Annotated in this window: 53 protein-coding genes and 1 pseudogene (2 of these 54 running past the window's edge); 30 read left to right on the top strand and 24 right to left on the bottom strand. The window is 61.7% G+C overall.

Going from position 1 to position 57,671, the window contains the following annotated elements; translation table 11 throughout:
- Positions 1–150, bottom strand: partial view of a hypothetical protein gene (locus tag HLAC_RS16870; RefSeq protein WP_049933958.1) — the 5' portion only. 42 nt of this gene lie to the left of the window's left edge; only the first 150 of its 192 coding nucleotides appear in the window; its start codon is at positions 148–150; its stop codon lies off the left edge, out of view.
- Between the two features lie 384 nt (positions 151–534).
- On the opposite strand from HLAC_RS16870, the gene HLAC_RS16865 reads away from it, so the two are divergent.
- Positions 535–984, top strand: coding sequence for a YbhB/YbcL family Raf kinase inhibitor-like protein (locus HLAC_RS16865; protein WP_012660196.1), 450 nt, complete (start codon positions 535–537; stop codon positions 982–984).
- 77 nt (positions 985–1,061) lie between these two features.
- Here the strand turns inward: HLAC_RS16865 and HLAC_RS16860 are convergent, their stop codons facing one another.
- On the bottom strand, positions 1,062–4,046 hold the full coding sequence (locus HLAC_RS16860) for a PAS domain S-box protein (protein WP_012660195.1): 2,985 nt from the start codon (positions 4,044–4,046) through the stop codon (positions 1,062–1,064).
- A 225-nt stretch (positions 4,047–4,271) separates the two neighbouring features.
- On the opposite strand from HLAC_RS16860, the gene HLAC_RS16855 reads away from it, so the two are divergent.
- On the top strand, positions 4,272–4,610 hold the full coding sequence (locus tag HLAC_RS16855; protein WP_012660194.1) for a DUF7344 domain-containing protein: 339 nt from the start codon (positions 4,272–4,274) through the stop codon (positions 4,608–4,610).
- Positions 4,611–4,841: 231 nt separating this feature from the next.
- Entirely contained in the window at positions 4,842–5,309 is a 468-nt protein-coding gene (locus HLAC_RS16850) for a universal stress protein (RefSeq protein ID WP_012660193.1), read from the top strand.
- A 230-nt stretch (positions 5,310–5,539) separates the two neighbouring features.
- Here the strand turns inward: HLAC_RS16850 and HLAC_RS19390 are convergent, their stop codons facing one another.
- Positions 5,540–5,689, bottom strand: a complete 150-nt coding sequence (locus HLAC_RS19390; RefSeq protein ID WP_012660192.1) for a DUF7557 family protein — start codon at positions 5,687–5,689, stop codon at positions 5,540–5,542.
- 156 nt (positions 5,690–5,845) lie between these two features.
- Here HLAC_RS19390 and cbiT point away from each other — a divergent pair, with 156 nt between their 5' ends.
- The 11 genes from cbiT to HLAC_RS16795 are packed head-to-tail and all read left to right on the top strand — an operon-like array spanning position 5,846 to position 14,976.
- Positions 5,846–6,481 carry a precorrin-6Y C5,15-methyltransferase (decarboxylating) subunit CbiT gene (gene cbiT, locus HLAC_RS16845; protein ID WP_012660191.1) on the top strand — a complete coding sequence of 212 codons (636 nt, stop codon included), beginning with the start codon at positions 5,846–5,848 and terminating at the stop codon, positions 6,479–6,481.
- Positions 6,478–7,347 (top strand): cobalt-factor II C(20)-methyltransferase, encoded by an 870-nt coding sequence (locus HLAC_RS16840; RefSeq protein ID WP_012660190.1) that lies wholly within the window; start codon positions 6,478–6,480, stop codon positions 7,345–7,347. Before cbiT ends, HLAC_RS16840 begins: the two co-directional genes overlap by 4 nt.
- Positions 7,344–8,216, top strand: a complete 873-nt coding sequence (locus tag HLAC_RS16835; protein WP_012660189.1) for a cobalt-precorrin-4/precorrin-4 C(11)-methyltransferase — start codon at positions 7,344–7,346, stop codon at positions 8,214–8,216. Before HLAC_RS16840 ends, HLAC_RS16835 begins: the two co-directional genes overlap by 4 nt.
- A gap of 6 nt (positions 8,217–8,222) precedes the next feature.
- Positions 8,223–9,230, top strand: coding sequence for a cobalt-precorrin 5A hydrolase (cbiG, locus tag HLAC_RS16830; RefSeq protein ID WP_012660188.1), 1,008 nt, complete (start codon positions 8,223–8,225; stop codon positions 9,228–9,230).
- A gap of 1 nt (position 9,231) precedes the next feature.
- The gene (locus tag HLAC_RS16825) at positions 9,232–10,086 is read left to right on the top strand and encodes a precorrin-3B C(17)-methyltransferase (protein ID WP_012660187.1); all 855 of its coding nucleotides are present in this window, start codon (positions 9,232–9,234) and stop codon (positions 10,084–10,086) included.
- A 2-nt stretch (positions 10,087–10,088) separates the two neighbouring features.
- On the top strand, positions 10,089–11,084 hold the full coding sequence (gene cobJ / locus HLAC_RS16820) for a precorrin-3B C(17)-methyltransferase (protein WP_012660186.1): 996 nt from the start codon (positions 10,089–10,091) through the stop codon (positions 11,082–11,084).
- Positions 11,074–11,349 (top strand): ferredoxin, encoded by a 276-nt coding sequence (locus HLAC_RS16815; protein ID WP_012660185.1) that lies wholly within the window; start codon positions 11,074–11,076, stop codon positions 11,347–11,349. The genes cobJ and HLAC_RS16815 overlap by 11 nt, the downstream gene beginning before the upstream one ends.
- On the top strand, positions 11,342–12,052 hold the full coding sequence (locus HLAC_RS16810) for a hypothetical protein (RefSeq protein WP_012660184.1): 711 nt from the start codon (positions 11,342–11,344) through the stop codon (positions 12,050–12,052). Before HLAC_RS16815 ends, HLAC_RS16810 begins: the two co-directional genes overlap by 8 nt.
- Positions 12,049–13,275 (top strand): CbiX/SirB N-terminal domain-containing protein, encoded by a 1,227-nt coding sequence (locus HLAC_RS16805; protein ID WP_012660183.1) that lies wholly within the window; start codon positions 12,049–12,051, stop codon positions 13,273–13,275. Before HLAC_RS16810 ends, HLAC_RS16805 begins: the two co-directional genes overlap by 4 nt.
- 32 nt (positions 13,276–13,307) lie before the next feature.
- Entirely contained in the window at positions 13,308–13,679 is a 372-nt protein-coding gene (locus HLAC_RS16800; RefSeq protein WP_012660182.1) for a DUF3209 family protein, read from the top strand.
- Positions 13,680–13,698: 19 nt separating this feature from the next.
- On the top strand, positions 13,699–14,976 hold the full coding sequence (locus tag HLAC_RS16795) for a PQQ-binding-like beta-propeller repeat protein (protein WP_012660181.1): 1,278 nt from the start codon (positions 13,699–13,701) through the stop codon (positions 14,974–14,976).
- A 379-nt stretch (positions 14,977–15,355) separates the two neighbouring features.
- Here the strand turns inward: HLAC_RS16795 and HLAC_RS16790 are convergent, their stop codons facing one another.
- The 4 genes from HLAC_RS16790 to HLAC_RS16775 all read right to left on the bottom strand — a co-directional run bounded on the left by HLAC_RS16790 (position 15,356) and on the right by HLAC_RS16775 (position 19,005).
- On the bottom strand, positions 15,356–15,706 hold the full coding sequence (locus HLAC_RS16790; RefSeq protein WP_012660178.1) for a (2Fe-2S) ferredoxin domain-containing protein: 351 nt from the start codon (positions 15,704–15,706) through the stop codon (positions 15,356–15,358).
- Positions 15,706–16,461, bottom strand: a complete 756-nt coding sequence (locus HLAC_RS16785) for a CbtA family protein (protein ID WP_012660177.1) — start codon at positions 16,459–16,461, stop codon at positions 15,706–15,708. Before HLAC_RS16785 ends, HLAC_RS16790 begins: the two co-directional genes overlap by 1 nt.
- Position 16,462: 1 nt before the next feature.
- Positions 16,463–16,651, bottom strand: a complete 189-nt coding sequence (locus HLAC_RS16780; RefSeq protein WP_012660176.1) for a CbtB domain-containing protein — start codon at positions 16,649–16,651, stop codon at positions 16,463–16,465.
- 89 nt (positions 16,652–16,740) lie between these two features.
- Positions 16,741–19,005 (bottom strand): VWA domain-containing protein, encoded by a 2,265-nt coding sequence (locus tag HLAC_RS16775; protein ID WP_012660175.1) that lies wholly within the window; start codon positions 19,003–19,005, stop codon positions 16,741–16,743.
- Positions 19,006–19,039: 34 nt separating this feature from the next.
- Here HLAC_RS16775 and cobN point away from each other — a divergent pair, with 34 nt between their 5' ends.
- The 4 genes from cobN to HLAC_RS16755 all read left to right on the top strand — a co-directional run bounded on the left by cobN (position 19,040) and on the right by HLAC_RS16755 (position 25,415).
- Positions 19,040–22,954 (top strand): cobaltochelatase subunit CobN, encoded by a 3,915-nt coding sequence (gene cobN, locus HLAC_RS16770; protein WP_012660174.1) that lies wholly within the window; start codon positions 19,040–19,042, stop codon positions 22,952–22,954.
- A 35-nt stretch (positions 22,955–22,989) separates the two neighbouring features.
- Entirely contained in the window at positions 22,990–23,706 is a 717-nt protein-coding gene (locus HLAC_RS16765; RefSeq protein WP_012660173.1) for a precorrin-8X methylmutase, read from the top strand.
- On the top strand, positions 23,703–24,491 hold the full coding sequence (locus tag HLAC_RS16760; RefSeq protein ID WP_012660172.1) for a cobalt-precorrin-7 (C(5))-methyltransferase: 789 nt from the start codon (positions 23,703–23,705) through the stop codon (positions 24,489–24,491). Before HLAC_RS16765 ends, HLAC_RS16760 begins: the two co-directional genes overlap by 4 nt.
- A gap of 114 nt (positions 24,492–24,605) precedes the next feature.
- A complete protein-coding gene (locus HLAC_RS16755; protein ID WP_012660171.1) occupies positions 24,606–25,415 on the top strand; it encodes a CbiX/SirB N-terminal domain-containing protein in 810 nt (269 codons plus the stop codon).
- 6 nt (positions 25,416–25,421) lie between these two features.
- On the opposite strand, the gene HLAC_RS16750 is transcribed toward HLAC_RS16755, so the two are convergent.
- Positions 25,422–26,126: a DICT sensory domain-containing protein gene (locus tag HLAC_RS16750; protein WP_012660170.1), complete on the bottom strand. Its 705-nt coding sequence runs from the start codon at positions 26,124–26,126 to the stop codon at positions 25,422–25,424.
- A complete protein-coding gene (locus HLAC_RS16745) occupies positions 26,123–26,521 on the bottom strand; it encodes a DUF7344 domain-containing protein (protein WP_049933956.1) in 399 nt (132 codons plus the stop codon). The genes HLAC_RS16750 and HLAC_RS16745 overlap by 4 nt, the downstream gene beginning before the upstream one ends.
- 236 nt (positions 26,522–26,757) lie before the next feature.
- Between HLAC_RS16745 and HLAC_RS16740 the strand changes: the two genes are divergently transcribed.
- The 4 genes from HLAC_RS16740 to HLAC_RS16725 all read left to right on the top strand — a co-directional run bounded on the left by HLAC_RS16740 (position 26,758) and on the right by HLAC_RS16725 (position 30,045).
- Positions 26,758–27,396 (top strand): metallophosphoesterase family protein, encoded by a 639-nt coding sequence (locus HLAC_RS16740; RefSeq protein WP_012660168.1) that lies wholly within the window; start codon positions 26,758–26,760, stop codon positions 27,394–27,396.
- Between the two features lie 242 nt (positions 27,397–27,638).
- Positions 27,639–28,562 carry an ABC transporter substrate-binding protein gene (locus HLAC_RS16735; protein ID WP_012660167.1) on the top strand — a complete coding sequence of 308 codons (924 nt, stop codon included), beginning with the start codon at positions 27,639–27,641 and terminating at the stop codon, positions 28,560–28,562.
- Positions 28,559–29,281, top strand: a complete 723-nt coding sequence (locus tag HLAC_RS16730) for an ABC transporter permease (RefSeq protein WP_049934023.1) — start codon at positions 28,559–28,561, stop codon at positions 29,279–29,281. Before HLAC_RS16735 ends, HLAC_RS16730 begins: the two co-directional genes overlap by 4 nt.
- The gene (locus tag HLAC_RS16725) at positions 29,281–30,045 is read left to right on the top strand and encodes an ABC transporter ATP-binding protein (protein WP_012660165.1); all 765 of its coding nucleotides are present in this window, start codon (positions 29,281–29,283) and stop codon (positions 30,043–30,045) included. Before HLAC_RS16730 ends, HLAC_RS16725 begins: the two co-directional genes overlap by 1 nt.
- 332 nt (positions 30,046–30,377) lie before the next feature.
- On the opposite strand, the gene HLAC_RS16720 is transcribed toward HLAC_RS16725, so the two are convergent.
- The 7 genes from HLAC_RS16720 to arsD form a co-directional block, all read right to left on the bottom strand.
- A complete protein-coding gene (locus tag HLAC_RS16720; RefSeq protein ID WP_012660164.1) occupies positions 30,378–30,755 on the bottom strand; it encodes a winged helix-turn-helix transcriptional regulator in 378 nt (125 codons plus the stop codon).
- Between the two features lie 353 nt (positions 30,756–31,108).
- On the bottom strand, positions 31,109–31,414 hold the full coding sequence (locus HLAC_RS16715) for a SelT/SelW/SelH family protein (protein WP_012660162.1): 306 nt from the start codon (positions 31,412–31,414) through the stop codon (positions 31,109–31,111).
- Positions 31,415–31,520: 106 nt separating this feature from the next.
- The gene (locus tag HLAC_RS16710; RefSeq protein ID WP_012660161.1) at positions 31,521–32,780 is read right to left on the bottom strand and encodes a M20 family metallopeptidase; all 1,260 of its coding nucleotides are present in this window, start codon (positions 32,778–32,780) and stop codon (positions 31,521–31,523) included.
- A 66-nt stretch (positions 32,781–32,846) separates the two neighbouring features.
- Complete coding sequence (gene hcsS, locus HLAC_RS16705; protein ID WP_012660160.1) at positions 32,847–33,035, bottom strand: halo-CC-star protein HcsS; 189 nt, start codon at positions 33,033–33,035, stop codon at positions 32,847–32,849.
- Positions 33,026–33,394 carry a halo-CC-star protein HcsL gene (gene hcsL, locus HLAC_RS16700; protein WP_012660159.1) on the bottom strand — a complete coding sequence of 123 codons (369 nt, stop codon included), beginning with the start codon at positions 33,392–33,394 and terminating at the stop codon, positions 33,026–33,028. The genes hcsS and hcsL overlap by 10 nt, the downstream gene beginning before the upstream one ends.
- Entirely contained in the window at positions 33,391–35,313 is a 1,923-nt protein-coding gene (arsA, locus tag HLAC_RS16695) for an arsenical pump-driving ATPase (RefSeq protein ID WP_012660158.1), read from the bottom strand. Before arsA ends, hcsL begins: the two co-directional genes overlap by 4 nt.
- A 3-nt stretch (positions 35,314–35,316) precedes the next feature.
- Positions 35,317–35,646, bottom strand: coding sequence for an arsenite efflux transporter metallochaperone ArsD (gene arsD / locus HLAC_RS16690; RefSeq protein ID WP_012660157.1), 330 nt, complete (start codon positions 35,644–35,646; stop codon positions 35,317–35,319).
- Between the two features lie 226 nt (positions 35,647–35,872).
- Between arsD and HLAC_RS16685 the strand changes: the two genes are divergently transcribed.
- Positions 35,873–36,274 (top strand): ArsR/SmtB family transcription factor, encoded by a 402-nt coding sequence (locus HLAC_RS16685; protein WP_012660156.1) that lies wholly within the window; start codon positions 35,873–35,875, stop codon positions 36,272–36,274.
- Positions 36,267–37,454 carry an ACR3 family arsenite efflux transporter gene (arsB, locus tag HLAC_RS16680; protein ID WP_012660155.1) on the top strand — a complete coding sequence of 396 codons (1,188 nt, stop codon included), beginning with the start codon at positions 36,267–36,269 and terminating at the stop codon, positions 37,452–37,454. The genes HLAC_RS16685 and arsB overlap by 8 nt, the downstream gene beginning before the upstream one ends.
- 310 nt (positions 37,455–37,764) lie before the next feature.
- Here arsB and HLAC_RS19735 read toward each other — a convergent pair whose 3' ends face one another.
- The 4 genes and pseudogenes from HLAC_RS19735 to HLAC_RS16665 form a co-directional block, all read right to left on the bottom strand.
- A complete protein-coding gene (locus tag HLAC_RS19735; RefSeq protein ID WP_237583067.1) occupies positions 37,765–38,511 on the bottom strand; it encodes a Fic family protein in 747 nt (248 codons plus the stop codon).
- A 105-nt stretch (positions 38,512–38,616) separates the two neighbouring features.
- Positions 38,617–38,766: pseudogene (locus HLAC_RS19730) on the bottom strand (Fic/DOC family N-terminal domain-containing protein); the annotation flags it as partial.
- A gap of 472 nt (positions 38,767–39,238) precedes the next feature.
- Positions 39,239–40,174, bottom strand: coding sequence for a transposase (locus HLAC_RS16670; protein WP_012660154.1), 936 nt, complete (start codon positions 40,172–40,174; stop codon positions 39,239–39,241).
- A gap of 119 nt (positions 40,175–40,293) precedes the next feature.
- Entirely contained in the window at positions 40,294–41,466 is a 1,173-nt protein-coding gene (locus HLAC_RS16665) for an ISH3-like element ISHla8 family transposase (protein WP_012659234.1), read from the bottom strand.
- Positions 41,467–42,014: 548 nt separating this feature from the next.
- Here HLAC_RS16665 and HLAC_RS18405 point away from each other — a divergent pair.
- The 4 genes from HLAC_RS18405 (at position 42,015) to HLAC_RS18400 (ending at position 50,597) form a co-directional block, all read left to right on the top strand.
- Positions 42,015–46,142: an Eco57I restriction-modification methylase domain-containing protein gene (locus tag HLAC_RS18405; RefSeq protein ID WP_012660153.1), complete on the top strand. Its 4,128-nt coding sequence runs from the start codon at positions 42,015–42,017 to the stop codon at positions 46,140–46,142.
- Positions 46,143–46,198: 56 nt separating this feature from the next.
- Positions 46,199–49,573, top strand: a complete 3,375-nt coding sequence (locus HLAC_RS16640; RefSeq protein ID WP_012660152.1) for a helicase-related protein — start codon at positions 46,199–46,201, stop codon at positions 49,571–49,573.
- A gap of 218 nt (positions 49,574–49,791) precedes the next feature.
- A complete protein-coding gene (locus tag HLAC_RS16635) occupies positions 49,792–50,253 on the top strand; it encodes a hypothetical protein (RefSeq protein WP_049933948.1) in 462 nt (153 codons plus the stop codon).
- A 2-nt stretch (positions 50,254–50,255) separates the two neighbouring features.
- Positions 50,256–50,597, top strand: a complete 342-nt coding sequence (locus HLAC_RS18400) for a hypothetical protein (RefSeq protein WP_012660151.1) — start codon at positions 50,256–50,258, stop codon at positions 50,595–50,597.
- A gap of 483 nt (positions 50,598–51,080) precedes the next feature.
- Here HLAC_RS18400 and HLAC_RS16630 read toward each other — a convergent pair whose 3' ends face one another.
- Positions 51,081–52,247, bottom strand: a complete 1,167-nt coding sequence (locus tag HLAC_RS16630) for an ISH3-like element ISHla1 family transposase (protein ID WP_009486633.1) — start codon at positions 52,245–52,247, stop codon at positions 51,081–51,083.
- 24 nt (positions 52,248–52,271) lie between these two features.
- Positions 52,272–53,474 (bottom strand): competence protein CoiA, encoded by a 1,203-nt coding sequence (locus HLAC_RS18395; protein ID WP_079892141.1) that lies wholly within the window; start codon positions 53,472–53,474, stop codon positions 52,272–52,274.
- Between the two features lie 246 nt (positions 53,475–53,720).
- Here HLAC_RS18395 and HLAC_RS16615 point away from each other — a divergent pair, with 246 nt between their 5' ends.
- Complete coding sequence (locus tag HLAC_RS16615; protein WP_049934020.1) at positions 53,721–54,818, top strand: hypothetical protein; 1,098 nt, start codon at positions 53,721–53,723, stop codon at positions 54,816–54,818.
- Position 54,819: 1 nt separating this feature from the next.
- Positions 54,820–55,905, top strand: coding sequence for a hypothetical protein (locus HLAC_RS16610; RefSeq protein WP_012660146.1), 1,086 nt, complete (start codon positions 54,820–54,822; stop codon positions 55,903–55,905).
- A gap of 322 nt (positions 55,906–56,227) precedes the next feature.
- Here the strand turns inward: HLAC_RS16610 and HLAC_RS16605 are convergent, their stop codons facing one another.
- Positions 56,228–57,040 (bottom strand): hypothetical protein, encoded by an 813-nt coding sequence (locus tag HLAC_RS16605; RefSeq protein ID WP_012660144.1) that lies wholly within the window; start codon positions 57,038–57,040, stop codon positions 56,228–56,230.
- Positions 57,041–57,228: 188 nt separating this feature from the next.
- Positions 57,229–57,671 carry the 3' portion of a hypothetical protein gene (locus HLAC_RS16600; protein WP_012660143.1) on the bottom strand. The gene runs 70 nt beyond the window's last position, so only the last 443 of its 513 coding nucleotides appear in the window; the start codon falls outside the window, past its right edge; its stop codon occupies positions 57,229–57,231.

The raw sequence follows: 57,671 nt of genomic DNA, 5'->3' as shown, positions 1-57,671 counted from the left end.
CGTAGCGTCTTCGTCGTCGACCTTGTTGTCGATCTCGTCGTCTATGTGGGCGTCCTCTGGCAGGAGGAGTTCGGGTTGTCGAGCGTACGCTGGCGTCTTCGCGAAGGCCTCGATGCGGTCCCACTCGTCTTCAGTCAGTCGTTCTACCATACCACTCAAATGCGCCACTACTATGTTAGTAATTCTCACCATACGGCTACGGGGTCACAGGTGGTGACTGCCTACCGGTAACGTGAATGGAATTTGTAACGACGTAAGGATACACCGATTCGTGGTAATCGTTGTCAACTCGCACGATGGGCCGGGTTGCGGCGCCCGATAGCCGACCGAGAGACGGGTCTTCGCTCCCCCCAGGTCGAATGACCGAACTCGCGCGAACGCGGGACCTACGTTTTAGAGCGTCCGCGTCGATAGTTCGAACGGGCACCGGCCCAGCGAGTACGGCGTCGCTATCCGACACCGTCACCGGCCGAACCGGGTCGGACAACGATGCGTGCGCCGTCGCTCCTGGACGACCCACCGACCAGCAGACCCATGCTCGAATTCACCAGTCCCGCGTTCGACCACGGCGCGCGCATTCCGCGCGATTACGGTTACACGGAACGGAACGTCAACCCGGAACTACGCATCTCCGGCAGCCCAGCGGATGCAACGTCGCTGGCGCTCATCGTCGACGACCCGGACGCCGTCGAACCAGCCGGGAAGATCTGGGATCACTGGGTGGTCTGGAACATCGACCCGGACCGCGACCACATCCCGGAAGGCTGGGAGCCGACGACGGCCGAGGAAGGCCGGAACGACTTCGGGGAGACCGGATACGGCGGCCCGAACCCGCCGGACCGAGAACACACCTACCGGTTCGAACTGTACGCGCTCGACGACGACCTCGACCTCGCCAGTTCGGCGACGGCGACCGACGTCCGCGACGCCGCCGAAGGCCACGTGCTCGACGACGCCCGACTCGAAGGGACCTACGCACCCTGACGGACTCGGGATCGCCCCGCCCCAACTCCAGTCCACGACGGACTGACGGGGCGAAAGGCCGTCGACGAACTCGACGGCTACTCGGTGTCAGTCCAACCCGAGGACTCCTCGCCCCCCTCCCCCAGTAGCGCCTCGAACACCTTCCGCTCCGCCTTCCTGATGTGTTGGTTGAACGTTGGCGGTGCCACCCCGAGCGACTCTGCGACGTCCTCGCCGGTCGCCGCTCGCGGCCACTCGAAGAACCCCGAGTGGTACGCCGCATACAGAGCGGCACGCTGACGGTCCGTGAGATCCTCCGCGATACGGTCCTGGAGTCTCGCCATCGACGGCTGCGATGGAGATATCTGCCGCTGAGCGACGAGTTCCGCCGACGGATACGCCGCCGACACCCCCTCAGTGATCGCACGGACGTCCTGTCCGGGCGGCACGTGCAACACGAACCTGGAGTTGCCGTCCACGGTCACGACCTCGTCCACGTACCCGCCGCGTGCCGTCACCATCGAGAACACGGGTGGTTCCTTCGCGTGCAACTCGAACTTCGAGTTACCGGCCTCGTCGGTGTCGACGACCGACACCGACTCCCAGTACGGTACCTCGTCGACGAGGGACGCCAGCGACTCCATCGCCGTCGGCGACGCCGTTCCGTACACGAGCACCTCATCGCCCTTCGTCGACACCGTCTCGTCGAACGTGAGCGTGCCCGACAGCGACTCGGAGACGTCGAGCGACGAGAACGCCCTCGGCACCCGATAGTCCAGTTCCAGGACGGCTTCGCTCGCGAGCGCACGCTTGCGCTCCACGGCCGCGATCGCGTGCCCGACGACCTCACCGATGTGCTCCACGAGGCGTCGTTCCTCGTCAGCGAACGCGGACTCCCGGTCGGTATGCACGTTCAGGACGCCGAACATCCGGCCGTCGTGCGTTATCGGGATCGCCATCGCCGACCGGAACCCGAACCTGGCGGCGAGCGCCCGCCATGGGTCCGACGTCGGCAACAACGACGCGTCCTGGACCGTCTGTGCCGTCCGGTCGCGGACCGCACGAGATACCGCACCGCGACCACGGACTCCCTCGAGCATCCCCGACAGCGAAGCGCGGTCCGGGTCGTCGAGACCCGCCGCGGTTCGGACGGCGAGCGACCCGTCGACGCCAGTCATCTCCCCGATCCACGCGAACTCGTAGGCGTTCGACGCGGCGAGACGCTTGCAGACCATCGTCTCGATCTCCTCGCGAGTTGACCCGTCGATGGCTCCCGTCGCGACGTCGCGAACCACCGCGTTCACCTCGTTGAGCGCCTCGAGACGCGCCCGCTGGCGTTCGATGCGTCGTTCCCGCTCGACGCGCTCCCCGACGTCCCGCACCACACCGACGCGTCCGGTGTTCCCGTCCTTGGACGCGAACGTCGTGAACCGCGTCTCCACCACGAGCGGGTCGCCGTCGACCGGCGCGAACGTCTCTTCGAACTTCGCGCTCTCGAGCGTGTCCGCTGACAGCGCCGCATTCCTGTCGTTCACTCGCTCCGCGAACGTCTCGTCGAAGACGATGGACGCCTTCTGGCCGATGATATCCTCGCCGTCGACGCCAGCCATCGACGCGAACGCGTCGTTCACGACGACGAAACGGTCCTCCTGGTCGAGCACGTAGATGCCGTCCTCGACCGTCTCGACGATGCGCTCGTAGCGCTCCAGTTCCCGCTCTCGTTCCTTGCGTTCAGTGATGTCGCTGACGAAGCCGGCGTTCCCGCGGACGTTCCCCGCTTCGTCCGTGAGCACCGTCAACCGGTTCTCGACGGGCACTGCGTGCCCGCGCTTCGTGGTCACGTGGTACTCCGAGCGCACTCGGTCCGGGGCGTCCTCCGTCAAGAGTTCGCTGATCTGCGGCTCGATGCGGTCCACGGCATCGTCCGGTATCACGAGCGACACGTGCTCGCCGAGCAGTTCCTCGCGCGAGTACCCCGAGAGCTCCGTGATGGCGTCGTTGACGAACGCGAACCGGCCTTCGCTATCGAGCTCGTACACCGGTTCGCCGAGTGCGTCGACCACGCCGACGTACCGCTGGAGTTCGCGTTCGTGCTCCACCTGTTCGGTGACCTCCCGGAGCAACACGGACGCGCCCGAGGTCGTCGGGACGGCCTCGACCTCGAACCACGCGTCGCGGTCGCCGTGCCGACAGTCGCCCGTCTGCTTCGACTCCGACTCGAGCGCCGCGTCGACGATCGCGCTTGCGCCCCTGAGTGCATCGAACGCCTCGCTCGTCGACGCACCGACGAGTTCTACCACGTCCGGTTCGAGGAGTGCCGCGGCACGGTCGTCGACGGACAGCACCGTCCCGTCTTCGTCCAGCTTCAGTCGGCTGTCGACCGCGTGGGACGCGAACTCCGATAGCTCGGCCGCGACAGCGTCACGCTCCCGTCGCAGTCGACGCGACCGTTCGACGACGCCCGTCACGTCCGACGCCGTGACGACGACTCCGTCGTCGGACTCCTGTACAGTCATCGACACCCATCGATGCCCGTCGTCGGTGTCGACGCGTACGTGCTCGTCGACGACCGGACGGTTCGTCCTACGAACTCGACGAACCGGTCGGTCGGCGGCGCCGATCACGTCACCGTCGTGGTCGGTCAACGGCACCGCTTCGAGAGCCTCGAGCGAGACGTCGCCGTCGAGCCCGAACAGCGTCCGGAACTGCTCGTTGGCGGTCGCGCACGTGCCGTCGTCCGCGAACGCCGCCACGCCGGTCGGCGAGGACTCGAGCACGTCCACGAGCGGGGGATTCTCGACCGCACCCGCTCCCGCATCGGTACTGGCTCCGTTCGTCGAGGCGTCAGCGATTTTAGCGTCAGGTAGAGCGGCGTCACCTGTGTCGTTCCGCCACCAGACGCGCGCGCTCGCGCCGACCTTCTTCGTGCGTAGTTCATCGGCGTCCACGAGTCGGTCCAGTCTGTCGTACGTGCTCCGTCGACCGAGGTCGAGTGCCTCAGCCACCTCGCTCGTCGTCAGCGGCGTCCCGTCGGGCGCGAACGTGTCGAGCGTCTCGCGGAGTGCAGCCGTCAAGTCCCCCATCTAGACGACTCCGTAACGCGTCCAGAGATATGAAGACTCCGCCGGCGGAGCCAATCGGGGCGGGGAGCTGACAACCACATGGACGGCATACGGGCCCGTAATGGCACCAGAACGCCGTTCGAGCGGCCCTACCTCGTCCAAGACCACCCTAACGACTTCTAGACCGAACTTACCTGGTACAGCCTCCCATGGTAGGTACGGGCAGGTCAGCTCGAACCCATCATCATGAACGGTAAAACGTCGAAATCGATCGCCGAATCGGCACTCGAAGACGGCTCGTCGTCCGGTATCACCGACGACCAGCTCTATCGAGTGTTCGCCGATCCGGTACGGCGAACGGCGCTGGCCGTGCTCGATGACACATCGACGCCCACCTCGCTCGAAACGCTCGCCTACGGTATCGAGTCCGATCCGGAGGCGGACGTCGCCTGCGTGGACGCGTGCTCCGTTGCGCTCCACCACCGACACCTCCCGATACTCGACGAGGCCGGCCTCGTGGACTACGACCCGCCGACGAACACGATCCGGTCCTGTCATGGGTCCGTCCAGGCCCTCGTCGACTGACGGCGAGAACGACGCGACCGACGGAGGGGACGCAATCGACGCGACCGAGGGAACGGGGGGATTCCGGTCGTGTTCCTTCGACGATACTGTACCACTAAGCCGCTGCGCGACCAATCCCGAAGGTATGCCTGGAGAGCACCCTGAACGGACCGAGTGCCAGCGCTTCCGGTGTATCGAGTCCCCGGAGGTGTGCGGTTACCGGTGTCTGGAACGGAGGTGTCGTGAGCGCCTATGACCGATTCGAGAACGGACGGCCTCCGGTTCGTCGTCGCCGTCGATGGGTCCGCGGAGAGCGAGCACGCGCTGGAACACGCCGCGCGGCTCGCGGACGACTCGGGCGCGGTGACGCTCGTGCACGTCGTCAACCCGGACGTGTTCGAGGAGCCCAGTAGCGACCCGGTCTCGGGGATCGGGGACGTGAGCGACCGCATCGTCGCCACCGTCGAGGACGCGGAGAAACGTGGCGAGCGAGTACTGGAGAGCGCGCGGTCGCTGGCGACGGAACTGGGAGTTACAGTGGAGTCGGAGTTGCTGTACGGGTCGCCGGCGACGGAGATCGCTTCGTTCGCGGCGACGGACGACTTCGACGGCGTGTTCGTCGGGCATCGCGGGAAGTCCGAGCGCGTCGAACGGTTGCTCGGGAGCGTCGCGAAGGACCTCGTGGAGATGGCGTCGTGTCCGGTGACGGTCGTGCGGTGAGAACGCGACCGTCGTCCACTACGCGGATTGTGATCGTCCAGCGAGTACGCTCGTGTACTCTCGAGAGCAAGACCTTCGCGAAGATCGAAACGCCCGAAGAAGTCCAGCGAGTACGCTCGTGTACTCTCGAGGGTCGGCGCTGACGCTACTCGTCGTTCGTACCGTCCGGTCGTCTGGCAGTCGCTCTCGCCGGGACCTGGTACTCTGTGGGACGGTCCCGCGGACTCGACTTACTCGGAGTAGCCTTCCTGGAGGAACGTGCCGTCGGCCTCGTACATCGACACCAGTTCCTCGACGAATTCCGGTATCGTCTGGCTCTCTTCGAGGTGGGTTTCGAGGCGTTCCGCGAGGTCGTCGTCCAGGACGATCGTTCGGGGCATGGCGTGAATACACCTAGAACTTGGTGTTGGAGGGCTTAAACGTACGTCAAAAGTTTCCTGTACTTTCACTTCTGACGCCCGTGCGTCCACTACCCAACCATACTTTGGTTAGCTCAACCAAAATTGTTTTGTGTCCTAAGTGGCTTGTCTCCGTCGATGTCGAACGTCTCGCTCCCACACGACGCGAAAGCCGGCCCCACCAAATCCGAAGTCAGGGCCGTCCTCCAGGGCAAACTCGACCTCGCGCCCGACGACCACTTCGTCGAGGTCGGCTCCTGCACCGGCGCCGTCACCATCGACGCCGCACGCCGTGCCGGCCGCGTCACAGCACTCGAACGAAAACCCGAACGCCTCGCAGTCACGCGGAAGAACCTCGCCGCGAACGACACCAGCGCCGACGTCACCCTCCGGGAGACCGAAGCACCAGCCGGGCTCCCCGAGGACGCCGACGCCCTCTTCCTCGGCGGAAGTCGGAACTACGAAGCGATCCTCGACCACGTTGGGGCTCACGACGTCGACCGCGTCGTCATGAACGTCTCGCGACTCGAGGTCGCCGGCGCCGCAACCGAAGCGTTCCGCGAACGCGACCTCCTCGACGAGGTCGTCCAGTTCCAGGTGAGTCACGGCTACGAACTCGCGGGCGCCACCAGCTTCGACTCCCAGAACCCCGTCTACATGCTCGTCGGCGGCACCGAGGCCACCGCGAACGACCTCCACGTCGACGACGACGTCGCGACCGACGGCGGTCGCGCGAACGCGTCGAGACTCGATGCCGGAGGTGACGACCGATGACGCTGTACGGCGTCGGCCTTGGCCCCGGCGACGCCGACCTCGTCACCGTCCGCGGTCAGCGAGTCCTCGAGACCGCGGACGTCGTGTACTCGCCCGGGCGGCTCTCCCGGACCGTCGCGACCGAGCACGTCCCCGAATCCCGGATCGGCGACCTCGACTTCCCGATGACGCGGGACGCGGACGAACTCCGTCGCGCCTGGAAGGCCGCGGCGAGCGAGATCGCACCGCGAGCCTGTGACGGCGACGTCGCGTTCGTCACCCTCGGCGACCCGAACGTCTACTCCACGTTCGGGCACCTCAGACGGACGTTCGACGCCTTCCATCCCGAGGTCGACCTCGAGGTCGTCCCGGGCGTGAGTGCCGTCACCGCGTTCACGACCGCTCTCGGCGTCGAGGTCGCGGCCGGTGCGAGCCTCGCACTCCACGAGGCCGCCCGCGGCCACGCACCCACTGGCCCCGACCGCATGATCCTGTTCAAGGTCACGGACGTCCCCGCGACCCACGAGGGCCTCGTCGACGCCGGCTACGACGTCACGTACGGTCGTCGACTCTACATGGAGCACGGCGAGACGGTCGTCACAAGCGACCCGAGCGAGGTCGTCGACCGCGACTACTACACGCTCGCGTACGCCGAGAAGCGAGGGCTCGACGACGAGCCCGCGACCGCGACGTTCGCGGAGACGGCCGGCGAGGACACAGAGCGCGCGAGGGGCGAACCGGACTCGACCGGGGACGACCGCCCCGAGTCCCGGGACGGGGAGTCGAGCGCGGACCCAGCCGAAGCTGGGCCATCCGCGGCTGAGCGAACCGAACGAGCCGTCGCCGAATCGTGCGGGGACGACCCCGTGGAGGGTTCGGTCGAATGACGGACCCACAGGATGCCATCGACGCCGCGGCGGACGCACGTGCCGAGGAACGCGACCCTCGGATCGCCGAACAGACCGCCGGCGAAATCCAGGATGGCATTCCCTTCATCGGCGCTGGCCCCGGCGACCCCGGCCTCCTCACCGTCACCGGCAAGGAACTCGTCGAGACGGCCGACCTCGTCGTGCACGCCGGGTCGCTCGTCAACAGCGAACTGCTGGACGCGTACTGCGACGACGCCGAACAGGTCAACAGCGTCGGGAAGGACCTCGAGGAACTCGTCCCGCTGATGCGCGACGCCTACGAGGACGGTCGGGACGTCGTGCGATTGCACAGCGGCGATCCCGCCATCTACGGTGCCGCCGTAGAGCAGATGGACGCGCTCGAACACGAGGACGTCCCCACCTACATCGTCCCCGGGGTCACGTCCGCGTTCGCCGCGAGTGCGACCCTGCGGACGCAGTTGACGCTGAACGGCGTCGCGAACCACGTCGCGTTCACGCGCCCGCAGGGGAAGACGCTCGACTCCGAAAACGACCACATCTCCGACTTCGTCGAGAAGGGCGACGTCACCGTCTGCATCTACCTCGGCACGCACGCGGTCGCGGAGACGATGGACCGCCTCGTCGAAGACGGCGCGGACCCGGACACGCCCGTCGCGGTCGTCTACCACGCGTCCTGGCCGGACGAGGACGTCATCGAAGGCACCGTTGACACCATCGGCGACCGCCTCGACGATGCCGGGTATCGCGCCTCGGCGATGGTCGTCATCGGGCCGGCGGCGCGGAAGGCGGGCTACGAGCGCTCGTACCTCTACGGCGACTGGGCGAACGGTTCGGATACGGACAGCGCGAGCGAGGCCGACGACTGAGTACTCATGAGCACGGACGACGACACCACGACGGACGCATCGAGCGATTCGACCAGTTCGAACGACGACTCGGGGGGCCACTGCTCGACCCCGGACTCCGACGGCGAGGTCGCCGAGGAGATCGCGATAATCAGCTTCGAACGCAAGTGGGAGACCGCGGAGGACGTCGAGGCCGAGCTCGCCGACCGGTATTCGAGCATCGACCTCATCGAGTACGAGAGCGACGTGTTCGAGCAACACTGGGGCGAGTACGACTGCTTCCTCGCCCTGATGGCGAGCGGTATCGTGATGCGGAAGACCGCCGGGTTGCTCGACGACAAGTGGGAGGATCCGGCGGTCGTGGTCGTCGACGAAGCGTTGACGTGGGCGATCCCGATCACTGGCGGGCATCACGGCGCGAACCAGGTCGCGGACGACCTCGCGTCGATGGGGGCTGTGCCGGCGATGACGACCGCGAGCGAAGCCGCGGGCAAACAGGGCGTGGAGAGCAAAGCGAAAGCGCTCGACTCGCACGTCGTGAACGGCGATTCGACCGTCGCGACGAACCTGGCGGTCCTCGACGACGGACTCGGACCGGTTGCGCGCCTCGACGGCCCGAAAGCGGTGCTCGTCGGCGACGACGTCACCGTCCTCAAGCGCAACGGCGACGACGGCGTCGTCCTCGGCACCGGGACCGTCTCGGGCGTCGACACGGAGCAGGTCGTCGACGCCTGGGACCGCGCGCTGACCGCGGAAGGACTGGACTTCGACGACGTCGACTTCGTCGCCACCGGCACGCGCAAAGCGGGCGAAGACGGCCTGTACGAGGCCGCCCAGGAACTCGACCTCGGCGTCGTCCTCTTCGAGAAGGAGGACCTCGAGGAGTTCGAAGGGCCGACGCCGTCGCGCTCGAAGGAACTCATCGGCTGGCCGGGTATCGCGGAGGCGAGCGCCATCGCCGGCGGTCGCGACCACGAACTGCTCGCGGAGAAGGAACGGTACGACGAGGCCGTCACCGTCGCGGTGGGGCGGTAAGATGCCCGAGTACGATCCCGACGACTACGGCACGCTGTACGTCGTCGGCATCGGCCCGGGGCTCCCGCACGCGATGACCCAGCGCGCCAAGGAGGTCGTGGCGACCGCCGACTGCGTCATCGCGTCGAACCTCTACCAGGAGTTCCTCCGGCGCGACGGCACCCTCCCGCCCGAGGACGCCGTCGCGGACGGTGGCGTCGCCGCGAAAGCCGACGGCTCCACGCAAGAGATCGTGCGCTCGACGATGGGCCAGCAGGTCGAACTCGCGAAGGAGGCCTTCGAGCGCGTTCGCGACGGTCAGACCGTCGCGCACGTCTCCGGTGGCGACCCGAACGTCTACGGGAAGAGCGACCTCGTGTACACGATGGCCGAAGCCGAGGACGCCGACGACGTCCCCATCGAGATCGTCCCAGGCGTCACCGCCGCACTCGGCGGTGCGGCGAACCTCGGCGCACCGCTCTCCAACGACTTCTGCACCGTCTCGCTGTCGGACAAGTGGCGAGGCTGGGACGAGATCGAGGAGAAACTGCGCGCCGCCGCCATCAGCGGGTTCGTCATCGTCCTCTACAACTGCTGGCGGGACTACGAGCGCGCCATCGACGTCATCCGCGAGGAGCGCGCCGACGACGTCCCCGTCGGTATCTTCAACGACGCCGGTCGCGGCGCCGCCGGCCGGAACCTCGACGACGAGACCCACACCATCACCACCCTCGGTGCGGCGACCGAGCACGACGACGAGGTCGGCGGCATGGGGACGTCCATCCTCGTCGGCACGCACGAGACGAACGTCTGGGAGAACGACCACGGGAAACACCTCGTCACGCCCCGCGGCGGGCGTGACGTCGACGACTTCTAACAATGAGTACGGACAACACCGATTCAGTCGACGCGAGTACAGACACGGAATCGAAGTGCGGCGCCTCCTCGCCCGACGACGGCGGAGCGACCGACGATGCAGACACGGGGTCGCAGTGTGGGGCGTCGAGCGGCCCGGACTCGTCGAGTTCGTCGAGTTGCGGGGCGTCGAAGTCCGAAAAGACCGACGAGAAGGTGAAAGCCACCGTCGAGGACTTCGAGGGCGACCCCGGGAGTCTGCTGGCGGTCGGCCTCGGCCCAGGCCAGCCGGAGGGCATGACCGAGCGCGCTCGCGGGACGCTCATGGACGCAGAGCACATCGTCGGGTACACGACGTACGTCGAACTGCTCCCCGACGAGGTCACGGAGAGCGCCGAGGAACTGTACGACACGCCGATGTGCGGCGAGGTGTCCCGTACCGAGGAGGCGATCGACCGGGCGCTCGCCGGGAACGACGTCGCGATCATCGGGAGCGGCGACCCGAACGTGTACGCGCTCGCCGGCCTCGCACTCGAGATCCTCGAATCGAAGGGTGCGACGGCGAGCATGGTCGACTTCGAGGTCGTCCCTGGCGTTCCCGCCGCCCAGTCCTGCGGTGCACGCCTCGGTGCACCGCTCGTGAACGACACCGTCAGCATCTCGCTGTCCGACCACCTGACGGACATGCCCACCATCGAATCGCGCCTGCACGCCGCCGCGAAGGAGGGGTTCACCATCTCCATCTACAACCCCTGGAGTCGCAAGCGTCGCGAGAACTACCAGAAGTGCTGCGAAATCCTGCTGGAGCACCGCGACCCCGAAACGCCGGTCGGTATCGTGCACGGGGCCGGCCGAGACGACGAGGCAGTCGAGATCGTCGAGTTGCGGGACCTCCCGGACCTCGGCGAGAGCGACCTCGTGGACATGACGACGACGCTCATCGTCGGGAACGAGGAGACGTACGTCTGGGACGACCGCATGGTCACCCCCCGAGGCTACGAGTCCAAGTATGACTACTGAGTACGCCATCAGCCTCGACCGCGACGCCTGCGACGGCGTGTTCGCGTGCCTCGTCCGCGACGACCGGTTCGTCGAGAGCGAGGACGGACTCGCGACCATCGACGGTGCCAGCGACGGAACGCACGCGGCGGGCGACCGCCAGACTCCCGTCGATGGCGACGTCGTCGTCGCGTTCGACGACGACCGCATCGAGGACGCCCGGCAGGCCGCTCGCGCGTGCCCACTGGACGCCATCGCGGTCACCACGGAGGGCGACGATGCCTGAGGACACCGTCGAACCGGGCACCCCCGAACGTGTGGACGATCTGCTCGCGGCGACGCCTGAGACGGCGTACTTCTGGGGTCGCGTCGCGGGAGACGGCGACCTCTCGGCGGAGAGCGTGACGGTTCGTGCCGGGGACGCGCAGGCGGCAGACGCGCTCGCCGCGGCCGTCGGCGCTGACCGCCCGGAGCGCGACGTCACCGAACGAACGTCCGCGCACGACGCCTCGGTCGTTCGATTCGAGGACGAGTACGAACTCCAGGTCGTCGGCGGCGTCGCACGGCGTGCGAGCGCCGCACTCGGCCTGCCACTCGACGGCGAACCGGGCGGCTACCGGTTCGATTCGCTGACGGACCACCGCCCACAGCTCGTTCGTGGCCTCCTAGAAGCCGCCGGCACGGTCTGCTTCCGGGAATCCACGAACTCGGTCGGCGTCTCGTTCGTGCACGACGACGAGACGCTGCTGGGGACCGTCCAGTCGCTCCTCGGCGACGCCGAACCCCACGTCCCGACCGAGTCCCTCGAAGAGACGTCCTCGGGCGGGCACTGGTTCGGACTGGCCGACGACGCTGACGTCTCCGCGTTCGCGGAGTGGGTGTACGGTGGGAGCGACGACACGGGACTGTACTCCGAGAGCCGACGCCAGAAACTCCAGCGGAGCGTCGAACGTGCGACCGACCGACCCGTCGGGGGGCTGTCGCCGTGACCGCCGACGCGACGAGTACGCCCGTGTCGCTCGACGACGAAGCCGTTCTGCTCGTCGGGCACGGCTCGCGTCGCGAGAAGTCCAACGAGCAAGTGCGCGAGCTCGCGGCCGACCTCGAGGGTCGACTCGGGGTGCCCGTGGACGCGGGGTTCCTCGAACTCGCCGAACCCGACATCGCCGACGCGATCGGCGGACTCGCGGCGAGCGTCTCCAGGGTCACGCTCGTCCAGCTGTCGCTGTTCGCCGCGAGTCACGTCAAGAACGACGTGCCCCTCGCCGTCCAGCAGGCTCGGGACGCACACGACGACCTGACGGTGCACAACGGCGCGCACCTCGGCGTCCATCCCGCGCTCGTCGACCTGCTCGACGACCGCGCGAGAGCCGTGGAGACGGAACTTGGCGTCGACCGCGACGACGACGACGTCGCCGTCGTCCTCTGCGCGCGTGGGTCCAGCGACCCGGACGCGAACAGCGACGCGCACAAGCTCGCACGCCTCCTCTATGAAGGCCGCGAGTTCGCGCGCGTCGACACCGCGTTCGTCGGCGTCACCGAACCCTTGCTGGAGGACGCCCTCCACGGCGTCGCGAAGTCGCGCCCGGACGCCGTGGTCGTCCTGCCGTACATGCTCGGCGACGGCGTCCTCACCGGACGGATCCGCGACGGCGCCGACGAGTTCCACGCGGAATACCCCTACGTCGACGCCGCCGCCGGCGACCCCCTTGGCACCGACCCGCGGATCCTGGACGTCCTCGGCGACCGCTGGCAGGAAGCCCGCACCGACAGCGTCGACATGTCCTGTGACACGTGCAAGTACAAGGTCGAACTCGACGGCTACGAGGCGGACGTCGGTGGTGCTCGCGCGATGCTTCGCGCTCTCACCCACCAGGAGACCCACGCCGACCGGGACGACGTCGACGACGACCCGCACGTCCACGACGCGCCCGAGAAACACGTCGCTGTCTGCACGAACCAGACGTGCGCCGCCGACGGGGCACCCGCCGTCCTCGAAGGCCTCCGCCAGGCCGCCCGCGACTCCGAGGAATGCGACGCACGCATCACGCGCTCGTCGTGCCTCGGTCGCTGCGGCGACGGCCCGATGGTCGCCGTCTACCCCGACGGCGTCTGGTACGGCGACGTCGACGGCGACGACGCCGACCGAATCGTCTCCTCGCACCTCGACCGCGACCGCATCGTCTCCGACCTCGTCGACCAGACGCTCTGACCGACACCGACCTACTCACACCAGATTCACCAATGAGCTGTTACGAACTCGAAGCGCTTCGACTCGGACTGATGAACGTCCTCGGCACCGAAGACCGCAGTGCTCGCGAACACGCCGAGCAAGAACTGGACGGACACCTCGATGGCCCCATCGAGGCCCTGGCGCACGCGAACACGCTCGCCGGCATCGAACGCCACCTCGACGCCGCACTCGTCGATCTCGAAGAGGAGATCGCGGCGACGCCGAACGACGACCCGGAGTACGACTATCTCCGCGGTCGCCTCGTCGCCGTGCGGGACGCCGAACGCGCCGTCGCCCGCATCACGACGCAAGGCGAGAGCGTCCTCGACGGGTTAGGCGAAGCGCACGACGTCCTGCACGAGGCGTTCCCGGTGGACGAATGACCGCCGAGAGCCGATACCGATGAGCGACGCGGTCGACGACCCGCACCCGAACCCGAACCGCGACGGATTCGACGCTCGAACGGTTGCGCTCGGCGACGTGCAACCCGGTCGGTCGCGCCACGCCGGTCGGCGCTCGGCAGTCGCGGTCGTCGGCGACCTCGCGGTCGCGGGCACCGCCGACGGCGCTCTCGTCGCGTTCGACCGCGACACGCTCGTCGAACGCTGGCGGACTGCGCCCGCCGGTGTCGACGCGGACGCGCCCCCGTCGGTCGTCTCCATCGCGACGTACCAGGGCGGCATTCTGGCCGGGGAACGGTCCGCTCGCGGCGGCGTTCGCTGCCTCGACCCGACGGACGGCACGGTTCGCTTCCGCATGGAGACGCGCGACGACGTCGGTGGCCCGCAGCGCGAGACGCGGTTCTTCCTGCCGTTCGTCGTCGACATAGTCGGCGACGGCGAGCGCGCGTACGTCGCGGCGCGGCGCTACGAGCGCGACGGCGACGACCGCAGCTTCCATAGTGTCGTCTTCGCGCTGGACGCCCACGGCGCACGCGCGTGGACGTACGAGACCGACGCCTCCGTCATCGCGCTCGATGCTCGCGACGACCGCCTGGGGGTCGCGCACAACCGCTGTCCAGGTGACGACCAGCACGGTCTGGTCGTGCTCGACGCGGAGTCCGGTCGCCGCCGCTTCGACTGGGACCCCGGCACCGAGGGCCAGCGACGGATCGGCGACGTCGCCCTGGTCGCCGACGGCGCGGTCGTCGCGAGCCACGGCGACAAACGCGGGTATCGGCTCACCGACGGCGGGGGCGTGCGCTGGCGCGTCGACCTCGCCACGCCCACCGTCGTCGACGACGAGACGCTGTACGCGTACCCGAATCACGTTCACGCGGCCGACGACGGCGTCGTCTTCGTCACGGGGAACACGTATCCGGAGGACGGCCGCGAGACCGACGGCCGTCACCCCGACGAGCACACCGCAGTCGGCGTGTCCCCGGATGGCGATCGGCGGTGGCACGCCGACGTCGGCGGGTTCGCGAGCGAGCTCGCCGCCGCCGGGGACCGCGTGGTCGTCCCCGGCGCCCAGCACTTCCGCGACCGAGACGCCGACGACCACGGCCTCCGCGTGCTCGACGTCGCCGACGGCCCGGTCGGCGACCGCGCGACCGACGGCATCGTCACCGCGGTCGCCACGGCCGACGGCGACGTCGCCGCGATCGAGGAACCGGTCGTCTACCACGACGAAGGCATCGAGCGCGGCGCGTACCGACTGCACTGGGTCCGTGTGGGGTGAGGGGCGTATCGACTGCACGTGCTCGGGCGGGCGTGAGTGGAGTGCCGACCGTTCTTGCAGGGATAGCGTAACTCGTTGATGCTTAAACTGGTGCTCGAACGCTTCGAACGGTCATGAATCGGCGTCAACCGAGTCGGCGCTTGATGTGGTTCGGGCTCTGGCGTGTTCTCATGATGTATCGATGCGAGTCGAGCGAGATGGACGCGGAACCGAGTCGGTTCGTCGAGGTGGTTGCGTGACTCCCTTGATAGTCGGACTGCTGGTCCCGATTGCGCGCGTGGTGGTCCCGCTGGTCGTCTTGATCGTGATCGCGTACGCTATCTACAGCCTGTTGACCTGAGAACGAGTCCGGAACCGTTGGCCTGCAACGACGCCCGAGTCAGTCGGCGGCGGTGGAGGCGTCGACGCCGAGGTCGTCGGCGTTCTCGCCGAACTCCGAGCGCAAGAGTTCGGGGACGTCTTCGGGCGTGACGTCGCTGTACCATCGATTCCGAGGCTGGATCGCGATGGCGGTGCCGTCGGCGCTACACAGTCCGAGGCAGGTGGTTTCGGCGAGCTGGACGGGCGACCAGAAGACGCCGTGGTCGCGGAGCCACGCTTCGACGGCGTCGTAGACTGCGTCGCCGTGGGCGTCCGCGCACGCCGCGTACTCGCTGTCGCGAGCGTTCGTGCACACGAGCACGTGGTCGGTGAACCCGCTGTCGACGACCTCGGCTGTGCGGTCCTCCATCAGTCCGCCGTCACCCGCGGGTCCGGCGTGTCGTCCTCGACGGACGGACCGTTCGATCGGTCGCCGGTGGCGTCGAGGTACGTGTTCGTCGCTGCGAGGGTCGTCCAGAGGAGGACCTGTCCGAAGGCGACGACGCCGACGATGCTCGTCGCGAGCGCGTCGGGTATTGCGCTCTCTCCGGCCGGGACCGGTGCGAGCACGCCGACGCTCGCGAGCGCGAGGAGCGGGACGGCCGCGGCGAGTCCACCCCCGCGGCGCCCGCGAGCGTCGCGACCGCGGCGGTACGCCACGACTGCGAGGGTGCACGCGAGTGCGCCGACGACCATCATCGTCGCGTAGATCGCGAGCCGCGTCGGCGTCGCGAGCGTGGCTTCGATGCCCGGCGCACTCGGCGGGAGGACGAGCCACGGTGCGCCGGAGACGGTCACGAACCCGCCGGCGGCGAGGACGTAACTCCGCGCCCCCGGGGGTCCGGGGAGTGCGGGTTCGAGCAGGTAGAACCCGGCGCCGAACGCGACGACGCCGAGCAGGAGCCCCCATAGCACGCCGCCGGCGACGCTCACGGCGCCGGTCGTCACCGCCGACGTCGCGCCAGCGGCGTCGTGGTGGTCGCCGTTCCCGGCGGTGTGCCCGTCGTGTTCGAACGTCTCGGCGACGCCGACGAGTGGGTTCGCGACGACGGCGACGAACAGTCCGAACGCGAGCCCGGCGACGACGCCGGCTTTCGCGCCCCGAACGAGGTAGTCGACGAGCATCTCAGTGGCAGACGACGCCGGCGGCGTGCCTGAAGTTGTGGAGCGAATCGTGTGCCGCGGGGTCCTGGAGGACGAGGAGCGCGAACGAGATCGCGGCGACGAGCCCCAGTCCGGTCGCGAGTTGTCCCGCGGTCAGGTCGGTGCTTGCACGGTCGATTCTGTCGTGGACGGTGTCCTGCGCGGCCGACATACTAAATCCAGCTTTACCAAACACAACTGAGCTTGTAAAACTTTCGTGTGGTCGCCCACGACCCCTTCGCCAGCCTCCGGTTGCGGATTTTACTGGTCCCGAACCTCTCGCACGGACTCGTCGACGCGCGCCGCGCTGAGGGCGGCGAGCGGGACGCGCTCCCCACCGCTCGCCTCGACCAGCGCGTCCGTGACCGTCGGCCCGTCGTCCTCACCGGCGGCGACGACGACGACGTGCGCGTCGCGCTCGGCCAATCCACGGCCCGCGGCGCGCGTCTCCGCGACCGGACTGCCGTCCGCGACGTTCGCGCGTCCGTCCGTCACCACCACGACCACGCTCGCCGCCGGGTCCGCACGATCAAGCACGCGCCCCGCGGTCCGCAAACCCGCCGGAAGCGGCGTCCGGTCCCCAGTCGGGAGCGACTTCAGATGCCGAGCGGCGAGCGTCACGCTGTCAGTCGGCGGCAGGAGCACCTCCGCATCCGTGCCCGCGAACGCCACGAACCCGACCGCGTCCCGGTGCTGGTAGGCGTCCTCCAGCAGTTCCAGCACGGTCCCCTTCGCCGCACGCATCGCCGGCCGCATCGACGCGCTCGCGTCCACGACGAACAACACGAGCGCCGACGAATCACCGGCGCGAACCGACTGCCGGAGATCCCGCGATTCGACGGACGACGCACCGCGCGCGCTCGCCGCACGCACCGACGCCGCCGCGTCCACACTCACACCGCCAGTTCCAGCGTCCGTCCGCTCCGTCCGTACACGAGAACCGTTCGCGTCCACGCTCGGCGACGCCGACGCACGCGACCCGGTCCCGGACCCAGGTTCGGCTATCGCCTCCGGTGGCGACAGCTCCGGCGCCGCCGCCTCCCCGACGTCCGCGCGGTCCTGGCCGGGTAGCAACGGCGTCCCTCCCTCGGCCGCATCACCTTCGGGATTCGCTCGGGGCTGTTCGTTCGCGCTCGAATCGTCGTCACTGCGGGCGCCACGGCCCGGACTCGGCCGCGGACTCGCATCGCGTGGCTCGTCGTCACCCTCGTCGGCGGGGCGGTCGCTGTCGCCTTCGGTATCGTCCGCCGATTCGTCGTCGCCTGCGGCGGTCGCGTCCCCGGCCTTCCCCTCGTCGTCGAGAGCCCCATCGCCGGCATCACCAGCGCCTCCTTCCCTGTCCCCTGTGCCGGAGGCGTCGCGTTCGTCGTCCCCACCAGCGTCGCCGGCATCGGCGTCACCGGACTCGTCATCTCCGTTCTCGGCCCGGCGTTCGCCGTCTTCGGCGTCACCCTCGCCGTCCTCGGCGTCGCTCTCGCCGTCCTCTGCGCCACCTTCGTCGTCGAAGTGTTCGTCGACGACCTCCTCTACGTCGGGGGCGTCCTCGAACGGTTGTGCCCGGAGTCGATGCGGGAGCGCGAAGCGTGCCGCGGTCTCGACGTCGTTCTCCTCGACGCGGTCGCGGCCGTCGAGTGCGGCGAGCGCTCGTGCGGTCCGCGCTGTCGCGATGTCGCCGCGATGACCGTCGACGCCGGCGTCCCGGCAGAGTTCCGCGATGTCCTCGCGGAGGGAGCGTTCGAGTACGACGTCGCCGATGCGGTCCCTGGCATCGCGCAGGCGCTCGCCGGAGTCGCGTCCGGTGGACGTCGAATCCGGGGTTTCGGTGGCCTCGTCCAGCGCCTGGTCGATGATCTCGACGCGGTCGTCGAGGTCCGAACAGCCCGTGACCGTCGTCTGGAGCGCGAACCGGTCGCGGAGCTGGGGCCGGAGGTCGCCTTCTTCGGGGTTCATCGTCCCGACGAGCGTGAACTCCGCGGGGTGCGTGACGCTGATGCCGTCGCGCTCGACGCGATTGACGCCGCTGGCGGCGGCGGAGAGCAGGACGTCGACGAGGTGGTCGTCGAGCAGGTTCACCTCGTCGACGTAGAGGACCCCGCGGTGGGCGCGTGCGAGCAGGCCGGGGTCGAACTCGTGGTCGCCGTCGAGTGCGTCCGCGACGGACAGCGTGCCGACGATCCGTTCTCTCGTCGCACCGAGCGGGAGCGTGACGAGCGGCACTGGTCGCATCGCTGTCGGCGGGTTCTCACGGTCGCGACAGTCGACGCACTGGAGCGAGGCGTCCTCCGGGTGACAGCCGAAGTCGCAGTCGGCGACGACGCGCTGGTCGGGGAGGAGGTCGGCGAGCCCCTGGACGGTGGTGGACTTCGCCGTTCCCTTCTCGCCCTGCACGAGGAGGCCGTCGAGGTCGTCGTCGGTCGCGACCGCCAGCAACGCCTCCTTGAGGGCGTGCTGGCCGACGACGTCGTCGAACCTCGGCCGCTGGCGGCCGGCGTGCGAGGGTTTTTTGTGACTACCGAAATCAACCATGGTTGTAGTAGCACAATAGAGGTTTAACAACGTTATGCCACACATCGGCCTGTACACCGCGACCGAGAACGAACTGGGCGCCGTCGCACGCGCCGCCGAACGCGTCGACGCCGACCTACTCGCCCGTTCGGAGAGCGACCTCGACGGCCAGGACGACGTCGCCGCGTTCGTCGACGAACTCGAGGACGCGACCGCCGTCGTGCTCTGGCTCCACGGCGCCGAGGACAGCATGCCCGGCTACGACCACGTCGTCGAGACGCTCGCCGACGCCGACGTCCCACTCGTCGTCAAGTCCACGGGCGACGCGTACGCCTACGACGACACCACCGTCGACGACCAGACGCGCGAGACCGTCTACGAGTACCTCGAGAAGGGCGGGACCGCGAACGTCGCGAACTGTCTCCGCTTCCTCGTCGACGAAGGGACCGGGGACGACAGCCGGGAGTACGACGACCCCGTGACGCTCCCCACCGAGGGCGTCTACCACCCCGACCACCCCGGTGCGAGCTACGAGGAACTGCTCGGGACCTTCGACCCCGAGGCGCCGACGGTCGCAATCTGGTTCTACGAGTCCCACTGGACGCACGAGAACACGCGCTACGTCGACGCGCAAGTGCGCGCCATCGAGGCCGAAGGCGCGAACGCCTTGCCCGTCTTCTGCAACCCAGCGACCGACACGGCCGAACAGGCGGACGCGGAGTGGGTGACCGACGAGTGGCTCACCGACGCTGACGGGAATCCGGTCGTCGACGCCGTCCTCTCCTCGTTCATGTTCTCGCTCTCCATGGACGAACGCGGCCGGAGCGCCAACGACGAGGGCGACGGCGCACAGGAGGTGTTCCTCGACCGCCTCGGCGTCCCCGTACTCCAGACGGTGACGACGATGCGCTCGCGCTCCCGGTACGAGGCCAGCGACACCGGCGTGATGGGGTTCGAACTCGCGCTCTCCGTCGCACTCCCGGAGTTCGACGGGAACGTCATCACGCACCCGATCAGCGGGAAGGAACGCACCGACGACGAGGCCGGAATCGGGACCGCGCCCAAACAGCACTTCCCGATCGACGACCGCGTCGACCACGCCGCTCGACTCGCCGTGAACTGGTCGCGCCTCGGCTACCTCGACAACGACGAGAAGCAGGTCGCGGTCGTCCTCCACAACTACCCGCCGAGCGACGACGGCATCGGCACCGCGTTCGGTCTCGACAGCCCCGAGAGCACCGTGAACCTGCTCGACGAACTCGACGATCGCGGGTACAGCATGGACGGAAAGACGCCGGAGAGCGGCCAGTCCCTCGTCGCCGAACTCACGAGCCAACTCACGCTCGACGACCGCTGGGTCGCGCCCGAGGACGTCCGCGAGCGAAGCGTCGACGTCGTGAGCCGCGAGCAGTACGGCGACTGGTTCGCGGACCTCGACGACCGATTCCAGGAGCAAGTCCGCGAGGAATGGGGCGACCCGCCCGAGCGTCCGTTCGCGATCCCAGGCGTGGAGTTCGGGAACGTCCTCGTGACGGTGCAGCCGCCGCGTGGCTTCGGGATGGACCCTTCGAAGGTGTACCACGACTCGGACCTGCAGCCGCCACACGACTACGTCGCGTTCTACGCGTGGCTCCGGAATGCCTTCGAGGCGGACGCAGTCGTCCACCTCGGGACGCACGGGAGCCTCGAATGGCTTCCGGGGAAGACCGTCGGCTTGAACGCCGAGAGCGCGCCCGACCAGCTCGTCGACGACCTCCCGAACGTCTACCCCTACATCGTCAACAACCCCGGCGAGGGCACGCAGGCCAAGCGTCGGTCGTACGCCGCTATCGTCGACTACCTCACGCCAGTGATGCGGAACGCCGGCGCGTACGAGGAACTCGGCGAACTCGAGGAACTCGCGAGCCGGTATCGCGAAGCCGGCATGGAAGACGCGCGGAGCGACGACGGCGAAGCCCTCGCGGAGCGGCTCCGCGAACTCGTCGACGAACTCGATCTGGCCGTGGAACTCGGTATCGAGGGCGAGATATCCGAGAAAGCCGACGTCCGCGGGCCCGACGCCGCTGGTAGCACGCTCGCGGAAGGCGAGGTGGCGGGCGATTCCGTCGACGTCGAGGAACTCGTCGAGCGCGTCCACGAGTACGTCACGGACGTGAAGACCACCCAGATCAGGATGGGTCTGCATACTCTCAGCGAACCGCCGGCGGGCGAGCGACTCGTCGAGTACCTCGTCGCCCTGACCAGGCTGGAGAACCCGGGTGCGCCCAGTCTCCGGCAGAGCGTCGCCGGCGTCCTCGGCGTCGACCACCAGCGGATGCTCGACGAACCCGGGACGTACGTCGACGACCTGGGGATGACGTACGCCGAAGCCGCGGACGAGGTGTACGACACCTGCCTGGAACTCGTCGAGCACCTCGCCGAGCACGACTTCGACGCCGACGCCATCAACTGGAACCTGCTCGTCGTCGACGTCGACCCGGTCGGCGACGGCCGCGCTCGCAGTGGCGCGCACGACGACCTGCGCGAGGTCCTCCGGTTCATCTGCGAGGAAGCACAGCCCCGCGTCGACGGTGCGAGTGACGAAGTCCCCCGGACTGCAAACGCGCTCGACGGCGAGTACGTCCCGCCGGGCGGGAGCGGCGCGCCAACGCGCGGCGGCGTCGACCTCCTGCCGACGGCGCGGAACTTCTACACGCTCGACCCGCGGAAGGTCCCGGCGCGCTCGGCGTGGCACGTCGGCAAGGAAGTCGCCGACGGCGTCGCTGAGCGTCACAGGGAGGAGCACGCGGCGCGAAGCGCCGCGGAACGGTCGAGCGGGGAGAGGAACGACCCGCGAGACGAAGGCAAGTACCCCGAGGAGGTCGGTGTCGTCGCCTGGGGGACGCCGACGGTGCGGACGCGCGGGGAGACCATCGCGCAAGTGCTCGCGCTGATGGGCGTCGAACCCGAGTGGACCGACGCCGGTCGCGTCGACGACGTCGAGCCGATTCCGCTCGACGAACTCGACCGGCCGCGCATCGACGTGACGACTCGAGTCTCCGGACTGTTCCGGGACGCGTTCCCGCAGGCAGCGAGCGTCGTGCACGACGCCGTGGACGCGGTCGTCGCCCTCGACGAACCGCACGAGATGAACTACGTGAAGAAGCACGTCGAGGCGGACGAGGACGCGTTCGCCGAGCAGGGCGTCGAGGAGCCAGAGGCCGCGGCGCGGCATCGCGTGTTCACCACGCGCCCCGGCGGTTACGGGGCGGGGACGAACAAGGCCGTGGACGAGGGGAATTGGGAGTCTCGGAGCGACCTCGCGGAAGTGTACGTCCAGTGGGGCGGGTACGCGATGGGGTCGCGCGGCAACGTGAGCGAGGCCCACGACGCGTTCGAGCACCGGCTCGGGAACGTCGACGCGACCGTGAAGATCGAGGATACCGCCGAGCAGGACGAGTTCGACTCCTCGGACTGGTACGCGTTCCACGGCGGATTCATCACGGCCGTCGCGGAGACGGCGGGCGAGGAACCCTCGAGTTACGTCGGTGACTCCAGCGACCCCGCCAACGTCGACGTGTACACGAACGAGGAGAAGGTCCGGAAGGCGATGCGAGCGCGCGTCCTCAACCCCGAGTGGCTCGACAGCATGACCGAGCACGACTACAAGGGCGCTGGCGACCTCTCCTCCACGGTCGACGTCGTCCTCGGCTGGGACGCGACGACGGGCGTCGTCAGCGATGCGCTCTGGTCGAGCGTCGCCGAGAAGTACGCGTTCGACGCCGAACGGCAGGCGTGGATGCGCGACGTCAACCCGTGGGCGCTCGACTCCATCACGGAGACGCTCCTGGAAGCCATCGAGCGCGACCTCTGGGACGCACCCGAGGAGACCGCCGACCGCCTCCGGGACCTGAACCTCGAGGTCGACGGCGACCTGGAAGCGAGGGCGACCGACGCACCGAAGACGGAGGTGGCCGGCGATGACGACTGAAGACGGCATTGCGACCGATTCTATGGAGACGACCGATGACAACTGACGAACCACGACCCGACGACGCTGACGAATCGTTCGACGAGTACGCGGACCTGGGTGCGACCACGGAGAACGCCATGGACATCGCGACGACGAGCATGGACCGCGTCCGCGAACTCGTCCCCGACGAGACGCTCGCGGACCGGGTCCGGCAGAAGAGCGTGCACGCGACCGGTGACCCGGAGTTCCAGCACCTCGTCCGGTTCACGGGCACGGACGACTCCGAGCCGGTGCGTGCTGGCGCTCGCGCCGTCCTCGAGGAACGACCGATCGTGACGGACATCACGATGGTCAAGGAGGGAATCACTGGTCGCGGACACGACTGTCCGGTGGGGAAGGCCATCGGGAACGGTGCGGAACTCGCCGCTGAGACGGGGATGACTCGCACCGCCGCGTCCGTGCTGGAACTCGACCGCGATGGCGTCTACGACGACGCGATAGCGGTGGTCGGGAACGCGCCGACGGCGGCGCTCGCGCTCGCGGACTGCATCGCCGAAGGCACCCGCCCCGCCGTCGTCGTTGCGACGCCGGTCGGGTTCGTGAAGGCCGCCGAGAGTCGCGAACGCCTCCGCGAGGTCGCGAGAGAGCACGACGTACCCGCTATCACGAACGTCGGTCGACGCGGCGGAAGCGGGCTCGCGGCCGGGCTCGCGAACGAACTCGTCCACGTCGCGAGCGACGCGAGGAACGGCGAGGTCGACCTCTCGTGAGCGACGACTACGACCTCGACGCCGGCCCGGACCCCGCGGACTTCGCCGCCGCACGCCCCGAGGTCGTCGACGCGAGTGGGACGTCCGGCGCGGGTGGGACGTCGAACGTCGTCCGTGCGGTCGGCATCGGCCCCGGGAACGTCGAGTTCCTGACGCCGCGGGGCGAGCGCGCCATCCGCGAGGCGGACGTCGTCATCGGGTTCGAGACGGTCGTCGAGTTCGTTTCGGAGTCCGTCGACGGCGACGCCCTCACCTGCGGGTACGCCGACGAAGAGGAGGCGCTCTCGGCGTTCGCCGACCGGGTCGATGCCGGCGAGACGGGAACGGCGGTCCTGATGGGGGACCCGAACCACTCGGGGTACCAGTTCGTCGGGAAGGTCCAGCGCGCCGTCGACGCCCCGGTGCGGGTGGTTCCGGGCATCTCGTCGCTCCAGGTGGCGGCGAGTCGTGCGCGGACGCCGATGGAGGCGAGCGAGTTCGTGACGCTCCACAGGAGCGGTGACCTCGAACCCGATCTGGCACGACTCCGGGACGGCGTCGGCGACCGACACCTGCTCGTACTCCCGCGACCGTACGACCTGATGCCGGGCGACGTCGCCGCCGACCTCCTCGATGCGGGTGCGACCGGGGGCCTCGAGGCGCTCGTCCTCGAACGCCTGACGCACGCGGACGAGGCCGTGACGCGGACGACGCTCGAGGACCTCGCGATGCACGCTGGCGGAGACGCCCCCGAGGACTCGCCGTTCTCGGACCTCTCCGTGCTCGTCGTGCGCGCCGACGGGTGACTTGGCGAGGTACTCGATCCCCGAACCACCGGAACGTTTTAGTCAATTCGCTCAGTCAGCTAGGCCAAGCCCGTTTGGGTTAGATAAAGTATAGTTGAACTACGGCTCGAATCCATGACAACAGACGCAATCCTCCTCACCGGCCGCGACGCTGGCAACGCCCGCGAAGTGTACCAGACCCACGCAGACCGACTCGCCGCCCGCACCAGCGTCGACGACGTAGCCGTCGCCACCTACGAGAGCGAGCCCTCCCGCGAACTCAGGGACGAACTCGCCACCATCGACGCCGACGACGTCTACGCCATCCCGATGACCGCCGCTCACTCCCACGACACCCTCCAACGTCTCCCCGGCGCACTCGCCGCCATCCCCGGAACCGTTCACTACACGGAACCCATCGGTCGAAGCCCCGCCGTCACCGAGGTGCTCCTCGACCGAGCGCGCGACGCCATCGCCCCCAGCACCGCCCCCGCTAGCGCAGACGTCACCGACAGCACGCTCGTGCTCGCCGGCTTCGGGTCCAGCAGCAAGCCCTACCACCGACAGACCGCGAACTATCACGCCGCACGCATCCGCGAACGCACCGAGTACGACGCCGTGACGACGTGCTACCTCCTCCAGAACCCGACCGTCGAATGCGCACGGTACGACGTCGACACCGGCCACGCCGTCGCCGTTCCCCTGTTCGTCGCCGCCTCCGAAGCCACCGAGACCCGCATCCCCGAGGAACTCGAACTCGACCGCGGCGGCATCGCGTACGCCGACACCCTCGGCACCCACGACCGACTCACCGACGCCATCGCCGCCGAAGTCGCGAAACAACGCGCCCTCGCCACCACTAACGCCGGCGCGAGCGCACTCGTAGACCAACTCGGTCGAAGTGCACGCCCCGTCGCCACCGACGGCGAAGGCGGCGTCCGCTGAGGCCACTCAGGGCCGCTCGAGTTCGGCGAGAACTGCCCGAGTCGTCCCCGGGTCGGACGTCCAGAAGCTATCGTACGCGTCGTCCGTCTCGCGGGCGACGAGCGCGCACGTCTCCGCGGTCGCCGTTTCGCTATCGTACGCCAGGAGCCAGTACCGCTCCAGGGCATCGTCGGGGTACTCGTGGTATGTTACGCCGGCGATCGTCGGTGGCGTCCAGTCCGGTGCGCCGTAGACGTGCACGTCCAGGTCGGGTTCCGCCCCGAGCGTCCGGTAGACGTCCGTCTGGGATTCGAGCTTGGACAGCGTCTGGAAGCCGACGCGGAGCGTGCCGGTCCCGATGCGGAACGCGCGCTCCTCGATCTCGCGACTGACCGCGAGCAGTTCGCGCCGAGTCATCCCGGTGAACACCGCGTCGTCGAGTAACTGGAACAGTACGTTGTAGCCCGACGAGACGTCCTCCATGCGTTCCAGGCGATGGATGGGTGGTTCGAGGAGCGTCTCGAGGTCCGCGATAGCGAGCGCCCCCCGGAACTCGCCGTCTTCCTCGACGACGACGAACGGTCTGGGGCCACCCTCGGGCAACGAACGGGTGTCCACGCCGACGCTGTGGGCCGCGAAGCGCTCGACGACCGCGCCGTCACCTGACCCGTAGCAGACGAACCTGTACGGTGACCGGCTGCGGTCCGTCAGCAGCCGGTCGACCTCGGTCATCCGTCCCGGGCGTCGCCCGGAGCGACGAGGTCGGCGAGCTGATAGCGAGCGGAATCGTCGAAGTCCTCGAGGGTGACTGCGCCGTTATCGGCGTCGTACTCGATGATGCCCGCGTCGTCGAGCACCGGGAGGTGGCGGTGATGGAGTTCCAGGAGCACAGCGTCGTAGTCCGATTCGGTCGACATCGACCCCGTGTCCGACGCCTCCCAGCCAGCGAGCACGGTCGCGAGCTCGCGGACGTCCGACGCGTCGGACTGCTCTAGCAAGTACCATAGACACCGCCGTCTGTCGACGGCGGAGAGCGCCCGATAGAACCGGTCTGGAATCCGCTCTCCCCCCGGAGATGACTCTTCCTCTGCACCGACGCGGCCTTCACCGGGCTGTTCCTCCCCCATATAACCGATATTATTGTCTGCCATGGAACATAAACCTACGTTACCGACTACTGACGTCTTGGTCATTCCGACGGCCATAGTCGCCAGCGTTCACCAGGAACGACGACTAAGTCGCCGACCCCTCGAGACTTCGTGGACCAGGGTGCTACTTCGTCGTTGCTCCAGGGTCCCGAGTCGGTCAGGGCGTCGAGACGGTTCCGGACCGTTGTTAACCCCCACCCTCCAAGAACGAGGCGATGCTCGTTCTCGGCGACGCACACGCAGCCGACCGATCGAAACGCAGGGCGCTCCACGCGGCGTACGACGCGGCCGACGCGGAGTACGCCCTCCAGCTCGGCGACCTCATGCACTACGACCTCCCGATCCCGACGTACTTCGTCGCCGGGAACAACGAGGACTTCGACGTCATCGACGCCCTGCGATCGGGCGACTCCCCGGACGGGGTCAGGAACGCGAACCTCCTCGCGAGTACGGTGGTGGAGCGAGACGGGCTCCGTATCGCCGGACTCTCGGGCAACTACGCACCGACGCAGTACGAGAAGGACCGCTCTGAGCTGGCGAGCGAACGACGTCGACACTTCGTCGAGGCGGACGTCGAACGCGCGAAAGTCCTCGAAGACGTCGACGTCTTCCTCGTCAACGAATCACCCCACGGCGTCGACGTGACCGAGGACTATCAGGTCGGCTGTCGGTACGTCGACGCCATCCTCCGGGAACTCGAACCCGACCTCTGTCTGCTCGGGCACCACCACGAGCACGTCGAGGGCGTCTACGGCGACACCCGCGTCGTCAGCCTCGCGCCCGCGTGGGATTCGTACTACACGCTCGACCCTCGCACGCTCGAACTCGAGCGGTACGCGACGCCCAGCGAGTAACCCGGAGCGACCCAGAGCGACCTCCTCATAGTGATTATTGCGGTGATTCTCGGCAGAGGCATCGAAAACCAGACTGCTTCAGCCCTAACGGACGGATCCTCTCGTTACTCAGCGGTAAAGGCTCGCAATAATCACTATCAGTCCCTGCGAGCGCCCGCTCCGGAGGTATTCCGCTTCCCGAAGCGAAAGACCCCGCTCACTTTCACATAATTATTTTATAGTATCGTCTCGTCGGTGTATCTATGCCGATACAACGCCGCCAGTTCGTCGTGGCTATCGGCGCCGGGGGAGTCGCGACGGGCCTCGCCGGGTGTTCGCAGGTGGTCGGGAGCGACGGCCAGCCGGCGGTGGCGGGTGAAACCCTGACGCTCACGACGACGACGAGCACCTACGACACCGGACTGCTCGACGACATCCACCCCGACTTCGAGGACATGTACGGGGTGTCCGTCGACGCGGTCGCACAAGGAACCGGTGCCGCCCTCCAGTCCGCGCGCAACGGCGACGCCGACGTCGTGATGGTCCACGCCCGCGGCCTCGAGGACGGGTTCATGCGCAACGGGCACGGCATCAACCGCCGCGACCTCATGTTCAACGACTTCGTCGTCGTCGGCCCGGAGAGCGACCCGGCAGGCATCGAGGGTTCGAGTTCGGCGACCGAGGTGCTCGATGCCATCGCCGACGCCGAAGCGACGTTCGTCTCCCGGGGCGACAACTCGGGAACCCACACGAAAGAGCTCGACCTCTGGGACGCCACGGACGCCGAACCGGGCGGGGACTGGTACCAGGAGACCGGGACCGGGATGGGCCAGGCGCTGAACGTCGCGGCCCAGCAGGGCGCGTACACGCTCTCCGATCGCGGGACGTTCATCTCCCAGCGCGGCCAGATCGACCTCGCGATCCTGGTACAGGGCCCAATCGAGGGTGGTCCCGAGATCCTCGCGAACCCCTACGGCATCATGGCAGTCAATCCAGGGAAACACGAGAACGCCAACTACGACCTCGCGATGGCGTACATCGGCTGGATAACCAGCCCCGGTGCCCAGGACGCCATCTCGGGGTACCAGGTGAACGGCGAACAGTTGTTCTTCCCCGAGGCCGTTTCCGAAGACCCCAACTTCCAGCAGTACGTCCCCGACGGGTGGAGCGACGACTCCAACGACTGAGCGTGCCACTGGAACACCTTCCCGACCTGCTGTTGGCTATCTTCGACCTCCCGTTCAGGGACGGCTACGTCTCGAGCATCATCTTCGTCTCGCTGTACGTGAGCGTCGTCGCGGTGACGTTGAGCACGCTGTTCAGTATCCCCGTCGCCATCGCAATGGGCTTCTCCGAGTTCCCCGGCAAGCAGTTCGCGAAGTCCGTCGTGAACACCGGGATGGGGTTCCCGAGCGTCGCCGTCGGCCTGCTCGTCCTGTTCGCCGTCTCCAACCAGGGGCCGCTCGGTCCGCTCGAACTCGTGTTCACGAAGGAAGCGATGATCATGTCGCAGTTCGTGCTCGCGACGCCACCGATCACCGCCATCAGTCTCGCCGCCATAACGGGCGTGAACCAGAACGTGCGCGACACCGCACGCGTCCTCGGGGGCACGCGCCTCGACGTCGCACTCGTCGTGCTCAAGGAGGCACGGTACGGGATCGCGACCGCGATCCTCGCCGGGTTCGGTCGCGCCATCAGCGAGGTCGGGTCCGTCCTCATCGTCGGCGGGAACATCACTGGCGCGGACGGCATCTCGAAGACGCGGACGCTCACGACCGCCATCCAGCTCGAAGCGCGCCAGGGACAGTACGGGACCGCGATGGTGCTGGGCGGCATACTCGTCGCGCTCGTGTTGCTCGTCAACGCCATCGTCGTCCGCTTCGGTGACGTGGGGGTGCAACGCTGATGCTTCGAGCGACCGATATCGCACGGACGTACGGTGACGAGAACGTGCTCGAACAACTGTCCGTAACGGTCGACGCCGGCGAGGTCGTCGCCGTCATCGGGCCGTCGGGCGTCGGGAAGACCACGCTCCTGCGCACGCTCGCGCTCTTCGACGAACCCGAAGCGGGAACCGTCGAATTCGACGGGACGGACGCGTGGGCGGTCGACGACGACGAACGACTCGGGCTCCGGCGACGCATCGGGATGGTGTTCCAGGCGGCGAGCCTCTTCGACGCCTCGGTCGCCCGCAACGTCGAATACGGCCTCCGGATCCGTCGGTCGTGGCGCGACCGCGTCCGGTCCGAACTCCACTCGCTCGTTCGCTCGAACGGTACCGCCGACGCCGTCCGCGAATCCCTCGACGTCGTCGGAATGGCCGACGAGATGGCGGCACACGCTGGGTCGCTATCGGGCGGCGAAGCCCAACGCGTATCCTTCGCTCGGGCACTGGCGTACGACCCGGACGTCCTGTTGCTCGACGAACCGACGTCCGACCTCGACCCCCGGAACACCGCCGTCATCGAGGACGCCATCGCGGAAGCACGCGAACGTGGAATCGGCGTCGTCGTCGCAACGCACGACATGCATCAGGCCGAACGCGTCGCGGACCGAGTCGCGGTCCTCCTCGCGGACAGCATCACCGAAGTCGCACCGACGGACGTCATCTTCCAGAACCCATCCGACGACCGCACGAAGCAGTTCATCTCCGGCGAACTCGTCTACTGACCGGCACCGATACCCGCGTTCCGGATTCTACTTCCGGTTCTTCGACAGCGAACGCCCTGTAGCGCCCTTCAGACGGTTCTCCTGCTGAAACCCAAACGACCGTGCCAACTGGCCTCCCCGAGTTCGAACAGACGACTACCGCGGCAGAGACCATAGCGTACCTCTCGAAGTGGTGCTCCCACCCTACCGTGATTCGGAACCGAAACTGGCTGGCGTGTCCTACTACCCAATCAGGTCGCTGATTTTTGCCTCCGTAGTTGGTGATTGCGACGACGAGGCGAAGGTTCAGAGCGAAAAATCGATATCGGGAACCGGCTGGTGTCGATATTGAACTACTGGACTGTCGCGCATTTCGACGACTTGCCCGTGGTCGCACACTCGCTCCCGTCAGAGCACTCCGCGAGACCGATCATCTCTTCCATCTCTTCGAGGAGTCCGACGAATGCCTCTCCGTTTTCGGTCAGTTCGTACGTCGTCGAGGGTGGCGTCGTCGGTTCGACTTGTTTCTCGACGAAGCCGTGACACTGTAGCTCTTTCAGTCGCCGCGAGAGCATCGTCGCCGTCACGCCGTCGATGGAGCGCTGCATCTCGTTGAAGCCGTACTGTCGATCCGAAAGCAATCGCAGGACGTGAAACGCCCACTTCGAGCCGAGGATCTCTCGCAGCTGATGCCACGACTCCTGCCAGTCAGACACGTCCGTCGGCTCCATACCCGCTCTTGAGCGTGAAGACACTAAAGTATCGTCAATGGGATAGCCGCCGCCAGCTATCGCTCTTGCTTGTCGTGGGTCTGTAGGCGGGGACACGCATCGGGTGCGAGATTCACCTTCTCCAGATTCGCGAGTGGACAGCCACAGTGTTCACATTTGAACTGTTCGGCACCTGTCACAGTTTCGAGTGCGTTCGTCTCGAGTCGAGCGAGTCTATCAACGACTGCACGACCCGTTTCGTCCTGGCCGTCCACGAGGTGTGGACACGGTGTCTCGACATCCGAGTGGGTTCCCCGGCAAATAGCTTGGTCGAAATCATCGACGCGAGTCTTGCTCATCTGTAGAGACGTGACTCAGCAACACCCAGGACTGCAATCAGTCGAGTCAGTGTCCTCGCCGCCGAGTTCGCTGGGGTCACAGTCACACGCAGAGAGCTGTCCACACACACCCTCCATAATCGTCGTGAGGTCGTACTCGAGTTCGTCGACGTCGAAGATCACAGTGTCGTCGACGCGAACCTCGAAGACGCCGTCCTCGCCGGGGACGAGTTCGACGCCGTCTACTGGTTCGCCACACGACTCGAGAATCTGCGTCTGCGTTTCGGTTGCGCGGTCGATGAAGCCACACGGGTCACAGTATTCGACTTCGACGCTCGTCATGGGAGTATCACGGGAACCACTACGAGGACGGCCGACATAAGATTCCAGTACCCACGCAGAGAGCACCTTTCAGCGCTGAAACCACCCGTCGGATACTCTCTCACGACTAGCGCTTGGACCCGATCGACTCGGCGAGCTGGCCCGGTAGCCGCACGTACCACTTAGCCGTGCGTTCGAGCGCGTCGATCGGGACGTACTCGTCGACACCGTGGGCGGTATCGCTCCCGATTGCACACTCGACTGCGGGAACGTCCGCCGCCCGGAGCTTCTTGACGTCGCCACCACCGGTCGCACAGCGGGCAAGCGGCCGATCCGTGAGGACGTCCGCGGCCGCCGTGGTGACGGCCTCGACGATCGGAGCGGACGGTTCGACGTAGGTTCCCTCGGCCCAGGAGACGTCCCGAATCGAGACGTGCTCCCGGCCGTCGATACACGTCCGGATCTGCTCCAGAACCGCCCCGGTAGAGGCTCCCGGCGTCACCCGAACGTCGAGTTCGCCGGTCGCAGTCTGGGGGACGCTGTTGACGGTGTTGCCGCCGTCCAGACGCCCGAGGTTGAACGTGGGGTACTCGAAGAGCTCTTCGAGGTGTGTCCCAGCCTCGCACGGACAAGACCCGTAGTATGCCCGAGACTCCTCGAGGATCCGTTCGACCGCCGGATCGTACTCCAGCCGACGGGACGTAATCGATTCCCGACAGGAATCGATCATCGAGTAGAGGTAATCGATCGCGTTCTCGCCGTTCATCGGCCGGGAGCCGTGGGCGGCCCGCCCGGTCGCCTCGAGCGTGAGCCAGATTCGACCCTTGTCGGCGACAGCGATCGAGTGGCGTTCGTCGACGCAGGTCGTCTCGCCGACCACTGCGGCGTCGGCGCTGATCGCCTCGGCGTCCAGCACGGCGTCGATTCCCGCGCCCCCACCGGTCTCCTCGTCGCTGACGAACGCGAACTGCAGGGTCACCGGCGGCGTCTCGTCGGCGAACGTCCGCATCGTTTCGAGCATCGCTGCGACCGCACCCTTCATGTCGGTCGCACCGCGGCCGTAGAGCCGGTCGTCGACGCGATCGCCCAGTGGATCGTGCGACCAGCAGTCCCGGTCGTAGGGGACGGTATCGAGGTGGCCCTCGTAGAGCAGCGTCCACTCGCGCTCGCCGGGGATGGTCACGACGAGGTTCGGTTTCTCGCGTTCGGCTTCTATCCGATCGATCTCGACACCACGTTCCGGGACGGAGCGCTCGAGCCAGTCGAACGCCTGTCGGGTCTCGCCGGGTGGGTTCTGTGTGTCGAACGCGAGCAACTCGAGCGTCGTCTCGGCGAGCCGATTTCGGCGGTCGTCGGTCCGCTGAACGTCTGTCCGTGTGTGGTTCATCGATATAGACTCGATCGTCCGCCCGTGTGTCCGGAATCGGGCGCGTGGACCTGACACCAACTGGTGTCAGCAGCACCCACCCGCGTCGCAGACCTGGCCGTACTCGACGCCGGTCTCCTCGGTGATCGCCTCGTTGCACTGCCGCAGCATCGTGGTGAACTGGAACTCCGAGGCGTCGGAATTCGCCGCGGCGAGTTCCTCACCGAGGGCCTCGGCCGCCGCCAGCACGTCCTCGTCGGAGGCGCTCAACAGCACCCACCTCCCAGTGACTGGGCGAACTCGCGGCCGATCTGTTCACTGATGACGTCGTTTGTCTCCTGAAGGAGTGACACGAACGCCTCCTGAGCCGCCTGCTGGGCCTGGATCGTCTCGTTGTCGTCCATCTCCGCCCGGAGTTCCCGGAGTTCGCTCATCGTAGCGTCGCCGGAGCCACCCCGCTGCATCTGTCGTCTCTTCTGTTGGTACTCTTCGAGGAGTGCCATCGCCTCCGAGTCCGCTTCGAGGCGCTCGTTGGCCGCGACGAACTCCTCGTACGTCTCGGAGTCGTTGACTGTCTCGATGAACGTCTGAAGCTGTTCCTCGACCGCCTGCTCGTTGGATACTTCCTGGCTCATTGGATGGTCACCTCTTCCTTGCTGATCTCGGACAGACCCGTGATCTCGTCGCCGAAGGCGCTCAGCTCTTCGAGTCCGATCGGTTCGTCACGGCGCAGGGGCGCGCACATCAAAGGCGTCTCGAAGCGGTCCTTGATCTCGCCGAGATATTTCTCCTGTTGCGCCCGGCGATTCGCGAAGAAGGCGTTGTCGCCGTACTCTTCGGGCAGCAGGTAGTTCGCGACGACGAACGCCGTCTCGATACCGACCTGGTCGTTGAGGTCCTCGGCTGCCCGGTACGCTTCCATCATCGGCGTGTACTCCGGATACATGACGAACGCGAACGAGCTCCGCTCGGGGTCCTGCATCGTCTCGATGACCTCGTCGTACTGGTCGCCTTTCGCGGGAGCCGCTCCCTTGGTCAGCGAGCCCAGGTCCATGAATCCCTTCCAGTCGGAGGGTAGCTCCAGCAAGCGGAGCGTGTGGCCGGTCGGCGCGGTGTCGAAGACCACCACGTCGTAGCCGTCTTGCTGGAAGTAGCTGACGAACTTCTCGAGGGCCGCCATCTCCTCGGCACACGGCGACTCCAACTCCTCCTCGACGTTCGCGATGGCGGCCTCGACGTCGATCTCCGTGTCCTCCTTGTCCTCGTACATCTCGGTGACGTGATCGAGGACCTGCGTGCGGTACTCCTCGAGAGCCTTTTCCTGGTCGATCCGGGCCGCGTCGAGGTTCGCCTGACTCACCGACGTCGGGTCGTGGCCGACCGGCTCGCCGAAGATGTCCTCGAGGTGGGCCGCCGGGTCCGTCGTCACGACGAGCGTCTCGTAGCCCGCCTCCGCGAGCTTCGTCGCCGAGGCCGCGGCGATGGTGCTCTTGCCGACGCCGCCTTTCCCGGTGAAGAACAGATACCGCGTCTCGTCGTCGCTCGGCGTCACTCGGTCGGCGACCGATGCCGGATCGGCCAGCGCCTCGACGTCGACCGACTGGTCGGTCTCGATATCCGTTGCCGAGCCGACGTCGACGGTCGCTTCCGCGCCGTCGTAGAGGACGCCGGCGACGTCGGACAGCAGGTCGAGCCCGGTGATCTCGCCGGGCTGGAGCGGGTACGTCCCGGTCGCATCGGCGTCGAACTCTTCGCGGGCGCGCTCGATGACGGCCTGTTCGTCCTCGCGTTTCCCCTCGAAGAAGGGGTCTTCACACACCGACTCGGGCAGGTAGCCGTTGAGTATCAGCAATTGCGATTCGATGCCGAGTTCGGCGAGGTCGCCCGCGCTCCGTTCGACCTCGTCGATCGAGGAGTCCTCGGGCTTGCCGACGAACGCAAACGTCGTCTGCTCGGTGTCCTGGAGCGTGTCGATTGCGCGCTCGTACTGGACCTTCTTGTCCTCCATCGAGGCGGCGGGGCCGATGCACGTCGAGCCGCCCTTCTCGAGTTCGGCGTTCCAGTCGGAGGGCAACTCCATCAGACGGATGGTGTGGCCGGTCGGGGCGGTATCGAAGACCACCACGTCGTACTCCGGACTGTCCATGAAGTCGACGAAGTTGTCGAAGGCCGCGATCTCCTCGACGCAGGGGCTGTTAAGCTGCTCTTCGACGGTTTCGATCTCGTCGTCGCCGAGCAGTTGGCGCATCGGTTCGATGGTCTCCTGTCGGTACTCCTCGGCGGCCGTGTCCGGGTCGATCTCGATCGCGGAGAGGTTCTCGATTCCCTCGATTTCGGTCACCTCGTGGCCGATTACCTGGTCGAAGATATCCGAGAGGTTCGGTGCGGGGTCGGTCGTCACGAGCAGCGTCTCGTAATCGTTGTCGGCGAGCCACGTCGCAGTCGCGCAGCTGACGGTACTCTTGCCGACGCCGCCTTTCCCGCTGAAGAAGACGAACTCGGTGTCGTCATCGCTCGGTTCGACGAGGTCTCGAGGTATCGTATTCGTGTCCATCGATCAGGCCTCCTGTGGTTCGTTCTGTGTCTCGCGAAGCTCGGCCGCGAACTCGTCGTAGGAGAGATACTCCGACGTGGCGATTACCTCGTCGTCGAGGACGATTATCGGGAGCACCGACGTGCCGCGTTCGTCGACCAGATCCGCGATCTGCTGAGTTTCGAGGAACTGGTCGATGTCGTGTTGCATGTTCGCTCTCGATACCTCGACGTCGAATTCGGCCTCGAGTTGGTCGAGCGCGGCGCTGACCTCGACGAGTTCGTCATCCGGGTCGGGACCACAGACGCCCGTCGAGCAGCACATCGCCTCCTCGTACAGTGTGAGTTCCATCATTCGTGGATGCCTTGGATACCGTGCCGACTGTCGGTAGCGGTGCGGTTATCAACTACCCTTGCTAATTTAGTCACGATTCAATTGAAGCTCTACTCATACACACGAATAAACGCATTGGTCCTATCGAATATGATCCGCCTCATTTATCATAATCATACGTGTGGTCTCCTCTTCCCCCGAGAGTGTTCCGCAACAGTTAATTGAGTAAGTAGTCAAGTATCCACTGATGGCACAAGCAACTGAACGGTTACAGCGGTATCTCGACGACGAGCTCGGCGAGTGCCGCAGCGAGGACGTCGACCGTCGGCTCGACGAGCTCTCCACGCTCGAGGCCGGCCTCGGGACGGCACAGGCCGAGGCCGAACTCGACGTGCTGTCGGCGCTCTCCAGCGAGACGCGGTACACGCTCGTACGCGTGCTCGTCGCCGCCGAAGAAGAGCTCTGCGTGTGTGAACTGAACGCGGTCGTCGATGTGACTGAGAGCGGGCTCAGCCACGCGCTCTCGGCGCTCGTCAACGCCGGCCTCGTCGAGGGCCGGAAGGACGGTCGCTGGAAGAAGTACCGAGCGACTAACCGCGCGACGGCACTCATCACCGTCCTCGAAGGGAGTGTGAGCACCGATGAGTGACCTCGAACACGAACACGGCCCGAACTGTGACTGTCCGGACTGCGGGGACCCCCGCTCGATGGACTTCCTGGACAAGTACCTCACCGTCTGGATCTTTGGCGCGATGGCCATCGGCGTCGGCCTCGGGTACGTCGCCCCGTCGGTGACACAGCCGATCCAGGACCTTCACCTCGTCGAGATCGGGCTCATCCTGATGATGTACCCGCCGCTGGCGAAGGTCAACTACGGCCAGCTGCCGCGGGTGTTCGCCCAGTGGCGCGTGCTCGGATTGAGCTTGCTCCAGAACTGGCTGATCGGCCCGACGTTGATGGTCACACTCGCCCTGATCTTCTTCGGCGGGGTCGTCCCCGGCCTGCCGGCCCGCCCGGAGTTCTTCCTCGGGCTGGTGTTCATCGGGATGGCGCGGTGTATCGCCATGGTCCTGGTCTGGAACGACCTCGCAGAGGGGTCGAGCGAGTACGCCGCTGGCCTGGTCGCGTTCAACAGCGTCTTCCAGATCGTGACTTACGGGGTGTACATCACCTTCTTCGCCCTCTTCCTTCCCGAGGTGCTGGGGCTGGAGACGCTGACAGCCGGTATCGCCGAGTTCAACATCACCGTCATGCAGGTGTTCGAGGCGATCGCGATCTTCCTCGGAATCCCCTTTGCAGCCGGTATCCTCTCCCGGTTTGTCGGGACGCGTACCAAGGGCGTCGAGTGGTACGATGAGACGTTCGTCCCGACCATCGATCCGATGACCCTGATCGCACTCCTCTTTACGGTGATCGTCATGTTCGCGATGCAGGGCGAGCGCATCGTCGGCGAGCCCACTGACGTGCTTCTGGTCGCGGTCCCGTTGACGATCTACTTCGTGGTGATGTTCTTCGTGAGCTTCGGGATGGGTCACCGGATCGGCGCGGACTACTCGACGACGACGGCGATCGGCTTCACCGCGGCCTCGAACAACTTCGAGCTCGCGATCGCCGTTGCGGTCGCCGTCTTCGGCGTTGGATCCGGCGTCGCCTTCACGACCGTCATCGGGCCGCTGATCGAAGTGCCGGTGTTGCTCGCGCTGGTGTACGCCGCACTGTGGCTGCAACGAAACATCGACTGGCGGGGCCACACCACGGGACAGCTAGATGGCACGAAGCCCGAGAGCAACATCGATCGCGACTCGGACCCGGTTCCGGAGGACGACTGATAGTGGTTATCGCGAGTCTTTACCGCCGAGTAACGAGAGGATCCGTCCGTTAGGGCTGAAGCAGTCTGGTTTTCGACACCTCTACCGAAATCACCGTAATAATCACTATCAGAAAATCGCCGAAATAGTTGGTTCGTGAATAAGAATGGTGTCTTCAGAGCCGTCCTGAGCCAGATTCCGTAAGGAAATTCGGTCGAAACCAAGCACTACAGGCCTCCTAAACCCGCTTTAGTCTCAACTTCTAACTCCCTGCCAGTAGTTGAGGCCGCCTTTCTCAATGCATATGGCTCGCTCTGATCAGGTCCAAGATCTAGAGTTGGTTGATCGGCTTGTTGATTATCTCGAAGACTTCGCTCGCCCGATAGAACCGATTGCGCTCTTTCCCGGTGAGTTCTTCGAGTATCCCATCATCCTCGAGTTGCGTAACTAGCCGATTCGCCGTACTGTATTCGACATCTAACCAGTCGGCTGCTGTGTTCACGTCGAGATACGGGTCCTCGAAGAGTCGCATGACTAGTTCGAGGATATTCTCCGACCACTCGCTCTGGTAGCGCTGTTGATAGTCTTCTCGGAGGTCGACCACCAAGTTCGCACGCTGATGGGCCTCATCTGCCTGCGACTGCACACCCCGTAAGAAGAACAGGAGCCATTCTTCCCAGTCCCCGCGCTGGCTGACTGCCAAGAGCTGATCGACGTATTCTGACCGTCGTGCATTGAAATACGAACTTAGGTAGAGATATGGTTCGGGCAAGAGACCGTCGCGCTGCAAGAGGAGGCTGATCAACAGCCGCCCGAGCCGTCCATTCCCATCAAGAAACGGGTGAATCGTCTCGAACTGATAGTGAATCAGCCCGATTCGAAGGAGCGGATGGAGGTCAGTATCCTGGTTCGCATATTCAAGTAAGTCTTCGAGAAGGTCCGGAATCTCGTTCGGTGGTGGCGGCACGTACCTGGCGTCCTGAATGTATGGCGTACTGCCGATGAAGTTCTGGGTCGTGCGGAGTTCCCCTGGGTCTGCCTCACCCCCACGAACACCCGAAAGCAATCGGTCGTGCATTTCGCACAACAGCTCGACAGTAATTGAATCTCCAGCTGTGATCGCATCTAATCCGTGCGTCAGCGCGTGTAGATAGTTGACGACCTCCTGGGTTCCCTGTTGCCTGTCTTCGTCGATGAGGGCTTCCTGTCCGGCCTCGTAAGCGTAGATATCTGAAAGGGTAGCATGTGTCCCTTCGATTTGCGAGGATTCTAGTGCTTCCTTTCGGATGAACGGTTCAATCAGGATCTCTCTTGAGCCAACACGTGGGCCGATCCCGTGGAGCCGACCGAGTGCCTGTGTCGCCTCCGCTAGTGGTGTGATGAGCTGTTCAGTGCTGATTGAAGGAGGGAGTGGATCAGGCCGAAACGCTGATTACGTCCCCTTCGGTGTCGTCGTGGGCACGATTTCACCGGGAGCCGTCTCGTCGAAGTCATCTCGCTCCATCAGTGGTATCTCTACAATATGCCAGCCACTATTGGTGTTTTCGATGCTAAATCAAAATAACGCGACGACTGATTGTACCGTCACAACTACCCTGACTTGGCTGTTTGGAGAATCTACAAACGAAACACGGGGGTTAGCGATGTCTCTCACCGATGAAACAAACTCGATTCCGCCCTGACCTACTTCCTCAAAGAAAACTGACTGATTATCGGGTGGTGGACCGGTTTGAACAGCGAAAACACCGACCGTCGACGAGAGCTACCGCTCACCGGAAAGTCGGACTACCAGGAAGATCTCCGCGTCACCCGCCAGGATCGAACAAGCAGAACGCGACCAACTCGATGATTTCACCTGCAGTGATTGGCGGGTGCTCACCGAGATGTACCGACACCGCATCACGCAGGATGAAGTTCGCCATCCGCCAGACGTTGTACATCACAACGCCGATTAGAAAATACAAGAACCGCTTTCCATACTCCATCGTGCTGGTCTTCGGGAGGAAGTGCTGTTTGATCGTGGCGTACTGCGACTCAATCTCCATTCGCTGATCGTACTGTGCGATCAACGCTCGTGCCCGGCCGATATCTACGTGTCCGTTCATCGTCCAGATGATGTAGTCATCATCCGACCGATCTGACGGGTCGTACACGAAGCTCATATCGTGTGTCCGGCCATCGTATGTCGCGTTCCCCCAACATACACGTCCGTCGTAGACCTCGTTCGTTTTCACCTCTTCAATATTGTCTTCATCTACGTTGCTGCCTTTCGTCAGCCCGACCACGTACTGGATGTTACGCCGGTCGAGAACGTCTCGAACCTGCAGGCTATCGAAACCACGGTCGAGGAACGCCTTATGAATATCGACGTGTTGCGCAGCCTGTTCTAACAGGCGTTCAACGATGTCACCACGGGATGTGGTCTCGATTTCGTCTGCGTCTTCCCATCGACGCTTATCACGAACAGGCTCAACCCCGAGCACGATTGGTGTGTCTTCAGCAATAATCGAGATGGTGGCGAATTGGAACCCCCGCTCGTTACTCCGCTTCAACCCGCTTATCGGATCCGGGTACTCGTCTTTCAGGTACTTCTCTTTCTTCGCCCCGTTACTCGTGTACGTGACTGGTTCTTCACCAGGCTCAACATCGTTACTTCCCGAACGAGTCGAGAGGGTGCTGCCTGAACGCCACAAAATAGTCACTTTCTGTATAATTTGACGGTCAGTCTCGGCTGCTCCCACGAAGTAGATCGAGGAAGTTCCAATTCACCGCTTTGGACAGACGATGTTACCCGGATTTCGACGGTATCTGCCGAAAGCTGTCGCTCACCGCCAACTGACAGGCCGTGGGCTGACCCCGGTCAGCCCGCGGCCGTTGCCTGTGATGCTGGCACTCCAACCCCGTTCGCTTTGATCTTCCACCGGCGGCGTAACTCCTCTTCCAGCTCATGACGAATCCAGTCACAGAACGTCTTGAACGTGAACTCCTCGGGCAGGTCGCGCCCGCCCCGCCGTGGGCGGGCGACGACCGCCCACCGTAGCACCAGCCACAGGTTCTCCAGCAATGCCGCGACCAACATGATGGCAAACCGCACGACGGGATCACGCGTCGTCGTGATCCCGCGTGCTTGCCGAAGTAAGCGATAGGTCGTTTCGATGCCTGAACGCTTCCTGTAGCGGTGTTCGACCTGCTTCGCTGAGCGATCAGTAACGCCACACGCCACGTAGCCACGAACGACCTCGCCGTGCTTGCCTCGATCTCCGTTCTGGTAGGAGACAGCGACCGCGAGCGGGAAGCGCAGTTCCCGCTCGCTGTCCTTGTACATGCGATAGGTCGTCATGTACGACTTGTGAGTTTCGAGTTTGTCCTTCATGCGCTCGCCCTTCTTGGGCACGTGAACGACCGTTGGGGCGATATCACGAGCGCGGCGGATGACGCGCTCGTTGTAGAATCCGCTGTCGGCAAGCAAGAGATCGATCTCGAAGGGATAGTTTTCGACGCGGGCGAGCACGCGCTCGACCGCGTCAGCCTCATCTTCGTCACTGCGGACGTAAGTCATCGCCAGCGTCACCGGCTTCCCGTTCGAGACGACGTACGCCGTGCAGTAGCGGTGGCAGGTCGTAGTCCCGTCCTTAGGAGCCATCGAACAGAGTTCGCCTTTCTCAGCATGGTGCTCGCCGTGGTAGGGATTGTCGATGAAGTCGATGGAGACGGTTCTCGACCGGTCAGGGTCGAAAATCGTCATGGCGAGCCGTGCGAGCAGAAGGTTGGCAACGACCTCAAGCCACTGACGGTTGAGTGTGTGGAGCCACCTCAAGACAGTGTCGTCACACGGCGTTCCCTCGGTATCGTTGCAGGTGTCCCAAATCGAGTTCTGGTTAGTGCAGGCTAGGATGACGACGAGCCAGATGTCGCCGGGGTCGAGGGGGCTCCCCTCGACACCCGGCAACGGGAGTGGCGTAATGACCTCTTCCGCTACGTCTTTGACATCCGACGCCGAAAGGTACTCGTCTGGATCAGGTATGGTGAACACATCCAGATCCAGACACTTTCTTGTGGTTAATTTAGCGATTCAATTCAGCTGATTACGCTGCTTGGGAAGTACCGTACGTGGCTGTTTCCGATGAGAAATTTTTTAAATATCTCTGTTGCCTCATATCGGAGAATGATGCCACTTGGAAAGGAGCGCAACCGCTCAGAAATGGTGACATCATACAGTGTTTGCTGAGTGCTATGCGCCGTCGCGGATGTGGAGAGCGAGCTCATTTGTAGCCTCTTTGTTCCCTGTTTGTTTTTCGAGATAGGAACGCTAGCAGGCTAGTTCTAATTTCTTATAAGTGTTCCGGGCGTGAAGGTAGAAATACCGTAGACAGGTACTCAGACCCAGAGACTCAACTAATAATTCTCCGATATCGAAAGGTGGGCGTCCACGAAATCAGACACATAATCGGCACCCTGTATATCGCACATTATTTATTCATCTGATAGAAGTGCCACCACAAGCGACGGCTTGATTGGAGAGTTCTTCCCTCTGGTGATTTGTAAGCAAATTATATACATACGTACTGATGATAAACAGCTATGATCACTGACTTTCTCGAATCTCGCTCTGGTCGTCCCTGGAACTACGATCGGGACGGAGACAATTTTGAATTTTACCAAGGAAATGGGTCGAGTGCATTGGAGGTTGTCGTCGTTGATCACGATGAACGACCGACCAAAGGTTTTCTCCAGAAGACGTACACAGATCGGCGTGGTGGGCGAGTAAACCCCGTTCTCGTTGTTGCGCTTTATGACAATTATGCCGGGCTATGCGGTCCCAGCGGGGAAGAGCCGCCCGTCTATCGGGATGTCGACCGGGGACAAGCAGATCGTGTCTGTGATACCGCTCTTGACGAATCAAACCGACACGCGGCCCAACGGTTCCTCACTGAAATGCTTCCCCAGCTCGACGAGGAACTGACTGGACTTCGGAATCAAGGTCTACTCTCAACGCACGAGCTCAAAGTCGGTGTCCCCGAACGCGACGACTGGGAGGACGCAACCAACCGCGCCCAACAAGCAATTGACGATGACCCGCGTGAGATGATCAAAGGGCTCAACTACGATATCGAACATCTCACCGATCAGAGCTCTGTCCTGAAGGACACAAGCGATGGCCACGAGCGAGCTGTGGCGATGTTTCTCCAAGAAGACGAGTCGTTTGACCACACGCAAGAACGGTTTGTAGGTCAGTCACCAGTGGCCTACGCGCTCAACGAAGCCGACAAACGAAATCTCGAATACGTCATCGGAAGTAGTGGTGATACGCTACGACTGTACACAACGAATCCCGATGCAGGGTTTGGCTCACGCGGTCGAACAGATACCTACGTTGAGGTTAACACAAGTCTCCTTGCAGACGAAAAGGCGGCGTATCTCTGGCTGCTATTCTCCGCCAACGCGCTCCGAGAAGACGGGACGCTCCATGACATTATGGAGCGATCGAAAGACTACGCAGCGGCTCTTGGAGAACGACTCCGTGAACGGATTTACGACGATGTTGTGCCAGATCTGGCGGAAGCGATCGCCCGTGCACGTGATATCGACGATCCGACGAAGGAACAGTTGGACGAGACCTATGAGATGACGTTGGTGCTCCTCTACCGGTTGCTGTTCATCGCTTACGCTGAAGACGAAGAGTTCCTCCCGCGACGGCGTAACGAGCGGTACGACCGGAATTCTCTCAAACAGAAGGCGCACGACCTCCACGACTTCATTGAGGACGACGGTGACTTCGACGCCGGATTCTACGACCACTGGGACGACGTGATGCATCTTTCGCGGGCCGTCCACCGCGGACACGACGAGTTAGGACTTCCCGCTTACGAGGGGACCTTACTCTCTGAAGATCCGGATATCTCTCAAGCCGGTGCGAAGCTGGCGGATATTCGACTTGATAATGCCGATTTCGGACCTGTATTGGCGAACCTCCTGATCGACGAAACAGGGGACGGCTATCAGGGGCCTGTCGACTTCAGGAATATCGGTGTCCGAGATTTCGGGGTCGTATACGAGGGTCTGCTGGAGTCTGAGTTGTCGCTGGCCGAACAGCCGCTTACAATTGACAACGAAGGACACTATGTCCCAGTCGATATAGATGGTCAACAGACACTCGGTGATGATCACGAGGACATAGTTGTTGAAGAAGGAGAGGTCTATCTTCATGGTCAGTCCGGAGAGCGAAAAGCGACGGGGACGTACTATACGAAATCTCGGTTCGTTGAGCATCTTCTTGATCACTCACTGGAACCCGCACTGGATGACCATCTCGAACGTATCGACTGGCTCCGTGAGGAAGAGGGCGAACACGCCGCTGCGGATGCGTTCTTCGACCTTCGGGTGTCGGATATTGCGATGGGATCTGGTCACTTCCTTGTCGGGGCTGTCGACCGCATCGAATCTCGACTCTATGCGTATCTGACCGAGAAACCGCTGTCGCCCGTCGAGGACGAACTCGACAACCTCGAAGACGCGGCATTAGATGCCTTCGAAGACGAAGAGTACGCACCACCGGTCGAACGTGGACAGCTCCTGCGTCGTCAAGTTGCCCGTCGCTGTATCTACGGAGTTGACATAAACCCACTTTCGACCGAACTTGCACGGCTATCGATTTGGGTACATACGTTTGTTCCCGGTCTCCCGTTAACGTTCCTTGATTACAATCTCGTGACTGGCGACTCGCTGGCTGGAATCGGAACGCTCGACGAAGTGACGGATATACTTGATATCGAGCAGTCATCATTAGGGATGTTTGCTGGCGGTCAGAGCATAATGAACGATATTCGAGATGATATTGAACAGTTGGGGAGCTTCGCCGATGCCAGTGCTGAACAGGTACAAGAAGCACGCAAAACTCGTGTAGAAATAGAAAAGAACCTTGGCCAAGTTCGAGCGAGATTTGATATCTTAGCTGCGTCCCGTATAGATGACGAGATAAATACCGACCCAGTGTCTGACACTGGCATCGACGTGAGAGATCACGAGAGCTATGAACGAGCAAAGGACGTTCTGGAGTCTACGAATCCTCTCCATTTCCCCGCATCATTTCCAGAAGTCTTCGATGGTGATGACAGCGGATTCGATGTGATCGTTGGAAATCCGCCTTGGGAACAAGCAAAGATCGAACGTGACGAGTTTTGGCGAAGACACTACCCAGGTCTGAGTGGACTGGACAAAAACGAACGTGAAGAGAAGATAACAGAGCTTGAGACTAAAAGACCAGATCTGGCGCTACAACTGGAGGAAGAACGACGAGCACAACGGCAACGAAGCCAGATTTTAACCAACGGTCCGTATCCTGATATGGGTCGTGGGGATCCAGATCTATATCAGGGCTTCAGTTGGCGCTTTTGGAGACTTATCAGTGATTCTGGTTACCTTGGTGTTGTTCTCCCCCGAGCCGCGTTTATCAGCCCTGGTGCGGAGACATTGAGATATGAGATTCTTGAAAAAGGGAATGTCACAGACCTGACTTTCTTGAAAAACGAACGTGAGTGGGTTTTTGACAACGTTGAACCACGATATACGGTAGCTCTGTTTACTCTTCAAAAAGAACAGATTACTGATGGTGAAGTTCCGATACGTGGTCCCTATACCGACCCAGAAAGCTATAATGAAGGGTTGAAAGAAGGTCCAACCTGGTTCCCCAGAGAGGAAGCAAAGGCTTGGGCCGGGAGCGCCAAGTTCCCTCTGTTACCTCCAGCAAAGTACTCTGGACCAGCATTTAAACAGCTCACTACTGCACCAGGGTTATCTTCGGAACAAGAATCCTGGCGAGGAGTTCCCTATCGAGAAGATATTGCACATAAGAAACCATCTGGAGAGGATGTAGAAACAGACCCAGAAGAGGTTCCCGACAGCTTCTGGCCTGTATTTAAGGGAGCTTCGATTAACCCCCCGAATCAGGAACTTTGGGTGAATGATACAGGTAAACGCTACGCGTGGGTAGATTCCGAAGCGGGAAAGAGCCACCTGCAACAGAAACGCGAGAATGCATATCCCTACTCTAACTCTCCGATGTCAGAAATGCCAGAGAAATGGGTAATGGATAAAAGCACACTCCCATGCCTTTTCCCACGAGTAGCGGTACGAAAAGTTGCCAGGAACGACGATCAACGGACTTTACGTCCAGCTTTGATTCCACCACAAGTTTTCTTGAATAACACTCTCATATACTTCCTCTGGCCAGAAGGAGAACCAGAAGATGAAGCATACCTTCTGGGTGTACTAAACACAATCTTAGCAGACTGGTATGCTCGGCGTTTCGTTGAGACTCATCTTACTTTTCAGGTTATCAAGACTTTCCCGATTCCTCGACCTGGGCGTGATGATCCACTTCGGGAACGTGTCGTTGAACTCTCTGGTCGTCTCGCGGCTGTCGATGAACGTTATGCGGACTGGGCGGATGAGAACGATGTGGAAGTTGGTTCGCTTGACGAGGAGGTACAACAGGACAAGATCTATGAACTTGATGCCGTTGTTGCTCATCTCTACGGCCTCTCCCGCGAACACGTCGAGGTCATCTTCGAGACGTTCCACGTTGGCTGGGATCATCAAGAACGTTTAGATCGGGTCCTTGATTACTACGTGAGCTGGGCCGACAAGCTTGATCTTGACCACGCGAATCGTGAAGAAGATAGACAGGGGGGGACACGCAACGATGACTGAGCAACCGCAGTTCGTCGACAACCCGATACCAGTGACCGGGCGCAGGTGACGCTTGGATGACTGAGCAACCGCAGTTCGTCGACAACCGTAATGGCAACACACTATCGGCGGCAATCAATGCCTACCTCGCGGATCTTGACGATACGCTCGCCGCCGACCCTGATCTTGACATCGTTACGGGGTACTTCAATCCAAGAGGCTACTTTTCAATCTCCGATGGGCTTGATCACGTTGATCAGGTCCGTCTTCTCGTCGGTGCAGAACCGAGCAACGAGGGTACGGAACGCTGGCGGCAACCGGGAGATCCTCGGGACGAGGAGTACAATCAAAAACGAATCAATGAATCACTCCAGACATTCGACTTCAACCTCAAGCGCGATCGGGATTTACTCGGGTTCTCCCGTGAGGTTGACGAGAATCTTCAGGAGCTGGTCGACTTCTTCCGTAGCGATCGTGTTGAAGTCCGTCGACACGAAGATCAGTTCATTCACGGGAAGGCGTATCTCTTCTCTGACCGCCAAGGGGTCATCGCAGGCTCATCGAACTTCACAGGTGCAGGGCTGAATTCGAATCTGGAGTTGAACATCGGTGCGTACAATCCTCACGTCACAGGTCAAGTACAGGATTGGTTCGACGATTTGTGGGCTGAGAGCGAGCAATTTGATCTGGCCGCGCTGTACGAGGAACGATTCGAGCCCTATGATCCGTACCTGATCTATCTACGCGTCCTCTATGAGCGATACGGCGACGAACTGGAAGAAGAGAAGGAGGAAGACGGTGGCATCAACCTCACTAACTTCCAGCAAGACGCTGTGAGGCGAGCAAACCGTTTCCTCGATAAACACGGCGGTGTAATTGTTGGCGACGAGGTCGGCCTTGGCAAGACATACATTGCGGGCGAGCTCCTGCGTCAGTACGTTCAGCAGAACCGTCAGCGTGCGCTTGTGGTGGCACCAGCCTATCTTCGTGATGGGATGTGGACACAGAAAGAGTCTGAATGGGGAGTCCAGTACGAGACGGTGTCATATGCAGAGCTTCGGCGAGATACTCAACTCGGCGGTGACCTGAACGTCCTAAATCTTGAAGTCGACGAGTACCAACTGGTCGTAATCGACGAGGCCCATGCGTTCCGGAATCCTGGTACACAACAGTCTCACGCTCTCCGCACGCTCCTCCGTGGGGATCCACCCAAAGACGTGGTGATGCTCACAGCGACACCCGTGAACAACTCGCTATGGGATTTGTACTACCTGCTCAACTATTTCATCAAGAACGACGCAGCGTTCGCCAACGAGGGTATTCGCTCGCTTCGTGAACGATTCAAGACAGCGCAGTCAGAGGATCCGGCTGATCTGAGCCCGGATATGTTGTTCGATGTGCTCGACGAAACAACCGTCCGACGGACTCGGCGGTTCATCAAAAATCACTACGAGAACGCGACGATGCCCGATGGTGAAGGAGGATCAGTTCGGGTCAACTTCCCAGATCCCAACCCAAAGCGTGTCGACTATACATTCTCGGAGACGTTTGGTGATGCCTATTTTGAGGACGTAGCGCGAGGATTGGCTGCTGGCGACCGTGACGAGGGTGAGCTTACGTTGGCACGGTATCGGCCATCTTTCTACCTGGAGGGCGAGGAAGACGCGTCTGAAGCCTCTCTTGTGGGCCTGCTTAGGACCGGTCTCCTCAAGCGATTCGAGTCATCAAGCCACGCATTCGCCAACACCCTCAGTCGAATGGTGAGGCAAAACCGCGCCGCCCTTCGGCTTATGGAAGAAGGCTACTTCCCAGATCCGGATGCGATCGATGAGTGGGTGGAGATGGATAACGACGAAGCTTTCGACGAAACGTTGGGTGATGTTTCTAACGGGCATATTCCGCTTAGTAGTGCTGACGCCGATCCTGGACAGCTGCAAGCAGATTTAGAAAACGATGTTGAACTTCTTGAGCGATGGCGTGATGGCGCAAGTGAAGTCGACCGCGAAGATGATGAGAAGCTCCATGCATTGCGTGATACCTTACACGACGTCGTTGAGGCGGCGCGTGAAGACGCAGAAGCAGGTGAAGTTTCTGACAAATCTACTGAAGCATCTTTCCGTCAAAATAGGAAAGTACTGCTGTTCTCATATTACGAAGATACGGTCGACTGGATCTATGAGTATCTGGAAGAGATCATCTCTGAAGATGATGAACTGTCCTGTTACGAGGGTCGAATCGCGGCGGTCAGCGGTGATGGATCAAAGTACCGTGTTACGCGAGAACGGGCTGTTCACGGCTTTGCGCCGAACTCCGGCGATGCACCGCCAGATGCAACTGATGACTTTGATATCCTAATTTCAACGGACGTGCTCGCTCAGGGAGTCAATCTTCAGGAAGCCCGCACAGTCATCAACTACGATCTTCCGTGGAACCCAATGCGTGTTGTCCAGCGCAACGGACGTATTGACCGTGTGAACTCGCCACATTCGAAAATATATCCGATTACCTTCTTCCCCGAGGACCGACTTGATGATCTACTGGAACTTGAACATCGAGTCCGAGAAAAACTTACCCAAGCCTCGCGTTCGATCGGAGTCAGCGATGGTGTCATGCCAGACATGGATACCCTGAATCAGAACTTTGCTGAGAAGGTTGAAGACATCGGTTCAATCCAAGAGGAAGATACGGAGTTCTACGAGAAAGGTGGCGGAACGGCGGCCGCCTACTCTGGTGAAGAGTATCGTCAGGAACTCCGGAAAGGACTGGAGACACGTGAAGACCAGATCACATCACTCCCATGGGCGGCGGGTTCAGGATTCAAAGGTAAAAAGCCGGGATACTTCTTCTGCGCCCGTATCGGAGACGAGGTATTCATGCGATTCCTTCCTGATGAAATAGACGAGGAAATAGACGAGGAAGAAGACGAGATTGTGCAGGACACGCTCTCCTGTCTCAAGCGAATCGAATGTGCGAAGGAAACTGATCGGGCTCTACCCGAGGAAATGCGTGAGCAAATTTATGATGCCTGGGAGGTGGCTCAGGAAGACATCTACCGTCAGTGGCAAGAGCAAACAGACCCACTCAACGTACAGCCGGATATTAGGAAACTATTCCGTGAGGTAGGCCAACACCTTCGAGACAACTGGCCTGACGAGATGACTCAGCAAGCGATGGAAGAGACTGTTGAGGCCGTCGAAGCCCCATGGGGTAGACGGTATGAACGAGAACTTCGTGATATCTACGAAAATGAATCACTCGGCCCTGTGGAGAAATCTCGACAGCTCGTCGAGAAGGTCAGCGATCTTGGTCTCCAGCCGTTCGAGGCCCCGGACCCACTCCCACCAATCCAAGAGGATGAGGTCAAGTTGATCTGCTGGATGGTTGTCTCACCAGAGGAAGGGAATGAAGAAGATGATCGGCCGAAACTTATGAGCCAAGTGACATTCAGCTAACGGGTTTTTCCCCGAATTGCTGATTGATGTTCTATAGGTCGAATTCACTAACTTGTTGCTGAGAACGATTTCTATATCTGCGTGTTACTCACAGACGAGATGAAACCTCTGGTCGGGCTTACTATAGTCCATCACCTGAACTAACTCAAAGAGATTAGACTTTACTTAGTTACTAAGAAAAGAATAAGTTTATCTGTCCAAAAGAAAGATAGTGTGATATGGCGCGAAGTATCAAGCTGGCTGATGATCTGTACCAAGAACTCGGTGACTTCGGGAACAGAGACGAATCATGGAACGATGTGCTTGCTCGCGTTCTCGTACACGTAGATGAGGATGCGGCACTCGAAGACCGTAACAACCGTGCGACGACGTATAATAGTCAAGGAGCGGAAGCAGAGGACTCTGAACTAAGTGAGTTGCCGGATGGAACCATAGTTCGACATCGCTACCAGCGTGGCGACTACGGCGGTGAAACGGTTGAAGCTACCATACAAGGGGGTCGGCTCTCCGTTGAAGACGATACCCAAGAAACGCGGAGTCCCACGGGAGCTGCTCGGGTAGCCGACAAACAGCTTCGCGGTGATGACGCTCGCGGCGAAGGATATAACGGCTGGACGTGGTGGGAGTACGAAACCGAGGATGGCGACTGGGAACCGATCACAGAACTCGCGGAGGGATAACAATGGGAGAAAAAATGCCCCGGTGGCTGAATCCGAAGCTCGGGCAACGGGATAACGGAACGACGCTCCGCCACGTCTACAAGAGAGGCGAGTACGAGGGCGACGTTGTGACCGCCCATGTACAAGGTGAGCGGATTAACATCTCTGGAGATACTGGTCCAGACAATTCTGACTACACGACGCGGACACCGTCAGGTGCCGCCCGAAAAGCTGACCGGCGACACAGAGGTGTGGACGCTCGTGATGACCCGTATGGCTACAGCGGATGGGACTGGTGGGAATACCAGACCGAGGATAGAGAGTGGATTCCAATCAGTGAACTTCCCGAGTGGACGCGTCCGTAGCATCAGACGACCAGTGAATCACACTATTTTCTGGTGATCAATCGATCCACTGCGAGAGATCTGTGAGTTCCCCACCAATGATTTCGGAGCTCAAAAACGCAGTTGCTCCCGTAACGCGGGGATTTTGTCACGGTTCGCTCCCCAGTTGGCGTGGAACCAGACCCGATAGCACTCCAGCTGGACTTCGTTTTGGACGCCTCGAAAAGCTCTAATGTCATGTTCGAGTTCTCGTGGTCTCGAACCACAGTACTCCAACAACGTCTGGAACACCTTCTCGTGAAAACAGAGAACGTAGTATCAGTACCTCACAAAGCATCCTCGGCTAGCTGTTTCTGCGGCCTGAGTTCTGTGTCGAAGCGGTTGTACTGACGGTCTCGACGAGAGAATTACGGACGGATCGACGGAGAGCTGTCGCTGTCGGCGGCGGTCAGCCGCCGACGCGACAGCGTCGCCACTCACTCCGCTGGCTTGCTCGGTCGGTGGTTAGCGGTGGAATCGGTCGTCAGGTGGCCGATTCGCGGGGACGGCCCGACGCACCGCGAGGGCCGTCCACGCAGCTCGTCGAATCATATTGACGAACTCCTTGTACGGCCACCACCAGAGGCGACGCCCGCCTCGGCGGGGCGTCGCCACATACTCGTAGTGAAGGTACCGCCAGACGTTCTGTAAGAGGAGACTCACCACCACGTACAGCAGCCGTACCGTTGGATCTCGTGTTGTCGTTGTCGCTATCGCTTGCTCAAACAAGCGATAGCTTGACTCGATACCGAAGCGTTTCGAGTAGTGGTATCGAGCGTCCCGTGGTGAGTCGATGAACGGCGCGTCAGCGGCGTAGCCGTGACGCGCCACACCGTTCTCGTCATACTTCCCATTTAGGTACGTACAGTCGATGTAGACGGGAAAATCGACGGTCCAGCTGTGACCGTCGAGTTTCCCCGTCAGATCATGCTGAATGACGCGACTCCATCCTTCCGAGAGCTCTTGCTGAATCGCCTCACCCCACCGGATGATCGGGATCACGTACGCGTAATTGTGCGCCTGAAGCAGCGTGAGACACTTACTGTCGTAGAATCCGCGATCAAGGTAGACGGCCTTGACCCCGGCGTCAAGGCCGTCGAGGACACCGAAGAACTCAGCGAGGACACTACTTGCGGTATCGCCGTCTTTGAGACGGCGTACCGCCAGCGTGTAGCGTTTGTTCTTCACACGCGCGTAGAGTGTGGCATAGGCGTGGAACGCAGTGGTTCCACGCTTCGCTACCGAGTGATAGAGGCCGTCTGTGTCGTCTTCGTCACCGTAGTAGGGCCGCAGGTGGAGGTCTGCGCAGACCTCCACCTGTTCGGGGAGCAATTCATCGAGATCCTTTCGCAGGAGCGTGTTAGCGACTCGTTCGAGCCGTTCCGGCTCGAACTTCGTCCGAAGATGGTAGAGGACCGTGTTCCCAGCGGGTGAGTTCTGGCTCGACGCACAGAGCGTAGAGACAGAGGTCCCGTCGGCGCAAGCGCCGACGAGGACCTCATAGATGTCTTCAGCAGTGATTTCAGCGTTATTGGCTAACGAGAGCGAAACTTCCTCGTCAAGGCGGTTGACGAGAAAGTTAAGAAGCTGGTCCTCGTGGATCTCACCGTCTGCTTGTTTGGTTTTAGACACACCTTCAGCAAGCAGACGTTCTAACTAAGCGGCTTTGTGAAGTACTGAATCTTGGGCATCCTTGTGAGCGCGAAATTGGCACGACCTAGGGTTTCCACTTAGGTGCGAGAGTCCCCACTCCGGGTCGGGTTCTTTCCCAAATAAGATGTATGGAACCGCTTCCCCATTAGGTTCAAAATTGGTGAGTAGGTGTACTGGGCAGTGTTGACAGACCCATAGAACAACACTAACGCGATCGTCGAAACTTCTCCGTTCGATCACTTCTTTTTGATCCCACTCGTGAATCCCCAGCGGACCCCGACAAGGCTCAATGGATGGCTTCGAGGCCAAGCATCTTTCAAATGCATTCTCCCAGTCGACTTCAGTTATCCATTCATCGAAATCATCAGCAACATCCGGATACGGGATCACCGCATCCCGGAGTTCGGAAACTGGGATTTCTGGAGCGAGTATCCCCTCATTATCATAGACGAATCGCCCAATCTGATTACCGTACCGCCGTCGACTTCCACAGTAGGGACAGAACTCATATTCATACCCATTCGGATGTGCATACCCGGGTATTCTCTCCCAGCGGTGATCTCCTGTTTCGTCGTAATTAGCACACCCCGAAGACAACAGTTCCCAATCCAATTCCACATCGACTCGTTTTTCGAACTCCCAGGGGTCGTACGCTGGAGCGTTGTAGGCTCGCTGGTTGTCATCCTGAAACGCCTCGTCGATGACAGTGGAGTCTAAAATATTGTCGTCAAAATCGTCAGGTGTCAACCAGACCACGGAGAAATCAGCCGAGAGGTAGTCATGAGTTGTCCCTTGGATATCCTTACTGTGATGTTTGTGCTGAATTTCAACGACAAGCCCCTGCCCGAAGTATGGATTTACGTCCTGAAATTCAACGAGTGCATCGGCTCGCCGGGTATCAGGGATAGTATTTGTTCCCGTGACGTTGATGGAGATCTCGGCTCCGACCCGATCAGCATCTGGGAACCGATCAGCGAGTTCGGCAACCGCTAGCGCCACAGATCGTGCATGTGTCTCAGATTCACCGCCAAGGGCCGTTGAGCAGGAATCAGCGTCCCTGTCGACAGCATGACAAAAATGCCGGGCCCGGAAATCGCCGTCTCTTGGATAGAGATCGCCACCACAGTCCGGACACTTGACTATCTGATTATCCCCAACCTGTGAAGGGGTGACAATTTGGCCGTCGACGAGGGCTCGAAATGGCACAGTCACCGATATCAAATCAGTTCACTATCTTGAAACCACCGCCAGACTCAGAACTAAGAGGAGCCATATCTACTTGAACAGATTCCTGTTTCCGTGATTCTCTCTGTGCGAATCAATCCTAATAGAGTCGACTCGGTAAAATCCATCCAACGATTCTAACCAGGCAATTTCACTTTGATCAAAATGGGGAACTACTATACGTCACAATATTATACTTATAATGAAGACCACCGCCTGAGGCACCCAATGCACATCCCTAAAGAAAAATATACGCTCAAAGAATTCTGTCGAGTCATCTTTGACTCGCCTGAGCCTGTGCTAAAAGGGTACCACGGACAACGTATCAAAGCATTTCTTTATCTCTCTGATGACGGCTGGCGGGACTACCTTGATGAACACTACGAAACCGAGGACTTCGGAGAGATCACGAAGTTTGTCGGTGAGTACAGAAACAGAAAGGGTGCTGAGCAACCAGCCAAATTCTACGTCGGCGAATACAAAGACGATCTTCAGATGGTCCTCACAGCTGAAACAGAGGAGGCTATTCGCCAAGCCCTGCGTCCAGTTTCAGAGCACAGTGACTGCCTGTCTCCAATGCCGATTATGACTGAGGACTTCCAAACGATGAACGAAATTGTCCTTAGTACGTATGAGAATATGCAAATATCTGAGTTCAAATCGAAGCGGGTACCAAGTCTTGCGGACGCTCGTACTCGGCCGGACGTCGAACGTGAGATCGAATACAAAGGCATCGACGGTCGAGACCGGCTTGAAGATTTCCGCAATGAGTACGGTGTTGTCCCAACTCGCATCCAGTACGAACACGAGAACGTATCGATCAGAATCGACACCTCTGGCAAGTTCACCTTGGAGACTGTCAACCAAGAGAGCTTCAATATCCTGTTTGACCTGCTAAATGAGGTCGTCGTGAATGTTCTCGAGTTGCTTGATGTAGCCAACCAGATCAAATTCGAGAAACGGGAGGTGGAGCCGGGAAACTTGAAAATCCAAGTGCCGGACGTCAGTTCTGGTGAGATAGATTTTGATCACCCAGTGACGTTGATGCAGGCGGAGAGTTTCATCAACGGTACGAAGGAAAGTGATGACCTAAACTTCAGTTTTAGCGATGTCACAAAACAAGCTGGATCACTCGATTTTTCTGCGCAGGTAACCGACGAAAACAGAGGGTCACTGTTCAACGTCAGTGCAACTGAAGAATCGATGCGAATCGTCCCGAAACACAATTGTTCGTTTCCCTCTCTCGTTGAGTTCTATCTGGCTGTGATTCAAATGCTGGATGGTGGGGCGAAGATGAAGCTCTACGAATCTCAGACCGCAGCTTAATATGACAAACGTAGATCCTCCTGAATCGGTACCGGAGGGTCAAAAGACAAAATACCGTGGGTTGTACGGGAAGTGCGTCAAAAACAAGCTCCAGAAATTCTCGGAGCAAGCAAAACGAGAGAATCTTCGCGATGAAATTGATGTTCAACGCAATCATCGCAAACTAATCAGTTACTCAATCTTCCCATTCGCACAGGGAAATCCTGCTGACTACAAATTCATCACCGCAGAACCGCTTGAGGAGTTGGACGTTCCGAACTTCGATTTTTTACTTTGGAATCTCGATGGAAGCGTGATATTTGGTGAAGCAAAATCGTCGATACCGTCCAACGCACAAACTGTAGTGAATCAACTCCAAGAACGCAAGAAGGTAGCCAAGGACAAAAAAGAGTATATCGAAAAAGAGTACCTTGGCAGCGAAATTAACCACATGGAATTTGTGATCGCGACGTACATTAATCATGGCGACAAGATCGCTAAAGAAATCATTGAGACCGGCGCTGAATTTATCACGTGGGTTGTAGACGCACACTCAGATACACTAGGTATTCGTCATGTGAGGCCCTCTTCTTTCCCGGATAACCTGGAAGCTGAGGAACCAGACGCGATGCTTGAAGAGCTTGATCGGCGATACTCACACGACGTGTCGTCGTTAAACGGAGAATTAGATAGGATTACAACAAGCTTCGGACAAGCAGATGTCCTACCAACATCGATTATCGTCGACCGACTTCGTGTGGTTGTACAGTCCCGGCGAGTGGAAGATCGATACCCATGTGTCGACCGCGGGGACGTCGTAGATTACGTTTCTAATAGTGCATTAAATTACTCTGAAGAGAGAATTCAGGGGATTGTCGACGATCTCATAGAGGCAGGGAAGCGAATCAACTTCCTGAGTGACTGGGATGATGATCGTGCAGATTTCAAGATCGTATCTAATTATACGGCCAAAGACGATCTTGAGCAAGTATTAGAAGACAAGTGGGTTGATTGGCGAATCAAAAGAATGGTCGACAAAAAAAGAACGGAATGCGAAGAACGTGTACTTGCCGAAATGGACCGGCAGACCCGGCTTGGTGATTACTGAGAAGGGATAGAGACGACGAGAGCAAAGAGAACTGTGACAGGTTAACCAACACAGAACTCTGCGTACGGTCTCTGTTGGTTAAGTCATCACCATCGTAGTCTACGCGTCTACGGTCGGTCCTTCAGAGGGAGGGTCGACGAAGGCGCGTGGTTGGTTCGTCCCTTGGTCGAAGGTGAGCTTACCGATCTTGGTCCGTGGCTGGACCAACCAGTTCCGTAAATTGGTGATGGTCTCGATCCAGTTAATTAAGATATTTAAAATAACAGAAACATCAGTTCTACTAATCACGATTAGAGAGTATTTTTGAAATTTTATTTCGATATCAATCTCCCAGATTTTTGAGATCATTGTAAAGGCTATAAATAGAAAATAAACTTAACGTCGAAGCGATCCCAAAACCAATGAGGAAAGAAAGTGTGAGCGGTAGAAGGCCCTGACCTTTGACGAATATATACTCATACAAGAATAACGGAATATTAGCGGAACCGTAGTCCACCACTATAAACGCGAGAAAGAGAATCAAAAGAATAGATCCTACAATCGAGACTACTGCTAGCCGGAATATGTAACTCAGGAACGTGCTGATGAAGGTTTGAATCGGATGACCATTCGTATAATCCCGTGTCGGAATTCGGTCCATTATAACTCCAAAAAACTGCCAGCCGGCTACAGCTGATAAAAGAGATAGGAGCAAGGTGAGTGCCCGGGGGAGTGATAAGGTGATATAAGAAATTACTGCAGTGAGGAGTATCAAAGATGTTGAAAAAAGAACGAGTTCGAAGTGACGATACCCAGTAGAGTCTGTAAAATGGAGTTTCGAAAATTCTGCATCTTCATACACCCGTTTCAGGATCTGGATGGCAACGAGAAGGAATATTGAAAGGCTGGCTACAACGCCTACATTAATGTAATTTTCATCTACTCCTTGAAAGTTTAATCTAAATGTGGTCAAATATATCGAAATAGCTCCGAAGACACCCATTACAGCGAATAGTTGGTAGTTATCAATAAGGAATTCACCAACGTCGAATAGAGGTTCGTCGGATGGTTCAAGAGGATTAGAAACATCTATATCGCGCTCTTCAAGTTCCTTTCTGGTTTCTTCAGCGAGATCTTCGATATCGGGCTCTACCATACAAATCGGGACTGCGTGAAATTACACTGGATGCGGTGATAAAGCTTTGAGCAAATAGCGCCAAGACAGATGTGTGAGCTATGTTTAATTAGTTTGTAGTGAGAAGGTCTATTGCACCCGATCACTCGGGAGCAGGTCTAATAATAGCAGTTCTGGCTGCAGTGGATTACTCTTGTGAGATTTAATCCTCAAAATACACTCGGCACAACCGCCAATATAACCCCTGCGACAATTGCCGGCCACTCAGTACCGGAATTCCAATCCCGTGATCCGGTATGGACTAACAGAATTCCCAAGGCAATCACCGCGCCTGTAGTCTGGACGACCAGGAACTCAGTCATGCTTTCCACAACAACAGGCACAACTTTCGTAATAAGTCCCGAAACCACGGTCATCACACCGATCCGGAACACGAGAATCCGATCTTTCGATCCAAACCGGTAGCTCCCAGACTTGGCATACCCGTCGCCCTGCTCGTAGAGTATTTCGGCTACAAACCCAATCAGCACACCCTGGATTCCGAGCATCACGATCCAGCTCCATCCTGAAAATATTCCCTCGATCAATCGAAACGCCGAGGTTACGATTGTACTGTCGAGGTAGAGCCCAAGCCCGGAGCCAACGGCTACGG

The organism is Halorubrum lacusprofundi ATCC 49239 (genome assembly GCF_000022205.1).
Lineage (GTDB): Archaea > Halobacteriota > Halobacteria > Halobacteriales > Haloferacaceae > Halorubrum > Halorubrum lacusprofundi.
The sequence above is the reverse complement of the archived record's forward strand: the minus strand, read 5'-3'. Positions and strand labels throughout refer to the sequence as shown.

What these genes read in the sequence shown, in the direction of transcription:
- HLAC_RS16850 (WP_012660193.1), top strand. Translation starts at nt 4,842, where the DNA reads ATGACCGATTCGAGAACGGACGGCCTCCGGTTCGTCGTCGCCGTCGAT.
- HLAC_RS16725 (WP_012660165.1), top strand. Translation starts at nt 29,281, where the DNA reads ATGCTTCGAGCGACCGATATCGCACGGACGTACGGTGACGAGAACGTG.
- HLAC_RS16780 (WP_012660176.1), bottom strand. Translation starts at nt 16,651, where the DNA reads ATGTCGGCCGCGCAGGACACCGTCCACGACAGAATCGACCGTGCAAGC.
- HLAC_RS16615 (WP_049934020.1), top strand. Translation starts at nt 53,721, where the DNA reads ATGCACATCCCTAAAGAAAAATATACGCTCAAAGAATTCTGTCGAGTC.
- cbiT (WP_012660191.1), top strand. Translation starts at nt 5,846, where the DNA reads ATGTCGAACGTCTCGCTCCCACACGACGCGAAAGCCGGCCCCACCAAA.
- hcsL (WP_012660159.1), bottom strand. Translation starts at nt 33,394, where the DNA reads ATGAGCCAGGAAGTATCCAACGAGCAGGCGGTCGAGGAACAGCTTCAG.
- cbiG (WP_012660188.1), top strand. Translation starts at nt 8,223, where the DNA reads ATGAGCACGGACGACGACACCACGACGGACGCATCGAGCGATTCGACC.
- HLAC_RS16685 (WP_012660156.1), top strand. Translation starts at nt 35,873, where the DNA reads ATGGCACAAGCAACTGAACGGTTACAGCGGTATCTCGACGACGAGCTC.
- HLAC_RS16840 (WP_012660190.1), top strand. Translation starts at nt 6,478, where the DNA reads ATGACGCTGTACGGCGTCGGCCTTGGCCCCGGCGACGCCGACCTCGTC.
- HLAC_RS16800 (WP_012660182.1), top strand. Translation starts at nt 13,308, where the DNA reads ATGAGCTGTTACGAACTCGAAGCGCTTCGACTCGGACTGATGAACGTC.
- HLAC_RS16640 (WP_012660152.1), top strand. Translation starts at nt 46,199, where the DNA reads ATGACTGAGCAACCGCAGTTCGTCGACAACCGTAATGGCAACACACTA.
- HLAC_RS16785 (WP_012660177.1), bottom strand. Translation starts at nt 16,461, where the DNA reads ATGCTCGTCGACTACCTCGTTCGGGGCGCGAAAGCCGGCGTCGTCGCC.
- HLAC_RS16765 (WP_012660173.1), top strand. Translation starts at nt 22,990, where the DNA reads ATGACAACTGACGAACCACGACCCGACGACGCTGACGAATCGTTCGAC.
- HLAC_RS16750 (WP_012660170.1), bottom strand. Translation starts at nt 26,126, where the DNA reads ATGACCGAGGTCGACCGGCTGCTGACGGACCGCAGCCGGTCACCGTAC.
- HLAC_RS16745 (WP_049933956.1), bottom strand. Translation starts at nt 26,521, where the DNA reads ATGGGGGAGGAACAGCCCGGTGAAGGCCGCGTCGGTGCAGAGGAAGAG.
- HLAC_RS16810 (WP_012660184.1), top strand. Translation starts at nt 11,342, where the DNA reads ATGCCTGAGGACACCGTCGAACCGGGCACCCCCGAACGTGTGGACGAT.
- HLAC_RS16795 (WP_012660181.1), top strand. Translation starts at nt 13,699, where the DNA reads ATGAGCGACGCGGTCGACGACCCGCACCCGAACCCGAACCGCGACGGA.
- cobJ (WP_012660186.1), top strand. Translation starts at nt 10,089, where the DNA reads ATGAGTACGGACAACACCGATTCAGTCGACGCGAGTACAGACACGGAA.
- HLAC_RS16755 (WP_012660171.1), top strand. Translation starts at nt 24,606, where the DNA reads ATGACAACAGACGCAATCCTCCTCACCGGCCGCGACGCTGGCAACGCC.
- arsB (WP_012660155.1), top strand. Translation starts at nt 36,267, where the DNA reads ATGAGTGACCTCGAACACGAACACGGCCCGAACTGTGACTGTCCGGAC.
- HLAC_RS16815 (WP_012660185.1), top strand. Translation starts at nt 11,074, where the DNA reads ATGACTACTGAGTACGCCATCAGCCTCGACCGCGACGCCTGCGACGGC.
- HLAC_RS16835 (WP_012660189.1), top strand. Translation starts at nt 7,344, where the DNA reads ATGACGGACCCACAGGATGCCATCGACGCCGCGGCGGACGCACGTGCC.
- HLAC_RS16735 (WP_012660167.1), top strand. Translation starts at nt 27,639, where the DNA reads ATGCCGATACAACGCCGCCAGTTCGTCGTGGCTATCGGCGCCGGGGGA.
- HLAC_RS16635 (WP_049933948.1), top strand. Translation starts at nt 49,792, where the DNA reads ATGGCGCGAAGTATCAAGCTGGCTGATGATCTGTACCAAGAACTCGGT.
- HLAC_RS16775 (WP_012660175.1), bottom strand. Translation starts at nt 19,005, where the DNA reads ATGGTTGATTTCGGTAGTCACAAAAAACCCTCGCACGCCGGCCGCCAG.
- arsA (WP_012660158.1), bottom strand. Translation starts at nt 35,313, where the DNA reads ATGGACACGAATACGATACCTCGAGACCTCGTCGAACCGAGCGATGAC.
- HLAC_RS16605 (WP_012660144.1), bottom strand. Translation starts at nt 57,040, where the DNA reads ATGGTAGAGCCCGATATCGAAGATCTCGCTGAAGAAACCAGAAAGGAA.
- HLAC_RS16710 (WP_012660161.1), bottom strand. Translation starts at nt 32,780, where the DNA reads ATGAACCACACACGGACAGACGTTCAGCGGACCGACGACCGCCGAAAT.
- arsD (WP_012660157.1), bottom strand. Translation starts at nt 35,646, where the DNA reads ATGATGGAACTCACACTGTACGAGGAGGCGATGTGCTGCTCGACGGGC.
- HLAC_RS16610 (WP_012660146.1), top strand. Translation starts at nt 54,820, where the DNA reads ATGACAAACGTAGATCCTCCTGAATCGGTACCGGAGGGTCAAAAGACA.
- HLAC_RS16720 (WP_012660164.1), bottom strand. Translation starts at nt 30,755, where the DNA reads ATGGAGCCGACGGACGTGTCTGACTGGCAGGAGTCGTGGCATCAGCTG.
- HLAC_RS16825 (WP_012660187.1), top strand. Translation starts at nt 9,232, where the DNA reads ATGCCCGAGTACGATCCCGACGACTACGGCACGCTGTACGTCGTCGGC.
- HLAC_RS16855 (WP_012660194.1), top strand. Translation starts at nt 4,272, where the DNA reads ATGAACGGTAAAACGTCGAAATCGATCGCCGAATCGGCACTCGAAGAC.
- HLAC_RS16790 (WP_012660178.1), bottom strand. Translation starts at nt 15,706, where the DNA reads ATGGAGGACCGCACAGCCGAGGTCGTCGACAGCGGGTTCACCGACCAC.
- HLAC_RS18405 (WP_012660153.1), top strand. Translation starts at nt 42,015, where the DNA reads ATGATCACTGACTTTCTCGAATCTCGCTCTGGTCGTCCCTGGAACTAC.
- HLAC_RS19390 (WP_012660192.1), bottom strand. Translation starts at nt 5,689, where the DNA reads ATGCCCCGAACGATCGTCCTGGACGACGACCTCGCGGAACGCCTCGAA.
- HLAC_RS19735 (WP_237583067.1), bottom strand. Translation starts at nt 38,511, where the DNA reads ATGCACGACCGATTGCTTTCGGGTGTTCGTGGGGGTGAGGCAGACCCA.
- HLAC_RS16865 (WP_012660196.1), top strand. Translation starts at nt 535, where the DNA reads ATGCTCGAATTCACCAGTCCCGCGTTCGACCACGGCGCGCGCATTCCG.
- HLAC_RS16740 (WP_012660168.1), top strand. Translation starts at nt 26,758, where the DNA reads ATGCTCGTTCTCGGCGACGCACACGCAGCCGACCGATCGAAACGCAGG.
- HLAC_RS18400 (WP_012660151.1), top strand. Translation starts at nt 50,256, where the DNA reads ATGGGAGAAAAAATGCCCCGGTGGCTGAATCCGAAGCTCGGGCAACGG.
- HLAC_RS16860 (WP_012660195.1), bottom strand. Translation starts at nt 4,046, where the DNA reads ATGGGGGACTTGACGGCTGCACTCCGCGAGACGCTCGACACGTTCGCG.
- cobN (WP_012660174.1), top strand. Translation starts at nt 19,040, where the DNA reads ATGCCACACATCGGCCTGTACACCGCGACCGAGAACGAACTGGGCGCC.
- HLAC_RS16715 (WP_012660162.1), bottom strand. Translation starts at nt 31,414, where the DNA reads ATGACGAGCGTCGAAGTCGAATACTGTGACCCGTGTGGCTTCATCGAC.